The following is a 56446-nucleotide window of genomic DNA, read 5'->3' on the forward strand; positions in this document are numbered from 1 at the left end:
TGGAAGACCCACTTGGGGTCCTTCATGCCGGGGAAGACCCCAAATAGTCCAAACCACTTAGCGTATACCTCGTCAAGGATCACCATCGCCCAACCGCCCATTTGAGAGGCAAACAGGAAGCTCCAGAAGTTAACTCCCCTTATAACCCCCATGGCTTCACCTCCTTTTGCAAGCTTTGTGGAAATTTTACCTCTTGAGGAAATGAAGTCAAGTACTTACTTTAATGTCATATACTATCCTTTAGTATACTAAAGGAGGAGTTATGGTATGAACGGAAAGGAGTATCACTGTCCGGTTGAGCTTGTTATTGAGCTTATAAGCGGTAAATGGAAACTCCTGATACTGAGGGAGCTTATGTCTGGAACGAGGCGCTTCTCCCAGCTTCAGAAAGCTATACCCGGCATAACCCAAAAGATGCTGACAAAACAATTGAGAGAGCTTGAGGAAGCTGGTTTGGTTCACAGAAAGGTCTATCCGGAGGTTCCTCCCAGGGTTGAGTACAGTCTTACGGAACTTGGTAGCAGTCTTGAAGAGATATTTGACTCAATGCATAGATGGGGTCTCAGGTATATGGAGTACAGAATAGGGAGGCAAGCTCCCCTGAAAACTTCCACGGACTTAGACCATCTTAAGGACCGCTCTTAACCGGACTTTGCCCTCTCTGACTCTATCCAGAACCTCATTCACTTTGTCAAAGGGGTGAATCTCTACAAGAGGCTTTATACCGAAATCAGCTGAGAACTGGAGTGTTTCTCTGAGAAGCTTTCTTCCACCAACCGCAGAGCCCGTTACTACTATCCTCTTAGTTATCAGGTCAAAGGGAATCACTTGAATTGGGTCCCGGGCTGCACCAACAACAGAGAGTCTGCCTCTTGGGGCGAGACCACCGATGAGGGTCTGTATGGCTTCAGATTTAAATACAGTTGTAAGTATCACGTCAGCCCCTCCGAGCTTCTTTAGCTCCTCTGCGGGGTCGGTTTTTGAGGTGTTGATGAAGTAGTCAGCACCGAGCTCTCCTGAAAACTCCTCCTTCTCCTGGGAATGGCTCAACGCTGCAACCTTAGCGCCCATAGCCTTTGCATACTGGATGGCAAGGTGTCCGAGTCCGCCAACACCCTGAACAGCCACAAGTTCGTCAGGCTTTATATTCAGATGTTTTAAAGCAGCGTAAACGGTTACCCCTGCACAGAACAGAGGGGCAGCGTGAGCGAGGTCAAGGTTGTCCGGTATCTTTGTTACGAATCTGCCGGGTGCCTTCATATACTCGGCGTAACCCCCCTGTTTTGTTATCCCTGTTATCTCCTGGTTGGGGCATAGAGGTTCATCTCCTTCAACGCAGTAGTTGCAGACTTCACAGGAGGAGTATATCCAGGGCATTCCTACCCTGTCCCCCTCTTTTATCCATGTAACCTCCTTACCTACCTTAACCGCTATACCTGCAACTTCGTGTCCCGGAACTGTTGGATAGCTGACCCAGTCAGCCCAGTCCCCGTCAACTATATGAAGGTCACTATGACACACCCCGCAGTAGTGAACTTGTATGAGCACTTCATCATCGTTTATCTCCGGCATATCCCACTCTTCAAAGACCAATGGTTTCTTTGGCTCCTTGCAAACTGCAACCTTCATCGCACCACCTCCTTACCAGGCTCTTATATACTGCCTTGGTACTTCAGGTTTTAAACCCGCCTGTTTTGCCCATCTAAGAGGCAGGTAAGGGTCCCTTAAAAACTCCCTTCCTATCGCCACAAGGTCCGCCCTTCCGTTTGAAATTATCTCCTCAGCCTGTTCGTAAGTCCTTATCACACCAACAGCCATAGTCCTTGCATCGGTTTTCTTCCTTATCTCCTCTGCAAAGGGGACCTGGTGACCGGGATACTCTACAAAACCCTCCTCCTCTGATATCCTACCGGAAGAACAATCTATAAGGTCAACACCCTCTTCCTTTAGGAGTTTCACAAGTTCAATACTCTCCTCAAGAGTCCATCCGCCCTCAACGTAGTCAACAGCAGAAATTCTTACGGAAAGGGGTATGTTGTCCGGAATCTCCTTTCTTGCTATCCTCACAACTTCAATAAGAAATCTCACCCTGTTTTCAAAGGAACCGCCATAGCTATCCTCTCTTTTGTTAGTTAATGGGGATAAAAATTCATGTATCAGGTATCCGTGGGCAGCGTGTATTTCAATCAGATCAAAACCTGCCTCAACAGCCCTTTTGAAGGCAAGTCTGTATGAGTTCTGAATCTCTTTTATATCCTCTAAGGTTGCTTCCCTCGGTGGAAGCCAGTTTTTTCCAAAAGGTATGGAGCTGGGAGCTATGGCATCCTTTGTCCCTCTGACCTTTACCTTATCCCTTTCCCAGGGAGGGTAGCTCTCAGCTTTTCTACCGGCGTGAGCTAACTGGATACCAACCTTAGCACCAAACTCCTTACACAATTTGCAGAGTCTGGAGAGACCTTCAGTATGCTCATCTCTGTATATCCCAAGGTCTAAAGGCGATATCCTGCCTCTCTCTTCTACCGCAGTGGCTTCAAGGATTATAAGCCCTGCTCCCCCGACTGCCCTTGATGGGTAGTGAACCATATGCCAGTCCGATACGTAACCGTTTTGGGAAGAGTACATACACATGGGAGACATGACTAGCCTGTTTCTTAAAGTGGTGCCCCTCAGCTTAAACTCTGTGTAGAGAAGGCCCATCACAGATTAAACTTTTCCTCTAATTCCCTCACTTTCCTCTCAAGTAGGTTGCTGAGACCTCTGAGCTCGTTTAGGAGAGCTCCATACTCTCTCTTCTTCTGGTAGAGCTCCTTCTCAAGAGCCTGTTCCTTCTGGTAGAGGTCAAGCTCCTCAGCCTTCAGTTTGTCGTACCTGGACCTAAGCTCCGCTATTCTGTTATTCAGTTCAAAAGCCTTGGAGGTGAGTCTGTCTCTCTCTTTTATCATCCTCTCGTACTCCCTTGGAGACTCTGCCCTCCTCAGGTATTTGTCGTGATAGAAAACCTTCTGTTTCACCTCGGTGAATTCGTGCTCAAGTTTTCTAATTTCCCTCACAACCTCAAGGGATTCGCTCTCCTTCTGGGTAAGGAGGTTTCTCACCGTATCAAGCTGGGTTTCAAGCTCCCCTATCTCTTTTGGTATGTGTTTGAGGGCTTCTTCAACTTTGGACACCCTATCCCGCAGTTTCCTGATTTCTCCCGATATAACTTTCACTGGATTCATACCTTATATTTTAGACGATGGTGAGCTTCCTGGTTCTTCTCTTTTTTACTTTCTCCTTCTCTTTAGAGCTTAAGCTACACGATGTCTTTGGTATGAGCTTTACAAAGCCTGTCTTCATGATTGAGTCTCCTGTTGAAAAGAACAGGTTTTACCTCCTTGAGCAAAATGGGGTGATAAAGACCTTTAAGAAAGGGGACAAGGCAGCTAAGGTTTTTCTTGACCTGAGGGATAGGGTGGAAAACGGTGGTGAAATGGGGCTTCTCGGTATGGCTTTTCATCCGAAGTTTGTGGAGAACGGGTATCTTTTTGTTTACTATACGGACAAGGCGATGAACTCTGTGGTTGCCCGCTTCAAAGCCCTTAATGCTCAAAAGGCAGACCCAACCTCTGAGAAGGTAATACTGAAGCTAAAGCAACCCTTCTCCAATCATAACGGTGGGATGATAGCCTTTGGACCTGACGGTTATCTGTACGTCGCCTTTGGAGACGGAGGTTCAGCCGGAGACCCTTACAACCATGCTCAGAACGTTCAAACACTGCTTGGTTCAATAATCAGGATTGATGTTGATAGAGGAGACCCTTACTCTGTACCCTCGGATAATCCCTTTGCCAAAGGGAGTGGAAAGCCGGAGATTTACGCCTGGGGGTTGAGAAATCCCTGGAGGTTCAGCTTTGACAGGATAACGGGGGAACTCTGGGTGGGCGATGTTGGTCAGGACAGGTGGGAGGAGGTAAACCTGGTTGATAAGGGGAAGAACTACGGATGGAGGTGCTATGAGGGGAACCATCCCTATAACCTTGAAGGTTGTCTGTCAAGGGACAACTACACCTTTCCAGTTTACGAGTATCCCCTGAGGGATGGAAACTGTGCCGTTATAGGGGGGTACGTTTACAGGGGGAAAAAGATAAAGGAGCTTTACGGGGCTTACCTTTTCGGAGACTACTGCTCTGGAAGGATATGGGCTCTCTTCAAGATGGGTGAGGAATACAAAGCCCTTTTGCTTCTTGATGCGAGTATCAGAATATCCTCTTTCGCTGAAGACACGGAGGGTAACCTGTACGTCCTTGACCTGGGCGGTAAGGTTTACCTACTCGGAGACTGAATTATTATGACAGGTTGAGCTTGAAGCTCCCCGTTCACATAGGAACCTTCAGGGGCGAGAATTTTCACAATTCTACCGTCAACAGGAGAGGTTATCTCTGTATAGGATATGAAGACCTCAACCCTTTTTATCTCACCCTCAACCTGCTGGAGCTGAGCCTTAAGGGTATCATACTCTATCTTTTTATCTTCAAGGGTGCTTTCAGCCAGAAGGTCTCTATCAAAAAGCTCTTTGAGTCTGTTATAGTCCCTTTCTACCTTCCAGAGTTTAGCTTCCAGCTCCTTCTTTCTTCCGAGGAGTTTTTCCTTCTCCGCAGCATATATAGCCGGGTCAATGTTCATCAGGAGTTGTCCTCTCTTTACCCTTTCTCCCTCCTTGACAAACACCTTTGCAACCTTTCCGGTTACTATGGTGTATACCTTAATCTCCGCTGCCACAGCTGAGCCTAACAGCAAAAGCAATACCAACAGAAACCTCATCTGCTCCTCCTCTCACACGGTTTCATATCTCTTCTACCTTTTCCTTAAAGAAAGGAACCTTCTCTTCAAAAACCTTCATCGGGTCTTCTCCTAACAGGTCATAAAGTCTCATAAGAAAGAGTATCATTTCAAATTTTGCTTGCATGACCCTTCTTTCCGCCTCCGTCTTGGTTGACATAGCGTAGCCAAGGTCAAAAGCCAGTTCAAGCTCATAGTTGGACCGTGACAGGTCAAGGTTTTCCTGAGCCCATCTGTCATAGGTTACCGCATCCTGATATTTGGCGTAGAGCTCTTCCCAGAGGTAGGGAGCCTTCAGTATGTCCCTCTTTATACTCTCCTCCACGTCCTTTCTTTCAACCTCAACAGCTCTTTTTAAGTCTAAGAAGCTCCTCTCCCTGAAGAACGAAGACCTTCCATCAAATAGAGGAATCCGGAGCACTACGTTCCCCTCACTTTTGAATCTATCCATGTGCTCGTATTTATTCTTCACTTCAAGGTAAGCGTACAGCTCCGGGTAAAGTATCCTTTTTTCTTCCTTAGCCCTGCTTTCAAAGTAGGCTACCTCAAGCTCTTTAACCTTAAGAAGGTAATTACCTGTGTACCTATCTTTTAAAAGGTCTGTGTCTATAGTCTTGTTTTCGGGAACTTCAAAGGATAGAAGCTCATCCATTTTGACCTGGAGAGGTTTATCAACATCTATACCCAGGAACCTCTTCAGTTCATATAGGGTTTCGTTATACTTTCTCTGGGCTTCCATAAGCTGTGTTCTAAACCTCCTGTAGGTTGCCTCCCATTCTGCCACCTTAACTCTGTCCGAGAGACCTCTCTCCAGCCTTTCTCTTTCCCTGTCAAATCTGACGTAGGCAACAGCCATCTCTTCCCTTTTGACTTCAGCCAGTTTTTCAGCTAAAGCCAAGTCCATGAACAGCTTTACGGTCTTTATCTTCACCTGCCTTTTAAATTCCTCCAAGAGCTCCCTCTTTATCTTTGTGCTTATCTCCACCGACCTTATCCGGGCTAACCTGTTGCCAAAGTCAAGCAAGAGAACCTGACCAAAGAAGTTAAAGCCGTCTTTGTCTACAAAGAGGTCAACCTTAGGTGAAAACCTGTCCCACTTTTCTGCCCTGTAAAGGTCCTCCAGAGAAAGCAGCTCGTTTTTAATTCTCCCTATCTCCCTGTTATTCTCAAGGGCGATCTCTACAGCCTTCTTGGGACCTAAAACAGGAAGCTCCTGGGAAAGGGAGAGAGAAACCAACATGAGTATAAGTAAGAATGCCATCGCTATCCGCTCTTTTCTCTCTCTTCTCTCAGAAACTTGTAAAAACTCTTTTCTCTGTAATGCCCTTCAGCTATATATCTCCCTATAAGGAGCCAGTCCTTGGCAGGTATGTAACCTACCATCTTCAAAATCTGCTTCCCCTCATAGTCCACGAAGAGAAAGACAGGCGTGGCTCTTACCCTGTGCTTGTGGGCAAACTCCTTCTCGGTCATCTCCTTACCATCAAAGTCAACCACAGGGTTTGAACCTTTTATATCTATCAAAACCATATAGAAGTGTTTCGTGAAGTAGCTCTTCACCTCAGGGTCTTGGAACGTAACCCGGTACATCTTGTCACAGAAAGGGCAAGCCTCTTGATGAAACATGATAAAGAGAAACTTTCCTTTCTGTTTTGCTTCTTCAAGGTCTTCTTTGAGGTTCAGGAAGGAGAGCTTTACGAAGGGGACTTCCACGTTAGGTAGAGCGAAGACCGGTGAGAGCAAAAAGAAAAAAAACAGAACGCTCGTTAGCTTTACCTTGAGCATGGCAATAATTTACCCAAGCGACTTCTGTAAGTCAAGTGTGGTAATATTTTTAAAACACCTTTTTAGGAGAGTAAGAATGGCGGAGAAAAAGTGGAGAACGGCTATAACCCGGCACGTGGAACACGAAACTTACGTGAGAGGCTACAGACTCCTTGACCTTGTTGGAAATCTGAGCTTTGCTCAGGCGATATATCTCGTGCTCAAAGGGGAGTTGCCTAATGAAGCAGAGTCAAAGATGATGGAGGCTATCTTCGTCTCGGTTATTGACCACGGTATAGCGCCTCCCTCTGTTATAGCCGCCAGGGCTGTTGCAAGCGGTGGAAATTCTCTTAACGTTGGTGTTGCTGCAGGTGTGATGGCTTTTGGCTCAGCCCATGGAGGAGCCCTTGAGGACGCCATGAGGTTCATTCAGGAGAATGTAGCCAGTGGCAGACCTGTAAATGAAGTGGTCTCGGAGTACATGTCTCAGAAAAAGCCTATACCGGGCTTTGGTCATAGATACTACAAGGAATTTGACCCAAGGACCAGAAGGTTGATGGAGCTCGCCAAGACCTACGGCTTCTATGGGAAACACTGTGAGTTTGCGGAAAAGGTTGAAGAAGAGATATTCAAGCAGAAGGGTAAGAGGATCGTCCTTAACGTGGACGGTGCTATAGCTGCCGTCGCTTCGGAGATGGGTTTTGATTGGAGGCTTGGAAAGGGTTTCTTTATAATAGGAAGGGTTCCAGGGCTTGTGGCTCACGTATATGAAGAGCTGACCACGGAAAAGCCCTTTTCCAAGAGGCTAAACGAGGAGGAGGAAACCGAATATACGGGCGTTCCTCCAAGGGAGCTCCCTGTAGAGTTTAAGAAGGTATGAGTAAGAACATAGCTTACGGTTTGGGAATACTCCTTGTGGCTCTCATGCTTTATCTTGGGTTGGTCACGAACTCTCACCAGGAGAACATCGCTGGTGTCTTGCCTGGTAAGGAGGCACCTAACTTTAAATTGAAAACTATTGAGGGTAAGGAAGTTTCCCTTGAAGACTACAGGGGCAAGGTTGTTCTGGTAAACTTCTGGGCTACATGGTGTCCACCATGCAGGGAGGAGATGCCTCTCTTTGAGAGGGTATATAGGACGTATAGAAACAAAGGTTTTGAAGTGCTTGCTGTTAGCACTGATAGCTCTCTGGACCCAGTAAAGAAATTCGTTAAGGAGTATAAGTTGAGCTTTACCGTGCTCTTTGATGACAGGAATATCACCTCCCTGTACGGTATCCAGGGACTCCCTACATCCTTCCTCATAAACAGGGAAGGAAAGGTGGTAAAGGTAAGGTTGGGAGAGTATAAGGAAATTGAAAAAGACCTTAAGCAAATCTTATAGCGGAAACCCCTTTTTGAGTATGGTTATCATGTAATCTTCCGTGTAAAATAGAACACTGTTCTATAAAAAATAGGAGGTTCAGGAATGGCTCATGAGGTTGCTCACCACCACGGAGAGCATGAAGTAAGCGTATGGCCCCTTCCTGTGGGGATAGGGATACTCTTAACGCCTATCTCCATCACAGCCTACTTTGCATGGCATAACCCCATGTTAGCTCTCGTGCTTGGGGGTATAGCCGCTGTGCTTGTGATAATAGGAATGGCAGGATGGGCTAACGAATTCTTTACGGTAGGGCATGAGGAAGGCTTTGGGAATCTTGGGATTTACCTTTTCATCATTTCCGAGATAATCATTTTCGGAACTGTATTTGCAGCCTTCTGGACAGCAAGAGCTATACACGCGGACACGTGGGTAAGCCAGTGGATACCCGAAGCTATGAACCTGAAGATGCCGATAATTCTCACCCTTATACTCTGGGCTTCAAGCTTCACCATATGGAAGGGTGAGTCTGCTATGCACCATGGCGAAAGGGGTAAGGCGGTGGCTATGCTCCTTCTGACTATGTTCTTTGGTCTCCTCTTTGCAGTGCTTCACATAATGGAGTGGAGACACCTCTGGCATGAGGGTTTCACAATAAGCTCAAACATGTACGGAACAGGCTTCTACACGCTTACCGGCATACACACTTCTCACGTTATAGTGGGTCTTGTCTTGCAAGCCTACGTTGCAGTATTTACCCTCGCTGGCAAGATAACCCCGGAGAGGATGACCATATTCAGGACAACAAGTGCATACTGGCACTTCGTTGACGTCATGTGGCTTTTGGTTGCAAGCACCGCCTATGTTGTTGGCGGACTTAAGATATGAAATTCAGGAGGTGCTCAGAATGAAGTTCTTGGTTTTTCTACTCCTTGCAGGGTTAGCTTTTGCAGGCGAAGCAGATGTAAATGTTCTGGCAAGACCTCATGACCTGTGGGAGGTGATATACAAGATATGGCTTGTTATAGCTGTTGTTATCTACATAGTTGTAGCTGTCCCCTCCCTGTACTTCATGATTAAATACAGGTTCAAGCCCAATGAAAGAGAGGTAGGGGATCAGGAGCACGAGGGTCACTGGGGACTGGAAGCTCTGTGGACGATAGTTCCTCTAATAATAGTTCTTTACCTTGCCACCCATGGATTTGCCCTATTTACCCAGATGAGAAAACCTCCCGAGAACGCTATGGAGCTTAAGGTAACCGCCTTCGCCTGGGGCTGGATGTTCCAGTATCCTAACGGCAAGATGGTTATAGCACAGGCTATAAAGGATACAGAGGATAAGAAGTGTAAGCCTGATGAGTGCTACAGCGTTGACGGTGTCTTCCAGAACTACGCTTACATACCGGCTGGAGTTCCCATAAAGGCGGTCCTTACCTCTCAGGATGTCATACACTCTTTCTACGTTCAGCCTGCAGGTGTGACACAGGACATGGTTCCAGGAAGAACAACCTATACCTGGTTCCAGATAAATAAACCCGGTGAGTATTGGGTGTTCTGCAGAGAGTACTGTGGTCAGTGGCACTCAAGGATGTTCGCAAAGCTCAAAGTTGTGCCAAAAGAAGAGTTTGAGAAGTGGCTAAAGGGTGAGGTCGCCAGCTTAGAAGATAAGGCTTTTAAAATTGTAAAGAACAATAGGGCTCAGGAGGTAGTGAGATGAGAGAGGCTTTGCCCGCGCATAAACCTTGGTTTGCTGCTTCCATCTGGGAGTGGATCTTTACAACAGACCACAAGAAGATAGGGATAATGTACGGTGTAACCTCCACGCTTTTCTTCATCGTCGGTGGTCTGATGGCTCTTGGAATGAGGCTTGAACTCTTCAATCCCGGAGCCCAATACGTGAAACCTGAAACCTACAACTGGTTCCTGACCGTTCACGGAACGGTGATACTTCTCTGGTGGGCTATAGGTATATGGGCTTCCTTTGCCAACTTCCTAATACCCCTGATGATAGGGGCAAGGGACGTTGCCTTTCCGAGATTGAACGCCCTCGGTTACTGGATGTTCTTCGCCGCAAGCGTTATAGCCCTGCTCACCTTCATACCTGGAAACCAAATAATGACCATGTGGACGGGATACCCCCCACTCGCTTCAACTGAAGGCATAGGATTCGCAGGACAGACAGCACTTTTTGTTTTCATATGGCACCTAACGGGTTTTGCTTCAATAGCCGGTGCGGTTAACTTCATAACCACCGTTATAATGATGAGGCAGCCCGGTATTGGGTTTTTCAATCTCAACCTGTTCATACACGGGATAATGGCTGCAAACGTTATACAGCTTTTGGGAGTTCCTTCGGTTGCCGGTGCGGTTACAATGCTCTTTCTTGACACTTACCTCAAGACAAGTTTCTTTGACCCTTCCAGAGGAGGAGACCCCGTTCTCTATCAGAACCTCTTCTGGTTTTACTCCCATCCAGCGGTTTATGTTATGGTTCTTCCCGGCTTCGGTATAATCTCCGAAGTTGTTTCTGCCTTTGCCAGAAAGCCGATATTTGGATACAGGTCAATGGCGATAGCTATATGGGCTATAGCCCTTGTGGGATTCATGGTCTGGACCCACCACATGTTCGTTTCAGGTATACCTGACTGGGTAAAGATACTTATGTCTTACACCACGCTCCTAATAGCTGTACCAACCGGCATCAAGATTTTCAACTGGGTAGCTACGCTCTACAGGGCTGCGATACTCTACAAGACCCCTATGCTTTACGCTTTAGGAGCAATATTTATGTTCCTCATAGGTGGACTCACGGGTATTCCCCTTGGTATACCAGCTTTTGATGTGGCTGTGCACGACTCTTACTTCGTTGTTGGACACTTCCACTACGTTCTGGGAATGGCTGTTACCCTCGCAGCCTTTGCAGGGTTCTTCTACTGGTGGCCCAAAGTGACTGGAAAAATGTACTCTGAGGGTCTAGGAAAAGTCAGCTTCTGGTTGGTAATGCTGGGTTCAAACGTTCTTTACTTTGCTCAGCTGATAGTAGGTATATGGGGTATGCCAAGGAGATATTACGATTATCCACCGATAGAGAGCTGGATTGAGCTTCACCATCTTCAGACATACGGAGCCTTTGTACTTGCCTTTGGAATACTGCTGGCTCTTGTGTCTCTGATAAAAGGTGCTATCAGCGGAGAGAAGGCTCCTGATAACCCATGGATGAGCAACTCTCTTGAATGGAGATTGCCTTCACCACCACCACCCCATAACTTTGATGAGCCTCCCAAGGTTGAAGAGGACTACTGCCCACACGGCTACTGTAAGTTCTGAACATTTCGGGGAGCTTTTGCTCCCCCTTTCCATTTATAATATCCTTCCGATGGAAGAATCAAAGCGAGACTGGAGTAAGATTCTGGTTGGTCTTGCCGTTGCAAGTGTTGCCCTCTTTTCCCTCCTCTTTACGGTTTACCAGTTTGTTAAGCACCCAGAAAACAGAGAGCATTTTATAAAGAAGCTTGAGAATATAAGAAACGAACCACCGTTTCCATTACCTAAAAAAGGAGAGTGAGATGACCAGGAAAGTTCTGTTCTTGTCTATAGTTATAACTTACGTGCTTATGGTCTTTGGGGGTATAGTTACATCAACAGGAAGTGGTCTCGGCTGTCCGGACTGGCCACTGTGCCACGGGCAGTTGCTACCGTTCCAGCTCAAAGAGGAGATACCGACCCCTCCAGCTCCTATGGTGGTTGAAACGAAGCTTCAACCATGGATAGAGCAGACTCATAGAATACTTGGGGCTGTGGCTGGTCTTTTAATGCTTGCTTCCTTGGTACTTGTATGGAAAAACTTCCTCGGTTTTCCAAGGAAGGCAATGGTATGGATATTCCTCTTTTTAATACTTGAAGCCCTGTTGGGAATGAGAGTTGTTTTAACAGAGGCACCTCTTCTAAAGGAGTTTCTCCATTACGTATACACAACCTCTCACCTAATTCTTTCTGTATTGATACTTTCTGGGCTTACCTTTGCATACTTTTCTGTCGCTGAAAGGGTGGAAGAAGAGCCAAAGATACCCTTTGCGGAGCCTCTGTATGTTCTTGTTATGTTTCAAATTCTTGTGGGTATACTGGTGAGATATGTTAAAGCTGCAGATTTTAACGTGTTCGCTTATTTTTTCCACATAACCTACGCTATGGGCTTAATTATCTTTACCTTATATATAATGCTCAAGAAGTTTGACAGGTACACCTTTGTAACCTTCTTGCTTGTGGCGGGACAGGTGGTAGCCGGTATAGCCACGGTTATAACAAAGCTTTTCCTGCCTGTTCTTTTCTTCCATATAGCTATAGGGTTCCTGCTGGTAATATGGCTCTCTTATATGGTCGCGCCGGCGGTTTTAAAAAATAAATTTGTTATGGGCAGGGAAGTTCAAGTGGAAGGTGCATAAACATGGTAGAGAAGACGATGTCTTACACTTCAACATTAAAAGAGTATCTGGCACTTACCAAACCCGGTATCGTCACTCTGGTTTTGATAACTACCCTTGGTGGTATGTACATAGGCTCAAAGGGAAACCTTGAGCCTATCACAGTTTTCTGGACCCTTCTTGGGACAGGTTTAGCTGCTGCGGGTTCTGCCGTGATTAACATGTTCTTTGATAGGGATATAGACAGAGTCATGGAGAGGACTTCTTCAAGACCTATACCCAGGGGGGCTGTGAACCCTACGGGGGCTCTTATCTTTGGACTAGCATTGATTTTGGTTTCCTTCTTTGTTTTAACAGTGTTTATCAATTCAACCGCCGCACTGCTGGCGATGATCGCCTCCTTCTCTTACGTTGTTCTGTATACGGTTCTACTTAAGAGAAGAACACCAATAGCCACGGAGGTAGGAGGCATATCCGGTGCCCTTCCGCCCGTAATAGGGTACGTAGCAGGCTCAGGAGAGCTTGACCTTAGAGCCTTTGTTCTCTTTCTGATAATGTTTATGTGGCAACCCCCCCACTTCTGGGTGCTTGCCCTCAAATATAAAGATGATTATGCAAGAGCTGGTGTACCTACCTTGCCTGTTGCCAGGGGTGTGTTCATAACAAAGATAAAAACCCTTATCTATACTGTATCACTCCTACCACTCAGCATAATACCGTACGCTATAGGTATGACCGGAAAGCTTTACCTTGTAACAGCCCTTGTGCTGAGTATACTCTACACGGTTTACACTCTTAAGTTCCTATTTTCAAAGAAGGAAGAGAGTATGAAGCTTTTCTTCTTCTCAATTATCTACATAGCTGTTCTCTTCAGCATGATGATAATTGACTTGGTGAAAGTTTAATGAGAGCATGGTTCCTGCTCTTTATACTTTCAATCGGAGCAGGAGGCTTCTTCGCCTTACTCGTTGCCCTTGCAAGAACTCCAGGTATAGCTGATTTCTTTCCTCCTCAGCTCTTCTACCACTGGCTGATAGGTCACGTTGACCTGGCTCTCATAATCGGTTTTCTGTCCTTTCTGGTGTCCCTGTGGTACAGGACTTTTGGCTTAAGACCTCTAACCTACGAGCTGGCTCTATCCTACGGAGGTGCCTTTCTGGTATTCATGTCAGCTCTTTTGGGTTTAGGAACCCCGGTTCATAACAACTATATACCTACGATAGATAATCTTGTTTTCTTCTTGGGCGTTGTATTCTTTGGAGCCGCTTTCTTCCTTAGCTCGCTCAGGTTCTTGAAAGTAGCCTTTCCTCTTCTGTTCAAGGGAGAGCTTTTAGAGGCGGCTATGGCTGTTTCTGTACTTCTGTCCTTACTTTTCCCTGTTTCCCTGGTCATATCCTTTTTGAAGACACCCAAGCTCTCCGAAACTTATCTGTACTTTGAGAGTCTATACTGGCTTCCTGGACATATACACCAATTTATAAACGCTACCTTATTGCTCAGCTCGTGGATGGTACTACTCAGGGTTTCAGGTTACGAACCACCAAGGTGGCTGAGATATATACTATTCCTGCTGCTGCCCTTTCCTGTCCTCTACTTTTTACTTCAGCTTTTCGTGGATAATCCCCTCTCTGACACTGTGAGAACCATAACTACGAGCGGTTACGCCTTAGGTATTGGAGTTCCAACGCTTATCTTTGTTGCCTCTATATTCAAAAGTGCGCTCTCTTTGAAAAGCTTTTTCGGTAGGGTCGCTCTTCTGAGCATGGTTATGTATGTATTCGGTGCCTTTATGGGCTACCTGATAGCCGGTTCAGACTTGAGGATACCGGCCCACTACCACGGCGTGATAGCGAGCATACTTATAGCCTTGATGGGTCTTACCTATCACTATATTCAGGAGTTGGGCTACAGGGAAGGGCTTCCAAAGCTTATAAGGCTTCAACCTTACCTATACGGGATAGGGATGCTCTTTTTTACATCGGGACTTTTCTGGGCAGGTGTTTACGGCGCACCAAGGAAGACCTTTGGCACGGGCTACATTGAGTCTTTTAAGGTATATGTATTCATGCTTATAATGGGTCTTGGGTCTGTTCTTTCGGTTATAGGGGGGATTCTGTTCGTTATCTTCGTCCTTTACTCTATAATTAAAAGGTATGAGCTTGGAAGCGAGGAAAAAACACAACCGTAAAACGAGCATAGTGATAGCTGTTATGCTTGTCGTATTTGCACTTCTTACTTACTTCATGACCTTTGTTATAGTCCACCTTATGAGGGGAAATTGAAATGAGTTACGAGCTTCTTACTGCTCTTAGCCTTCTCACTATAGGTGGGAGCGGTATCCTGATACTTACAGGCCTCTTCCTGATAAAGAAGGGAAACAGAGAACTTCATAAAAGGGCTATGCTTTCAGCTTCCTTTCTTGCTCTCCTCTTCCTGGTATTCTATCTGCTCAAGTACTTTATGTATCCACCTAAGCCCTATGAAGGTCCTTATAAGGGTCTGTACCTGTTTATCCTGATATCCCATTCTATACTTGCCGCTATTAATCTACCCCTGGCAATAGTTACCGTCTTCCTCGGATTAAAGGATAAACTTTCTAAACACAAAAAGGTAGCACCCGTAACAGCCTTCGTCTGGATTTACGTTGCGATAACGGGCTGGGCTATATTTATCTTTCTGAAGCTAGGAGGAAACCAATAAAATTTAAAGGAGGTTACCATGTACAAGTTAGCTCTGCTTATGGCGGTCATTCTCATGACGGGGATTTCCTATGCTGTTCCCAATTTTGCCTGTGTAGACACCAACAGGATTCTTCAGGAGTCCAAGCTCGTGGCTGATGCCCAGAAAGAGCTAAGGGAAAAGCTCATAGACTACCAGTCTCAGCTTGGTAAGAAGGAGCAACAGCTGGATGAGTTGAAGAAGCAGATAGAGAGTAAGGCGATATCCCAGCAAGCTAAGGAGCAAAAGATAAAGGAATATCAGAAGCTTGAGTCTGAGGCAAGGGAACTCCAAACGAAAGCTCAAAAGGAGTTGGGGGAGATGAAGGAGAGGCTTGAGACTATGGTGTATAACAGGGTGAAAGAAGCGGCGGAAAAGCTGGCAAAGGAGAGGGGCTATACGGGCGTTATGGACTGCGGCGTTTTCATATATAAGGATACGAACCTTGATATAACAACGGAGATAATAAAGATAGTTGATGCCGGCACTCAAAAGAAATGAAGCTTAAGGATATAGCTGAGCTAACGGGAGGAGAGCTTTACGGCGACCCTGAACTTGAGCTTGCGGGTGTCTCCTCGCCCCAGAACCCTAAGTTGGGTACGGTAGTGTTCTGCCAATCCGAGAAAGACGTGGAAAGAGCTTTGGCAGGTAACCCTTCTGCCCTTGTGGTGAACCGTGAAGTTGACTTTACCCACTACGTTAAGGTTGAAGACGTTCGTTACGCCCTTGCTCTGTTCCTTGAGCGTTTTTATCCTGAAGAGCATCCTGAAGGGATATCGGAGAAGGCACAGATAGGTAAAAACGTATCAATAGGGGAAAGGGTTTACATAGCCCCATTCACCTACATAGGGGACAACGTGGTCCTTGAGGATGACGTTAAGGTCTATCCCTTCACTTATGTAGGAAACAATACCTTTGTGGGGGAGGGTACGGTCCTATTCAGTGGGGTCCATATATACCCAAATACGGTTATAGGTAAGGGTGTAAGGATCCACAGTGGTACGGTTATCGGTGCTGATGGTTTCGGATACCACATAGGGAAAGGAGGCATAAAGAAGCTTAATCACATAGGCAACGTCATTATAGAGGACTTCGTTGAAATAGGTGCCAACACTACTGTAGATAGGGCTATGATAGATTCAACACGGGTTGGTAAATTTAGCAAGCTTGATAATCTTGTCATGATTGCTCATAATTGTGATATAGGTGAGGGGAATATAATAGTGAGTCAGGTGGGAATCTCAGGGAGTGTCAGGACGGGTAAGAACGTGATACTCGCAGGGCAGGTGGGAGTTGCTGACCATGTTTATATAGGGGATAACGTTATGGTAACTGCCAAATCTGGAGTCTCAAAGGACCTCCCACCGGGTAAGGTTTACGGGGCTTCTTTGCCTGCTATAGAGTGGACTAAGTGGAGGCGTATATACGCCTCCCTCATGAAGCTCCCGGATATTGTAAAGAAGTTGAGATGAAAGCTTTTGTTGAGAAGATTGTTGTTGAGGGTTTTAAATCTTACGGCAAGGAGCTAAAGGAAATCCCTATAGGTCCCGGTTTCGTTGCCATAGTAGGTCCGAACGGAGCAGGTAAATCAAATATAGGGGACGCTCTTTCCTTCGCTCTTGGAATAGCTACCACGAAAACTCTCAGAGCCAAGAACCTATCGTACCTCATATTCTCAAAGGATGGGGAAAGAGCCCCTTACGCCTACGTTGAGGTTCATTTCAAAAACGAGGGAGCCTTTCCTGTACCCGATGAAAACGTGATTGTATCAAGAAAAGTTACACAGGACGGAAGGAGCACCTTTAAAGTAAACGGTGTTACTGTCCGGGAGAAAGACCTGAGAGACTTCCTATCCAAGGCGGGGATATACGATAACGGATACAACGTTGTTCTCCAGGGTGACATAGTAAGGTTCCTGAAGATGACCTCGGTTGAGAGGAGGAAGGTTATAGAGGACGTAGCTGGAATAAGCGATTACGAGACAAAGAAGCAAAAAGCTATAAATGACCTTATGGAGGTTGACATAAAGATAAGGGAGCTAAAACTCCTTCTTGAAGAGATAAAGGTGCAGTTGAGTAAACTTAAGGAGGAGAAGGATAAGCTTGATAAGTACAAAAAACTTCAGGAGGAGAAGAGGGATACCGAGATAGCCATACTCTCAAAGGAGATAAACAGATACAGTTCTGAAGAACTCAAACTGTCAGAGGAACTGAACGCCTACCAGGAAAGGCTCAACCTGATAAAGGAAAACATAAAATCTAAGGAAGAGACGCTCGCTGAAAAGGAAGGCAAGCTTAAAGACTTGAGTGATAAGCTACTCCCCTTCAGAGAGAGAATAGGGAAGATATCCTCCGACATTGAGCACATAGGCAAGGAAATAGATAGGAAGGAGCACAGAAGGGAAGATATCCTCCTTGAAAAGGATAAGGAAGAGAAGGCTCTCGGATATCTAATTAAGGACATTGAAAATCTCACAGAGGAGCTGCAGCTTCTTCGTTCAGAGCTTGAGCTAAAGGAAAGGGAGTATGAGGAACTTAAAGCCCAGGAGGAAAGAGCCTATTCAGAGTTAAAGGAGCTTGACGATAAATTGAAAGTATCCATAGAAGAGGCGGAAAAGGCAGAGGAGAAAGAAAAGCAACTGAAAGAGTATATAGAAGAAAGGAAACAGGAAGAGAATACAATAAGACTCAAACTGAAAGAAATAGAGTTAAAAATTGAGAAAACTTACGAGGATATAGAGAGGCTTAAAGAAGAGAAGGAAACCACAAGGAAGAAAATAGAGGAATCCTTTGGTGAACTGGAGAAGTACCGCCGGATGAGAGCGGTTGAACAGGATACACTCAAACAGGAAAGGGAGTACATAAAAAGGGTTGAGGAGGAACTCAAAGACATAAGAAAGAAGCTGGAAGAGGTTATAAGAGGAAGGGCTTACGTAGAGAGCAAGCTTGCCAGCTCTGAACCCCTTGATGTCCTCTTTGAGGGTATAGACGGGGTTTACGGAACTGTCGGGGACCTCATAACCGTTAAAGACCCCGAACACATACGTGCCGTTGAGGTTGCCGGCGGAGGAAGGCTCAGATACGTGGTCGTGGAGGACGAAAACGTTGCGAAGAGGTGCATAGACTTCTTGAGAGAGAGAAACCTGGGACGTATGAGTTTTATACCTTTGAACAGAATAAAGGCTGATGTAAACCTACCCCCCTATCCAAGGGTGAAAGGTGCTGTGGACTTTGCCATAAACCTTGTGGAGTACGACGAAAGGTTTGAAAGGGCTGTAAGGTTTGCCTTCGGAGACACATTGATAGTGCAAGATTTTGAATCTGCAAGGAGTATAGGTATAGGAAACTACAGGATGGTTACCCTTGACGGTGAACTTTTTGAGAAAACAGGCGTTATCACGGGAGGAAGTCAGAGGAGCGGTGGTGAGCTCGGAAGGAGGTTTTATGAGGAGGAGAGAAGGAAGCTTGAAATGGAAGAACATGAGCTCAGGGAGAAGGAGCAAGATACCCTTATAAAGCTCAGAGCCTTGAGGAGTGAGATTGCAGAGAAGGAAGGCGTTTTGAAGGTCCTGGAGAAAAAACTCTCTGAGTTTGAAGAGCTGTCTAAAGAGGGTGACAGAAAGCTGGCAGAGTTTGACCAAAAACTTGCCAAGGCTGAAGAATACATAGGTATATTGAGGGAGCAGGAAGAGGAGCTAAAGGAGAGGCTCAAAAAGCTCAAAGAAGATATAGAGTACAGTGAGGAAAAGCTCAAGAACCTGTCCCTTAAAAGGCAGGACATAATAAACTACTACCGTTCTTCTGGAATAGAGGAGAAAAGACAAGAGTACGAGCGTATAAAGAGAAGGGTTGAAAATAAGAGGGCTGAACTTGAGAATATTAAGCTCGCCTTCAGAGATAAGGAGGCGGAGATCAAAGCTGTTGAAGAGGAAGTTCAGAGGAAAAGAGCCTACATAGAGAGCCTTGATAGGGAATACGAGGGGCTGAATCATGAGATACAGGAGCTCAGGACAAAACGTGAGGAACTTGAAAACAGAGTTAAGGATATAGAAGCTCAGGTTTACCAGTTCTATAAGGAGAAAGACAGGACGGAGGAGGAGGTTAGAGACCTGCAGGCAGAGCTTGGAAGGCTAAGGGTTGAGGAGGAGGACCTCTATACGAAGGTAGGTGACCTGAGTGCAAATCTGAGTAGAGTTCAACAGAAACTTGCAGACCTTAGGCAGAGGCTTCAGGAATTGGACTTTGAGGGGCAGCTGCCCGATGTAACAGAGGGTTTAAATAAGTTGAAAGAAAGGCTTTTCAAAATAGAGAGGGAGCTTGAACATCTTGGTAATGTGAATCTCAGAGCTGAAGAAGATTACCATGAGGAGCTCCATAGGTACAACGATTACGAGGATAAGCATAAAAAGCTCCAGGAGGAGAGGAAAGCTATAAAGGACATGATAGAAGAGATTGAGACCAAGAAACTCAACGCCTTTATGGAAGCTTATGAGAATATAAACAAGAGTTTGAAGAAGATATTTTCCTTCCTCTCACCGGGAGGCAAAGCTCAGATGGTTATAGAGAACGAGATTGACCCCTTCAGCGGCGGGATAAGCCTCATAGTCAAACCGCGGGGTAAGGACGTGCAGTACCTGGAAGCTATGTCCGGAGGAGAGAAAACCCTTGCTGCCCTTTCCCTTATATTTGCGATTCAGGAGTACAAACCTTCGCCCTTCTACTACTTTGACGAGGTTGATGCCCACCTGGACGAGGCGAACGCTAAGAAGGTAGGAGAACTTATAAAGGAAAAATCAAAAGAGGCTCAGTTCATAGTTGTTACTCTGAGAGAAGTCTTGGCAAGCTTTGCTGACAGGTTGATAGGAGTGTCTGCAAGAGGTGGTATATCTCGTGTGTTCCCGGTTGAAAACCTATCAAGTGTTTTAGGAGAAGGTAAGGAGGTTTCCTGACTATCTGGGATACACCTTTTCTCCCTTTGTTATTAAAGCCCACACAAGATAAGCTACCTTTTCCGGGACTATAACGGTATTTCTGTTACTCTGCCTACTAAGTATCTCGTGAAGCTCAGTCCTGAGAACTGCATCACCGGTTAGGTCAAAAAGGACATCTATCTCATCACCGAGAGCTTCAAGGAGATTTCTCGCGTCTTTGAAGTATCCTGCTCCAGCTTCCTTGGCTTTCCTGACAGCCTCCTTCTCCTCTATGGGCTCGGCAACCGCAACTACCTTTATATTGTGAGCTCCAGCCTCCAACAGAGCGTCCAGGAACACACTTCCAACCTTACCAAGACCGGCTATGGCGACCTTAACTGTTCTCATACTAACCTCCTATCTCATGATAATAGGTTTCCAGGAGTACTCTGAGTTTTTTATAACTCCTCTGAAACACCTTCCTTTCAAGGAGAAACCTGTCTTTCCCCTGAGAGAACTTTACGAAGCTCTCAACCTTTCTGAAAACGAGCTTCCTGTCTTCAAGCTCAAGGATTGTGTCTATCAACCTGTTTCCTGAGAAAAACAAAATGGCATGATGCCTCCTTATCCTCAGATGCCTGCGAACCGATGGGCATGTTTTGGGAGAACAGAAGAGTATAAATATTCTGGAAGCATATCTGCTGAATATCTCTTTGAAAAGAGGATGTTCTGTCCCTTCTTCAGAAAAACAGACTATGAAATCCTTCTCTTCACCTATTAGAAGACCGAAACTCTGCCTATCAAGGTTAGGGAGCATAAGTTCCTCCACAGCCGTTATTAAAAAACCGCCCCGAGGGGGCGGCAAAGGAGCAGCCGTACAGGGGGCGGCGGCACAAAAGTTCAGAACTCAAGCTGGAGCCTTGCGAATATCTCGTTGACTGAGGATTTATCTACACCGTTGTAGAGGTACTTTCCGGCATCACCAATGGAAGCTACAGCCCCGCCGAATTCAAGGTTCATGTGCTTTCCGGTGTTATAAGTAAGCTGGACTCCAAACTCCGTTCCGAGGTTTTTTCCAGCGTTTGTATCAATGGTGTTGTCTCCATCTGAATCGTACCACATATCCTTCGCAGACCTAAACCAGCCACCTACGATTTGAGCGGAGAGTTTCTCCATTATAGGAACGTCAATCTTCGCCTGTAGGGTTATAAGACCATGTCCCCTGTTGCCCGGCTCAAGACCGAAGTCGTTAACATCTGAAGGTCCGTGAGGAGTGAAGATGTAAGTGTAAGCCCAATAGCCGGCGGTCCCAAGAACGTTATGGGTTGTAATGAATCCTCTTTTTGAATCGGTGGTCTCTTTACCGCTTGAGTAAACACCAAGAACGCTTACATTAGCAGGTCCGACCTTGGCAGAAGGCTCCAGCCTGACAAGGAACCCGCTGTTATCTGTGTTTCCTACCTTACCTGTGTTGTAAAGAACTACCCCGTGAACTTTGAACATATCTAAGTCAGCGGTTGCATGGGCACCGAGCCAAGTCTGGTTGAGTTTGGTTGCAGGAGCGTCGTTCCCAGGATTATTATCGCTGTCTATACACTCCTGGGTTGTACCAGGGATACAAACCTTTCCATAAGCTCCGTACCAGTGGACACCTACGTCCACTCCTCCCGCTTTGGTGTTCAGGTCAAGGACTATGAAGTGTTCATCCTGATCCTTGTTTATCTGGGAGTTGTTTATGAGAGCCTGACCTTCCACAAGCCTTACGTAGGCGGCTCTCCAGTTAAAGGTTCCAGTGCTTCCTGCATAGGCTATTCCTCCTATGTTCAGATCCCAGTCTGCGGAGAAGAGCATCTGGTCAACCTGGTCGTTGGCTGGGAGGATACCTGCCATTACCTTACCGGGACCGGCGGGGAAGTAGAGGTATCCGTACCTTATTCCCCTTGCCTGAAGTCTGTTGAAGGCGTTAATAGCGTAAACTCCACGGGGATCACTGGATGCCGGAGAAGAGCCTCCCCATCCGCCTCTATACTCAATCTGGATGAAACCACCTACGTTCTCCTCGGTGTGGACGTCTAAGTTGAGCCTTAACCTCTGTCTAAAGAAGTCGTACTGCTTTTCAGAGCCTATGTTTGAGTTGTTGTACATGACCCTGTACTGGATGCCAAAGTCAATGTTGGCATCGCTGAGCTTGACTGCATAAGTTGGTGCTGAGAGAACAGCTGTGGAGAGCACCGCTCCTAAAAGCAATTCCTTTTTCATAACTGCACCCCCTTCAGAGTTTTTTAAAAACGGGAGGGGAGCCCCTCCCGCAGATAATTAGCTAAAGTCATTGATTGGCAAGAACGAAGTGTACTTGGCAACGTGTTCAAGCTTGCCCGAAAGTTTCCTTATCCCTACCCTTGAAGCCTTGTACCAAGGTATCGTCGTCTTCGGGTCGGTGTAGCTCGTTGTCAGGTGGTTGAGAGACTCGTGGAACCTGTACATGAGTCCGTAAACCGTTCCCGGAGGCGGAGAGTCATTCACGTACACAACGGCAACGCAGTTACCCTCCATGTTGTAAACCTCTACAAGGTCTCCGCTCTTAATACCGAGTCTCTCCGCATCTCTGTAGTTCATCTCTATGTATGGCATAGGTATGGTGAAAACCTTCTCGGGCAGGTGTCTGTCATGGTATCCCGTTTGCCAGAATATCTGAGTCCTTCCGTTGGTGAACCAGAAGGGGAACTTCTTATCGTTTCCGTGCTCCAGATACTTGACTATCTGAGGTGGATAGAACTTCTTCGGGTCTGGTTCCCACGGGTCCGTTCCGTACCACTTCCACTTTCCATCGGGTGTGCCAAACTTGTAGGTGTATCTTCTCTTGGTTCCGACTGGTTTTCCGGTCCTGGGGTCTATCCTTACGGGCGTTTGTATGCCCTTTTGTCCCAGTTCTCTAAGGAGATCATGGGTTACACCCCTGTAACATTCTGCCGGAAGCTTTGCCTCGTCTTCCTCTGAAACCCTGTTGTCTGGAAATTCTTCCCATCCGTCCTTGAATACCTCTGCTGCATCCTTCCAGTCCATTCCGGAGCAGTACTTGGCTTCCTCATAATTGCCCTCTGCTTCGTAGAGCTCTTTCATCCTTGTGGCTATCCTTCCCCATATCCACCAGTCTGGTTTTGCATCCCCAGGAGGGTCCATGAACTTGTCGGCTATTCTCAGGAGTCTGGAGTTACAGTTGATGTAAGTGGTAGGTGTCTCACCCCAGCCGGCTGCGGGTAGCACAAGGTGGGCATCCCTTGCGGTCTCAATCATATACATGTTAACTACTACCAGAAAGAGTCCGTCAGTCTTTCCAAGACCTTCCAGTATCCTCTTCGCCCTCTCTTCGGAACCGGCAGGTTCACCTGCTGCGGCAGCGTATTCGGATAGGAACTTTGTCAAAGACAGAGTTCTCTCATGAACCCTCTTCTTATACTCCTGCGCGTTGGGGGTTGAGAGGTAAGGGTCTGTTCCTGATACGAAGTAAACTTTAGACCTGAGATCCCACTTAACGTACTCGTCTATGTTGGGAGGGGGTCCTCCAGCGTATATGGACCCGACCAAGTTGGCTCTGGACTTTCCGTGAGGTCTTACGTAACCTTCCTGGTGTCCCCCCTGTCTTCCGCAACCCGTTCCGGGTTTTCCGTAGTTTCCTGTAAGAGCCGCTATCTGAGCAATAGCCGCTATGGTGTCGTAGTTCTTGTAACCCCATATAACGCCTTTCTCGTATACGGTTAGCGTTCTTCTCCTATGACCTCCCTTCTTGGGTTTGGCTATCCACTCAGCCGCTTTCTCTATGTCTGCCTTTGAAACTCCTGTAAGTCTTTCAACCCTTCTCATGAACTCTTCATAGGGGACGTCAAGCATAAGAGACTTTTTCTTGTAGTCTTCAAAGGTTTTCAGGTCTGTCCTCTTCCTTATAAACTCCTCATCGTGCCACCCTTTCTCGTAGATAGCCCTGGCTATGGCGTTAGCAAGGACGTAGTCCGTTCCAAGATTTGGTCTCAGGTGAAGAACCCTTCCGGGGGCAACATCCTCAGCTACAGTGACAGACGCTGTCCTTCTGGGGTCAACAACTATGAGCCTCGCAGGTTCGGCAGGTTCACCCCTGTTGTACTCCTTCTTCTTTTCCTCAATAGTCGCTCCCTGTATGTTGGGAAGCATGTGCTCGGTGTAAAAAACTGAAGCGGTCTCAAAGGAGTTTGCTCCCCAAAGAACTATCGTATCGGCAAGCCTTGCGTCCTCATAGGTGTAGTTGAGCTCGTGGGCTCCTCTCTCCCTCTGACCCCATACCTCGGAGTTGTAGGCTGGTCTGTTGTGGATGGAGAGCATCCTCGTCCCCACCGCTATGAAGAAGAACTTTCCAACAGCCCAGTTGTCCTCAAATCCAGACCCTGAACCTCCATGGTCGTGGATCTTCATCGCTATGGAGTCAGGTCCCCAAGAGTCCTTAACGCCCTTCACAACCCTCGCAATTATGTCTATGGCTTCGTCCCAGCTTATAGGTTGGAACTGGTCTCCGACCCTTAGGAGGGGATAATGGAGCCTGTTTCTCGTTGGTTTTGTAGGGGCATAAGTAGCTTGGGCGTTTGTACCACCTCTTATGGAGTAGTTCCCTCTGTTTATAGGTGAGGCTTTAGAGGGTAGGACTAGGACGTTGTACTGTTTTCCATCGTGGTCTGTAACCACAGTGTGCATGTTTTCAACCATTGCCTGTCCTTGAAGCGCAACCTGTTGCTTGGTGAAATCTATTCCAAGAGCGTTCTCGTTTGGCTTTGGTCCTCCGTCCTTCCCTACGGGCCACTTGTAAACGTCATAACCGCATCCTACGTTACAGTACTGACAAACAGCGTTAAACTTCTTGGCATCCTTAGGTGGTATAGGTAACTTGTCCTTCCTTGCAAAAAGTGCCATGACTCACACCTCCTTTATTATTTAGGGAGAAGGTTTATAGCCCTTCCCCATACAAGACCTTCAACAGCTTCAGCGTAAATGTTTCCCCTTCTGTCAACGCTCAGTTTTATCTGCGGTAGCCACTCGGAAGCGTGACCCTGGTAGGTCTGTCCGTTCTTAGCCGGGTCAAACATTGAATAGTGACACTTACATACGAATCTCCCCTTAGAGTATTGCAGGGGGCATCCCTGGTGAGTGCACAGGGCAGAGAAGGCAACTATGTCCTTGTCCGGTCCAACCCCACCTATGGCTGGCCTTCCTATCTTTACAAGAACTGCGGGCGAGTTCTCATCAGGATAGTTGAACATTATTGGCTTGTGAGCTTTTACATCTCTTATGCTGGCTATCTTCTTCTTTCTATAGGGTAATGAAGGCGCCACACATGCCTTTGCGAACCTGTGGCTGACAAGCAGTGTTCCAAGAACTATAGAGCCCCCTACAAAGGTCCGTCGTGACACGTTGAGCTTCAACATGCTCCACCTCCTCAAAATGTTTCTCATGATCTATGGCAAGAATCGTGCCAAAAAGTGGGATACAGGGAAAAGTGCTGAGGCTCAGAGACTATAAGACTATAGTTATTTTCTTATGTATATCTTTGGATGGTCAAAATCTGAGCATCTGTGGTCAAAATCTGACCACTTTACTCCTCTTCGTAGGAATAAACACAGTGGGGTAAGTTCCTGATCTCTTCAGATGAGGCTCTTATAAGAGCTTCGCCTCTTGACTCCTTTATAACATCAAATTTTTTCTTGAGGAGGTTTATACAGAACTCTTCCATTACCTTTACCCTGTAAGTCTTACTTTCAACCTTCTTCTTTTTGCTTTTGTCCTTTTCTTCCTTTATGGGATTTTCGGATACAGGCTTGCAGCTGAGATTATTGATAAGGAAAAGCTCTCCAGACCTTAGCTGGCAAGCGAGAGCATCGTATTTTGGACATCCGGTGGAGGGTTTTATGTAAAGCTTGTCTTCCATAACCTCCAACTCGCATTTTCCACAAACCTGTGGAACCAGGCTCTTTTCTGTTATGACAGACTTGCAGTAGAGAACGTTCTCTACAACCTCATAACATACCTTTTTAACCTCTACAGAACGGGAGAAAGACAGAAAGTAAACCAGGAGCAACAGGACAAACATAGGTTTATTTTATATCCTATGGTTCTTCTTATAGTTCTGTTTTTAACCTTGGGACTTTCCTTTCCTCAGGAGGTTTACCGTTTTGGTTTTACGGCCGTGGTTGCAAAAGAGGATGTAAAAAGTGTTGAGAAGTTCCTAAACTATCTCAAGGAGAAGACGGGTTACAGCTTCGTTCCGGTCTTCACGAAATCTTACGATGAGATGAGTTATCTCCTCAGCAGGGGAATGGTTGATGCGGCATACATATGTGGAGCCCCTTACGTGGAAGATAAAGACTATGCGGGTTTTGAGCTCCTTGCAGTTCCTCTTTACAGAGGGAAACCCCTTTACTACTCCTATGTTATAACAAGGAGGGAAAAGGGATATAAGAGCATCTTAGACTTCAAGGGCAAGCCCTATGCCTTTTCGGACCCAAAATCAAACTCAGGTTCGGTTGTTCCCACCTACATACTTATGAGAAACGGCTACAAAGCTGAGAGGTTTTTCAAGCCAATAGTGTACACTTACAGCCATTCGGAATCCATTCTTGCTGTTTACTACGGGTTCGTTGAAGGGGCAAGCGTTGACAGTGTGGTCTTTGACCAGTTTGCAAAAAAATCCCCTGAGGTGGCGTCTCAACTCAAAGTTGTGGAGAAATACGGACCTTATCCCATAACTCCTGTGGTCGTTAGAAGTCAGCTTAGTGAAGACGTGAAGTACGCTCTGAGAAAAGCATTGACCCTTATGTCCAAGAACCCAAAAGGGAGAGATATCCTTTCGGAGCTTTCCCTTGATGGATTTACCGTGGTTGAGGACAGCTTCTACAACCCCATAAGGGAGATGATAACCTTTATAAAGAACACCTCTCTGAGTTTACAGAAATGAAGAGGCTAATATATAGACTGCTGAGTCTAAATATAGGAACCAAACTCACCATAACCTTTATATTTCTTATATTTATAACTTCTGTACCTCTCTCCTACGTGGTTATTAATCTCAGTGAGAGGATATTTTACGAGAACACCGTAAAGTCCTTGAAAGATAACATAATAAGCGAGGAATTCCAGCTAAGGTATTACATGATAAACAGGGATTACTGGAGTCTATTCAAGTTTGTAAAGGGGCTTGCCCAGAAGAATTCCGTTTCTGAGGCTGCGGTCATTGATGGGAAGGGCAGGGTTCTCGCCCATTCAGACCCCCAGAGGTATCCTATCGGGTCAGAGTACAGCGGAAAGGGGGACATCTCTTATCCTATCGTCGGTCTTGGGTCTGAGGTTGGTTCTGTAGTTTTACTCCTGAATAGGGAAAGCATATGGGCTGAGTTTAAACCAATAAGGCTTTTCCTGATGTTCTCAGCCCTTCCTTTTGCCTTAATAAGCCTTCTCCTGGGGGTGTTGATATCTTACAGGATAAGGTCAAGACTCTCAAGGATAGAGAAATCAATAGAGGTTGCGAAGAAGGGGAACCTAGCCGAGTTGGAAAGAGTTGAGTTCCTGGAAAAGGATGAGCTTCAGGATTTTGCTGACTTTCTCTTTGAAACCATAAAGGCTCTCAGAAACTATTACGAGAACATAGACTTTGCCCAGAGGTTTTACGGAAACCTGCTAAACACTATCAACGAGCTTGTATTCGTCACCGACAGAGACGGAAAGGTTTTTTACGTTAACGACAAGGTGAGAGACATAGGTTACAGGATGGAGGAACTTATAGGAAGAAGCATTGAGAGCATAGTTGAGTATCCCAAAGAATTTGTACAGGAAAAGGAGTCCAAGTACAGGGAGGTAAGGGTGAAGGGGAGAGATAGAGCCATACCTGCTCTGATGGGAGTTGCCCATTACGAGGACTGGAACATAGTTACCCTTGTGGATATATCCGACAGGAAGGTACTTGAGGAAAAACTCAAGAGAATGGAACTCTTCTCTACACTTGGAGAGATGAGTGCAAACTTAGCCCACGAGCTTAAGAACGCTATGTTGCCCCTTAACCTTCTCTCCTCTGTTGATAAATTATCCGAGGAAGACCTCTTTGTAATAAGGAACTCCCTTTCTAGAATGACAAGGTTGGTCAATATGTTTCTCAACTTTGCAAAACCTTCCTCTGTTGAAAGGACTAAATTCAAGTTATCTCTGGTAGTTGACGAAGTTCTTTCCTTGACGGAGACTAAAGTGAAGGAGAAGAACGTAAGGATAGTGAAAAAGGTGGAAGACGTTGAGGTGGCTTCCTCAAGGGACCTGATAGAGATAATACTGATAAACCTGCTTTCAAACGCCATAGATGCCGTAGAGGAGAGGGGAGAGGTAGGTATTCAAGTCTTCCTTGAAGGGGGAATTCTCAACATTGAGGTTTGGGATACAGGTAAAGGAATACCAGAGGAGGAAAAGGAGAAGGTTTTTGAACCTTTTTACACCACAAAAGAAGGCGGTTCTGGATTGGGTTTATCAATAGTTCTGAGGAATGTTTATCTTTTAAAGGGAACCCTGGAACTTAACTCTGAGCCTGGAAAAGGTAGTATATTCAAAATAAAGATACCTGTACAGGGGGCAGAGCATGGGAAGTATCCTCCTTATTGAGGACGAAAGGAATGCCAGGTATGCCCTCAAACGGGTTCTTGAGGACGCTGGTTTTTCAGTAGTTGACGTTGAAGACCCAAAGGAGGCAAAGAACCCTGACAGCTTCAGCCTTCTCATACTGGACCTTAAGCTTAAGAACCTGTCAGGTATAGATTTCCTGCAGGAACTCAGGGAAAGAGGTATAAACGTACCCGTTATCGTTATAACAGCCTACGCAAACCCTGAAAACATAATATCAGCCTCCAGATACGGAGTTGTAGACATCTTAAAGAAGCCCTTTGAGAGGGAGGAACTTTTAGAGCTTGTAGAGAGGGTACTTGAGGAAAAGGAGTCCTCCGGTGAACCGCAGAGATACTCCGAGGGTGTAATAGTTGGAGAATCCAAAAAGATGGTGGAGGTGTTCAAAAAGGTTGGTATGGCGGCTTCTACCGATATGAATGTTCTCCTTGTGGGAGAGACAGGCGTCGGAAAAGACATGCTGGCGAAGGTCATTCATGAAAAATCCCATAGAAAGGAGGGTCCTTTCATTGCTATAAACTGCTCTGCAATTCCTGAAAACCTCCTTGAAGCGGAACTATTTGGTTACAGGAAAGGAGCTTTTACTGGTGCAACGAGGGATATTAGGGGTAAGATAGAGCTTGCTGAAGGGGGAACTCTATTCCTTGATGAAATTGGAGATATGCCCCTTCCTCTTCAGGCAAAGCTCCTCAGGTTTCTTGAAACCAAGAGTTTTTACAGGCTTGGGGAAGAACGGGAAAGAAGCTCTAACGTCAGGGTGATAGCTGCTACTAACAGAAACCTCAGAAAGATGATAGAGGAGGGGAATTTCAGGGAAGACCTTTACTACAGGTTATCCCAGATACTTATAGAGATTCCCCCTCTGCGGGAGAGGAAGGAGGATATACCCATACTGATAGAGATGTTTATTGACAGAGCGAACAAAGAATTTGGAACCAGCGTTAAGGGCGTGAGCAAAGTGGCACTGGAGGAAGCCATAAGTTACGAGTGGAAAGGGAATGTGAGGGAACTTAAGAATGTAGTCTACAAAACCGTCCTTGAGACAAAGGGAGGGTACATAGAGAAGTTTATCTTTGACCAAGAATGTCGGGAGAATGTTGAAGAGCTTTTAAACAGATGTATGAGCATGCTATCGGAGGAAGAGTATAAAGAGTTCCTTGCAAGGGCGGAGAAAAGCCTTCTGAGGTACCTCCTGGATAAATACGAGGGAAACAAGAGCAAGGTAGCTAACCTGCTTGGTATTTCCAGAAACACCCTGAGAATGAAGCTAAAAACTTTAGGTCTTTAAAATTCTAATAAAATTATAAGGCTATGATTTCAGCAGTCTTTGAAAATCTGTGCCCTAACTGTGGGGGAAGGATAAGCTCTGACAGGGTTTTAAAAGGGCTCCCCTGTGATAAGTGCCTACCTAAGGAAGTCTCAAGGGACAAACTCTGTTCCGTAATAAAGAAAGGCTCTATGAGGGAACTCTGTGACATTGAAGAGAAGGTAAACAGGTGGGAACTCTTTTTCAGGGAGAACGTAGGCAGTACTCCCTGGAGTCTTCAACGTTCATGGGCTAAGAAGGTGTTTCTAAAAAGGAGTTTTGCCCTTCTTGCTCCCACCGGAGTTGGCAAAACTACCTTCGGTGTTACTGTGGCTGCCTTTCTGGCTAAAGAGGGAAAGAAGAGTTATATAATCCTGCCTACAAAACTTTTGCTTGAGCAGGTTCAGAAAAGCTTGATAAAAGCTGGCGTACCTGAGGGGGAGCTCCTTGTAGCTGGAGAGGTGACGGAGAAAAAAAAGAGGGAGGCTAAGGAGAAGATAGCCGGAGGAGATTTTAAAGTTCTGGTAACCACATCAATGTATCTGTATAAAAACTATGAACTGATACCAAGGGAGTTTGACTTTATATTCGTTGATGACGTTGACTCTTTCCTAAAGACTGCAAAGAACATAGATAAGGTCTTATACCTTTTGGGCTTTTCGGAAGAGGAGGTCCAAAGAGCCTATGAGCTTGTAAGACTGAAGGAAAAAAGGAATAAATCCAAAGAAGACTGGGAACTTATAAAGGAGGAATCCCAAAAGATAGCAGAGCTTTCTTCTAAGGCAAGGGGAGTGCTCGTTGTCTCCTCAGCTACGGGGAACCCCCGCTCAAACAGGATAAAGTTGTTTAAAGAACTTCTTGGTTTTGAAGTTGGGAGGCCTACCGTTTACCTACGGAACGTTGCAGACGTATATGAAGAACCTGAAGATATGGACAGAGCCCTCGTTGAAAAGGTCAGGGAACTTGGTGGTGGTGGACTTATATTTGTTTCTTCTGACTTGGGGAAAGAAGGTGTGAACAGAGTACTGAAACTTCTGAAAAAGGAGAAGATAAAAGCTAAATCTTACGAGGAACTCAAAGACTTTTCTGAGTTTGAGAAGGGAAAAGTTCAGGTTCTTATAGGTATATCCTCTTACAGAAATCCTTTGGTCAGAGGGCTTGACCTGCCACACGTCGTGAGATACGCCCTTTTCTATGGTGTCCCCAAGATAACCGTTTCACTTAACATAGAGACAAGCGTCTCCCACCTGCTGTGGGCACTTTTATCTATAAGACCAACAATAGCAAAGTCGCTCAAGGATAAAGTGAAAGACGTTGACAGGTGGATTCAGACACTGAGAAGGTACTCCTTTATAAGTGAGAGTTTTATTGAACAGAGCCCCGAGCTTGGTAAAAGGATAGAGAGTTTGAGGAAGGAAGTTCAAAAGTTCCTTCTCTCAAAGGAGGTTAAGAAGCTTCTTGAAAGCTCTGAAGAACTGACACTCAGGAAAACCGAAGAAGGCTACACCATGGTTGTTGCTGACGTAACAGGCTACCTTCAGGCTTCGGGGAGAACTTCAAGGATGTTTGCGGGTGGTGTCACTAAGGGGCTTAGCTACATACTGGTTGATGACAGAAGAGCTTTAAACAACCTCTTCAGAAAGGTAAGGTGGTTTAACGAGGATGTCCGATTTGTTCCAGCAACCGAGATAAAGCTGGAGGAGCTGCTGAAAGAGATAAACGAGGATAGAAGAAAGGTAAAAGCCCTCCTTGAGGGCAGGGAAGAGGTGGAAAGGAAAGAGCATATAAAACCTGTCCTTGTCGTGGTGGAATCTCCAAACAAAGCCAGAACCATAGCGAACTTCTTTGGAAAACCAATATCACGACGTTTCGGAGACTTTGAAGTCTTAGAGATAGCCGCCGGAGACCTTTACCTTATGATTACTTCTTCTTTAGGGCACATCCTTGACCTGACGAAGGAGGAAGGTTTTCACGGGGTCATAGTGGATGGAGACTTCACTCCCATTTATGAGGTTATAGAGGGTAAGGATAAGACCGTTGAGGGGCTCAGACTGATAGCTGAGGAGGTTGAAAGTGCTTACGTTGCGACTGACCCTGACACGGAAGGGGAGAAGATAGGCTGGGATGTAGGCGCATTGCTTACCCCCTTTGTTAAGGAGATTCGCAGGGTAGAGTTCCATGAAGTTACAAGAAGGGCGATAGGTCAGGCTCTGAAGAACCCAAGAGATTTCAATGAGAACTTAGTTAAGGCTCAGGTAGTCAGAAGGATATCGGATAGGTGGATCGGCTTTGAGGTTTCTCGCATACTTCAATCAACCTTTCAGAAAGCTTGGCTTTCTGGTGGTAGGGTCCAGATACCCGTCCTGGGCTGGATAGTGGAGCGAGAGAAGGAGTACAGAAAAAAGAGACAGGTTGTTCAGATAACCTTCAGAGGAGAAGGAAGCTGGTTACGTGTTGAATTTGAGTTTCCTGATAAGAAAGAGGCAAAAAAGTTTTTTGAGAAACTCAAAAACGTGGAGGTCAACCTCCTTGAGGAGAGAGAGGAGGAACTCTCACCACCCGGACCTTTTACCACGGACACACTTTTAAAGGAGGCCTCGGATAGGTTTAGGTTCAGCGTGAAAAAGACCATGCAACTTGCTCAGGACCTGTTTGAGAAGGGCTTCATAACTTACCATAGGACTGACTCCACCCGTGTATCAGATGTGGGTATAGCGGTCGCCAGGGAATTTGTGACGGAGAACTTTCCGAAAGAACTCTTCTCGGCGAGGCGCTGGGGAAGCGAGGGAGCTCACGAGTGCATTAGACCGACAAAACCCCTGGATAGCGAAGAGCTCAGGTCGGTGATTCTCTCTGGTCAGGTTCAGGAGCTTACCAGGGACCATATAGTCCTGTACGACTTGATATTTAAAAGATTTATGGCATCACAGATGAAGTCTGCAAAGGTTAAACTAAGCAGGGTTGTGCTTCGTGCCCTTGACCGAGAGCAGGAGCTTGAGCTCAGAACGGGAGTTGTTAAGGACGGTTTTAACTTGATCTACCCTATAGAGCTGCATCCAGAGCTTAAAGGCAGGATACCTGTATCTGACAAGAAGGAGTTAAAGGAGGTTCCGAGCGCTTACCTCTTCACACAGGGAAGTTTGGTTCAGGAGATGAAGAGGAGGGGAATAGGAAGACCCTCCACTTACGCGAGCACAGTTGAGAAGTTACTTGACAGGGGGTACGTGATAGAGAGGAGCGGTTTCCTTATCCCTACAAAGCTTGGAAAGGAAGTTTATGAGTTTCTTAAAAACCAGGAGAGGATAATACCTTTCGTATCGGAAGAGTTCACCAGGAAACTTGAGGAGCTAATGGACAGTGTGGAAGAAGGGAAGGAAGACCACAACGAAATCCTTAAAACCCTTTACGAGGATATAATAGAATTTGAGGTGAGCGTGAGGAGGTAGTGAGTATGAACTATCACCCTTTAGTGATATACTTTGCAGTTGGGGCACTGGTTTCCTCTTACCTCGCTTATTTACTGTACTTCACACTGCTTAACAGGATAGGTTTCGTTTTTTACTACGCCCTGACAAATCATGTTGCTTCAGTTCTGCTTTCAATACTTGCCGTACTGACTGGACTTTCTATCTCAGGAGCTCAATATGTCCAGGAGAAAGCACCTTTCATATTCCTTTTCCCCCATAAATGGCTCGGTATAACCCTTGCAGGATACACCCTTGTCACCTTTATACCTCTTTGGATAAAACAGAGAGAGCTGAGCAGAAATATCGGTATAGTCTTCTCTTTTATCGGCTTTGCCTTATCTGTTGCGGTGCTTGTGTTTGGCTGGCTCTTGAGATTGATTTTCTTCTGAAGGGAAATAACTTTTAGCTTATGCTTAAGAAATACAGACTCCTCTCAGAGTATAAGGGACCCGAAGATATAAAACGTTTTGGTGAGGAAGAGTTAAAGGAGCTCGCTCAGGAGGTAAGGGACTACATAATTGAGGTTACCTCTCAGAACGGTGGGCATGTGGGTCCCGGTCTTGGTGTTGTTGAGCTAACCATAGCTCTCTTAAGGGTCTTTGACCCCCCAGAAGACACGATAATCTGGGATATAGGGCACCAGGGTTATCCCTGGAAGATTCTGACCGACAGGAAGGAAGTGTTCCACACTCTCAGACAGTATGGAGGGATAGCAGGTTTCCTGAGAAGGGAAGAAAGCCCGTACGACGCCTTCGGGGCAGGGCATAGCTCCACCTCTATATCTGCAGCTCTTGGATTCAGAATAGCCAAAGACTTGAAGGGTGATGAGAGCTTTGTGGTGGCTGTTATAGGTGACGGGGCGATGACGGCAGGAATGGCTTTTGAGGCGCTGAACAATGCCGGACACATAAGACCTGACAGGTTCATCGTTATACTCAACGATAATGAGATGTCTATCTCCCCAAATGTGGGGGCTATATCCACTTACTTGAACAAAATAATAAGCGGACACTTCGTCCAGGAGTCACGTCAGAGGATAAAGGGGCTCTTGAAACACCTTGGTGAAACGCCTCTGAGGTTTATGAAACTTACCGAAGAGTTTCTGAAAGGGCTCATATCCCCCGGTGTCCTCTTTGAAGAGCTGGGTTTTAACTATATCGGTGTTGTGGACGGCCACAACATCAGTGCCCTTGAAAAGACCCTGCATAACGTAAAGGAGATAAAGGGTCCGGTACTTCTTCACGTGGTTACAAAGAAGGGAAAGGGTTACCCACATGCAGAGGAAGACCCCGTTAAGTGGCATGGGGTGGCTCCCTACAAGGTTGAGTCTGGTGAGATCATTAAGAAGCCTTCTCCACCTACCTGGACCTCCATCTTTGGGAAGGCTGTTGTTGAATTGGCAGAGATGGATGAAAGGGTAGTGGTGATAACGCCGGCTATGAGGGAGGGCTCTGGTCTGGTTGAATTTTCAAAGAAATTCCCGAGCAGATTCTTTGACGTTGGTATAGCGGAGCAACACGCCGCAACCTTTGCGGCTGGATTGGCATGTGAAGGTATGAAACCCATAGCTGCCTATTATTCCACCTTTCTCCAGAGGGCTTACGACCAGGTTATACACGATATAGCCCTTCAGAGGCTGCCCGTTACCTTTGCTATAGATAGGGGAGGCTTGGTAGGAGACGATGGACCAACCCATCACGGCGTCTTTGACCTCTCCTATCTGAGGTGTGTGCCCAACATGGTGGTGGCTGCCCCCAAGGATGAGCAGGAGCTCAGGAATTTACTCTATACCGCTGTGAACAGCTCCCTTCCCTTTGCCGTAAGGTATCCTCGTGGTTGTGCTTACGGTGTACCCGTGGAAGACTTTGAAAGCATAGAGATCGGAAGTTGGGAAGAGCTTCTTGAAGGGGAGGAGGTCGTTGTGCTTGCGACAGGGTACCCGGTGTATCAGGCACTGAAAGCAGCGGAGAAGCTTTACAAGGAAGGCATACGCATAGGTGTTGTGAATGCGAGGTTTGTAAAGCCTATGGACGAGAGCCTCCTTGAGAAACTGGCAAGGAAGTATGAACTTTTCATAACGGTTGAGGATAACACCGTTGTGGGAGGCTTCGGAGCGGGTGTTCTTGAGTTCCTGTCCAGAAAAGGTATTCTAAAGCGTGTGGTCAACCTGGGAGTCCCAGACAAGTTTATAGAACATGGTAATCAGAACCTATTGAGAAAGATTATAGGTATTGACTCTGATGGTATAGAAAGAGCCGTAAGAGACCTTCTTACCAAGAAAACCCTTGAGTATTAATCACCTTTATAAAGTTATAAATTTGTGATGTTGATAAATCTTAAACTTTAAACATAATAAATAGAGGGGTGTTATGGAACAGGTAGAGGAGTTTACCTTCAACATAAAGAAGTTTCTTTCAAACATAAGCTCTGCACAGGAAGAGGAGTTAAACGAACTTCGCAGGTGGCTTGGAAGGAACGAGAAGCGTTTTATGTGTATCCTTGAACATCACTTTGCCTTTGATAACTATGCACATCTGATTGAGGACTGTGAGAAGGACAGGTGTATGGTTAACTGGCTTAAGGTCTACAAGTATATAAACATACTCGGTATACAGCTCAATATGACGGTTTACCCTGTTATACTCTGGGACATACCTCTGGGTGGAGCCCACCAGATCTCCTACAATGCCCAGTTCCGATACAAGAAAGGATGGATTTCCAAGAGGGAAACCATTGAGGTGAACGGAAAGGAGCTTGAAGAGTATGTTCTTAAAAAACTGCCCAGGGATGGTTTCTATATAGCTCACAAACTTCAGAACGAAGTGATAAAACTTGCAGACTATATAATAAGTGTGGTTTTCTCAAGGATAATGAAGTGTGAGGGTATCAACGAGATTATGGTCTGAATGCAGCTTCTGCGACCCTATTAACTGCCTTCTGGATGTTTTCAGTCCTTAAAACCTCACTATGAGGCGATATATCAACTATCCATGTCCTGCCCTTTTTCCTAAGCTCAATAAAGAACCTCTGGGTGAAGCCCTCTTCAGACAGGAGTGCCTCTATGAGCTCAGAATCAGGGCGCCTATAAGCCCTAAACAGTCTTAGGTAAACACCTTCCTCAAGCTTGAACTCTTTACCTTCAAGACTTTCAGTGTGTGGCTCCTTTCCCTCTATTCTCACAGGGAACAACTCCTTTACCTCCTTTAGCTTTGGTAATTCTATAAGTTTTGTCTCACCTACCTTGACCAAGGTTAACTGGTATAATTTCCTTCCTTGAGAGAGCCATTTGGCTTCATACTTGGTTAAAGGCTCACTTGTCTCTAACTCCCTAAGTTCGTATTCAAAACCACCGAGCCACGTTGCCTCTTCAATTGTAAACTCTGCAAAAGGCAGATGGTCCGTTCTTACATATAGGCTTCCCCCTTTCTTCAGCTTTTTTGAGAACAGGAAGAGTTTTTCTCTGCTCGTCACCCTTCTCTTAGTATCTCTCCTCTTGAACCAGGGGTCTGGATAGTTTATGTATATGCTCCTGATGGAGTTGTCTTTCAGAAGGAGGTGAAAGCCCCAGTAAGCGTCCAATCTAACGCAGGATATATTCTTTATGCCAGCGCTCTTTACTCTCTTCTGGAGCTTTTCTATGCCAATTCCGGAGAGTTCAAACCCCAAGGCTATAACGTCAGGGTTATCATTGGCTATCCTTAAAAGGAAGTCTCCCCGACCAAAGCCAATTTCTACGAGAACTTCATCCCACGGGAGGGGCTTCTCAACTCTCTTGTAATTCAGCGGGCAGAGCATAATGTTAACTACTCCTTCCTTACGAAATATGTCTTGGAGGGTATATTAATATTAAGTTAACATGAATCTCTTATGGCTCCAAGGGCTTACCTGTAGCGGGAATACCCAGTCTTTCCTATGTGCTGAGAACCCCTCTGCGGACGAGGTCCTCGGTATGTTTGAGGTGCTCTTCTGTCCTTTCTCCAGCTGGGAAGTAGATATGGAAGAGGTTATCCTAAAGCTCCTTAGGAGGAGAGAGGAGCTTAACGTTCTTATACTTGAAGGTGCGGTTGGTGGGAGTGACCATAGAGTCTGCAAGAGGTCTTTTGCAGAGGTGGTAAGGGAACTTTCCAGAAGGGCAGACTATGTTATAGCTCTCGGTAACTGCGCAGTTTTTGGTAACATACCTGCCAAGTATGACCAAGAGGTAAAGGGTCTCCAGTACCGGTTCAAACAGATGGGAGGTGTCTTGGGAAGAGATTTTCGTTCCCGTTCTGGACTTCCAGTTATAAACCTCTCAGGTTGTCCGGCTCACCCCTCATGGTTGTCCTATGTTCTTCTGCAGATACTTTCGCAGAGAAAAATAGAACTTGATGAACTAGGCAGACCTAAGGAGTTATATGCCTATCTTACCCATCATGGTTGTATTAGGAACGAGTACTTTGAGTGGAAGGTTGAGGCAGAGGAGTTGGGTAAAAAGGAGGGCTGTCTCTTTTATTACTTTGGTTGCAAGGGACCCATGACACACTCCTCCTGCAACAGGATACTCTGGAACGGCTTGAGTTCAAAGACAAGGGTTGGGATGCCCTGTGTGGGCTGTACAGAGTATGACTTTCCCCGTGAGGGGATGCTTGAAACCAGGCACCTTATGGGCATACCTGATGAGCTTCCCCTGGGAGTTTCCAAGAGAGGATACATACTTATATCTGGAATAGCCAAGACCTTTGCCCCAGAAAGGTTAAAAAAGAGGCTTATGGATGAAGATTCAAAGGAAACTGCTCAACAGGATTGAGGGTGAAGTTGAGCTGAAGCTACTCTGGGACAGTGGCAGGATAAAGGATGCTTTTGTGTGTGCTCCCAATTACAGAGGTTTTGAAAAACTCCTGGTTGGGAGACCGTATCTGGATGCGGTCGTAATAACGCCCCGTATATGTGGTATATGCGGGCATGCCCATCTCATGGCCAGTGTGGAAGCTATAGAAGACGCTTACAGAAAGGCTGGTTTTAAAGTTGAGCTATCGGATAAAGCTCAGAGGATAAGGAAACTCACCTTAACTTGCGAGTTCCTCCAGAACCATCTGAGGTGGTTTTATCTATACCTGATGCCCGACATTATCAAGCTTGAACCCAACCTCAGAGAGCTCTATGAACCCCTCAAGGGAAGTGTCTGGACAGAAGCTCTGAAGGCGAGCAACCTGCCTGTAAAGGTTATAGCCCTCTTTGGGGGACAGTGGCCCCATACATCCTATGCTGTGCCGGGCGGTGTTGTATGTGATCCCACAGGGTGGGAGCTTGTCCAAGCGGAGTTTCTTCTTAGGAAGCTGAAGGAATTCTTTGAGGAAAGACTTTTAGGTATGACCTTTGAGAATTACCTTTCCCTCAAGGGTGAAGAGTATTTAGAGAAACTCGGCGGAGACATGAGGGTTTTTTGTGAGGTAGCCATTGACCATGGGCTTCACGAAGCAGGAGCCAGCTACGATAGGTTCCTGTCCGGAGGCAACTTTCTACCGGGAGTCACCAGCGGTGTTCTCTCAGAAAATGGGAAAAAGTTTAGCTTTGAAGTATCAAAGGTGTCTGAGAATGAGGACTTCAGCTTTTTCAGTAAACGGAAAGAGGCTTACACCTGGTCTAAGGCTGCAAGGTATGAAGGGCTTCCCTATGAAACTGGACCGCTTGCCAGGCAACTGATGTCAGGTAACGAGATTATAAAAAACTTATATGGCAAGTATGGCAGCTCTGTGCTCGTCAGAGTTCTTGCTAGACTGGATGAAGGTGCAAAACTTCTAAAGGAAGCGCTTGTTCTTCTTTCAGGCATAAAACTGAATGAACCCTCCTGGATAAAACCTCCTCTTGAGACAAAGAACTTCAGCGGTAAAGGAGTTGGTGTCATAGAAGCCTCTCGGGGAACCCTAATACACGAGATAGAGATAAACCAGGGAAAGATAAAAAGCTACAACGTGATAACACCAACGGTCTGGAATTTGGGACCAAGGGACGGGAAGTATCTTGGAGTGGTTGAGAGAGCTGTCGTGGGAATGGCTTCAGAACTCAAAGCCGAGATAGTTGTGAGAAGTTTTGACGTATGCTCAGTTTGTACCTCTCACTGATCACTTCGCTCTCGCTAAATTCTTCCTTTTCCTTTGAACAAAATCCCTCACCTGTTTCAAGTCCTTAGTGTTAAGGATAAGCTCCGGAGGTGCCCAACCTCTGCGGGCTATCCCAACACCAATTCTGATATAGGAAAGATGGGTTACCGAGTGAGCATCCGTCACCACTGCCATCGTAACACCCCTTTCTACGCACCTCCTTATATTTTCAGGGGAGAGGTCAATCCTGAAGGTATTTATCTCAAGGGCGGTTCCTGTTTCCTTTGCAAACTCTATAACCTTATCCATGTCCAGAGGGTAACCTTCCCTTTGCCCGTAAGCCTTACCGGTTGGATGTCCTATCAGATTTACATAGGGATTCTCCATAGCCTTCAGTATCCTGTAGGTATTGTCCTGGTTGAACCTTGAATGTATAGAAGCTACGACGAAGTCAAACCCTTCCAGGAGTTCATTGGGAAGGTCTAACGAACCATCCGGGAGTATGTCTACCTCGCACCCCTTGAGTATATAAAAGCCTTTTGGATTGTAAAGTTCATTCAGCTTGTCTATAAGTTTCCATTGCTGAAGGTATCTTTCAGGGGTTAGCCCATTTGCCACCCGTGCACTCTGAGAGTGGTCTCCTATCACTATGTAACTGTAACCGAGCCTGTAAGCATGTTCTACCACCTCTTCAATAGGGTTTATACCATCACTCCAGTTGGTATGTACGTGGAAATCCCCCTTTATCTCCTCAAACTCAATGAGTTTCGGTAACTTTCCCTCAAGGGCTAACTCTATCTCACCCCAGTTTTCCCTTATCTCCGGAGGGACCCATTGCATACCGACGAGTTCGTAAACTTCCTCTTCCGTCTCTCCTCCCAGCCTCTCCTCTGTATCCGCTCTGAATACACCGTATTCGTTAACCTTTAAACCTTTCTCTTTGGCTATATCCCTTACCCTTACATTGTGCTCCTTTGAACCAGTGAAATACTGTAGTGCGGCACCCCAGCTCAAAGGTTCAACGGTTCTAAGGTCCGCCTGGCGTCCGTTTCTGAGAACAACGCTTGACTTGGTCTCCCCCTTCGCAAGGATTTTATCAACCTCCATATACTTTACAAAGTGTTCGTGTATCTTAGACCAGTCTTTCCTGTCTGCGGAAACGAGGATGTCTATATCACCTATAGTTTCCTTCATCCTTCTTAGGCTTCCCGCCACCGATATGTCCTTTATGGCTTCCTCTTTCTTCATGTACTCCAGCAGTTCCTGGGCTATTGGATAGGCGTCCAAAAGGGATATCCTCTCTTGAGAACTCTTCCATAGCTCTATACCTTTCAGTATGTTCTCAACCTTTTTTGAGCCAAACCCAGGAAGTTTAGCCAGCGAGCCGTCCTTCAAGACCCTTAGGAAGTCTTCTTTGGTTCTCACATTGAGTTTCTCGTAGGCTACCTTTAAGGTTTTTGGTCCTATTCCAGGAACGTCCATTAGCTCTAAAAGGTCTTCAGGAACCTTCTTTCTGAGGTCCTCGTACTTCTTCACTGTCCCAGTTCTCAGGAACTCCTCTATCTTCAGTACCGTTGAAGACCCTATCCCAGGAAGCTTTGAAAGCTTTCCCCTTTTGTAAAGCTCCTCAATATCATCAGGTAACTCCGATATGAGGTTTGCAGCTCGCCTGTAAGTGTTGACCCTATAAATATTGTCTCCCAAGAATTCCAGTATGTCAGCTATCTTCTCAAATATCCTTGCAAGCTCTTTGTTGTTTTTGTGCATGAGATTAATTTACTCCTCACAGACCCGGATAGGGAGGCATGAAGAAAATAGGTTTATCATAATATTCTTAAATCCTCAGGAGGTTTAGTAATGGAAGTTGACCTCGTGATAATAGGTGCGGGAAGCGGCGGATATGAAGCTGGGATATACGCGTACAGAAGAGGTATGAGGACGGTTCTCGTTGAGCTTTCACCCGATTCGGTTGGTGGAAACTGTCTTAACAGAGGTTGCATACCCTCCAAGTACATGAGGCATGGGGCTTACCTCCTTGAGAAGTTTGAAAAGATGGATAGGTGGGGCATACTCCCAAAGGGATATGACCTTGACTACAGGAAGTTGATGGAAGGAAGGGATGATGTGGTCGTTACGATAAGAGAAAGCTTTAAGAAGTTTGCTGCTCAGATAAATCTCCCTATCCTCTATGGAAGAGGTGTGATAAAGGACCCAAACACTGTCTTTGTTGAGGGAGCTGAAGAAACCATAAAGACAAAGTTCATACTGGTGGCAACCGGCTCAAGACCTGTGGGTGTTGGCAACCTTATTCCTGATGGCAGGTATGTTGTTGACACCGATCAGATATGGGACATAGACTTTATACCGAAGAGGCTTCTGATCGTTGGCGGTGGAGCTGTAGGTGTTGAATTTGCCTTTATCTTCAACAGATACGGGTCTAAGGTGACTCTTGTTGAGCTTCAAAGGAGACTGCTACCATCGGATGACATACCTGAGGACTCAGGCAGGTACCTCGGTAGGAAACTAAAACAGCTTGGCGTTGAGGTAAAGACTAAGACCACCCTTGAGAGTTGGGAGAAGACCAACAGCGGTGTAAGGGCAAAACTCTCCGATGGGAGTGAGCTGGAGGCTGACTTCATATTACTTGCCGTTGGGAGGAGTCCAAATACCTCAGGGTTTGGTCTTGAAGAACTGGGTATTGAGATGGACTCAAAAGGCTTTGTTAGGGTAAACGAGTTCTCTCAAACTAACGTCCCAAACGTGTACGCCTGTGGAGACATAACTTCCCCTCTTATGCTTGCCCATAAAGCTATGTACGAAGGTAAGATAGCTGTAAATCACATGCTTGGTGGAAGAGACTGGAAGAGAGAGGACAGAATAATACCTAAAATTATATACTCTGCCTTTGAAGTAGCAAGCGTTGGCCTCACCGAGGAACAGGCTGAGGATGAAGACCGTGAAGTAGTTGTAGGTGTCACATCCTTTGTCCCCAACCCAAAGGCTATGGATGACGGTGAAAATGAGGGTTTTGTGAGGATAGTAGCCGATGAAGATACGGGAGAGATACTGGGATGTCACATAGTTGGTCCTCACGCTGGTGAGCTGATACACCAGATAGTACATATGATGAGAGACCACAAAGATGTAGAGTTTGCATCAAAGAGCATGTATTCTCATCCGTCCCTATCGGAAGCTATAGGTCAGAGTGCATCGGAGATACATTACGGACCTATTACCTGGGTTAAGAGGTAAGCTTAGCAACCAGCTCAGCAGCCGAGTTGACTATTACACTGTTGGGTACAACTATATCGGCTCCCAGCTCCTGTGCCTTTGATTGAAGAGGGAGGTTCATGTGTCCACAGTAGGTTATGACTTTAACCTCTGGGTTTTCCTTTTTGAGGTTTTCTAAGAGCTCCAAGCCTCCAAAGCCTTCAAGGTTTATCACGGCTACGCTTATATCCGGATTTTCTTGAAGTATCTCTTTAGCCTTTGTCCACCTGCTTGCTGAGAACACCTCCCAACCCTGGGATTTTAAGAGAGAGCTCACCTTTGAGGAGGTTATAAGGTTAGAATCCGATAGAAGCACCTTCATGGATTTAGAACCTTGCCTCACAGGTGTGGTCATACTCAATAAGCTCTTTGATGGTAGGGTTCTCTCCACAGAGGGGACATCCGGGGTCTTTCCTTAGTTTTACCTTCCTGAAGTCCATGGACAGTGCGTCCATTATCAACAGCTTTCCAACAAGAGGTTCTCCGATACCAAGAAGAATTTTTATAGCTTCCGTTGCCTGTATGCACCCCATTATCCCACCTATTGACCCGAGGATACCAGCCTCCTGACAGGAGGGAACCATTCCGGGAGGTGGAGGCTCAGGAAAGAGACATCTGTAACAGGGGGAGCTTTCCTTATCCCTGAAGTCAAAAACCGAGCACTGCCCTTCAAACCTGAGCATGGCTGCCGATACAAGCGGCTTTCCTGCGAAGTAGCAGGCATCATTTATAAGAAATCTTGTGGGGAAGTTGTCTGTCCCGTCAAGAACGACGTCATAGTCCTTTATCAGGTCCATAATGTTTTCTTTGTTTACCATCTGGTTGTAAGTTATAACTTTGACGTCCGGGTTCAGAAGCTCAAGGGTCTTTCTGGCAGATTCAACCTTGGGAACTCCAACCCTTTCGGTGGTGTGGAGTATCTGCCTCTGAAGGTTGGAGAAATCCACTACGTCGTAGTCAACTATGCCTATAGTCCCCACACCCGCAGCAGCGAGGTAGAAGAGCGCAGGAGAGCCAAGACCTCCAGCTCCTATCACGAGAACCTTTGACTTGAGGAGCTTCTCCTGACCTTTTCCTCCTACTTCGGGGAGGATTATGTGCCTTGCGTACCTCTTTATCTGCTCTTCCGTGAACTGAAACATGCTTAATATGATACAAACTTTTCTCAGGTTAGCAACACGAGAAAGGTCATAATAAATAAGACCATGAAGCTCAGAATAGGAACGAGAAAGAGTAAGCTGGCTCTCTGGCAGGCAAACTTTGTAAAGGACTTCCTTGAAAGGAAGTGGGGTGTTCAGGTTGATTTGGTAAAGATAACAACTACCGGAGATAAGATTCTTGACTCGCCACTTGCAAAGATAGGAGGTAAGGGGCTCTTTGTAAAGGAGATAGAGCAAGCGCTTATGGAGGGCAAGATAGACCTTGCGGTTCACTCCCTTAAAGACGTTCCGATGGTCATCCCGGAAGGTCTCACTCTTGGGGCTGTGACTGAGAGGGAAAACCCTTACGATGTGCTCCTGTCAAGAAACAGGGAGAGGCTATCGGAACTACCAGAGGGTGCAAAGGTTGGAACATCCTCTTTGAGAAGACAGGTTCAGATAAAGAGACTCAGGAGAGACCTCAGGGTAGAGGTCTTGAGGGGAAACGTGGACACAAGGGTAAGAAAGCTGAAAGAGGGTCAGTATGAAGCCATAGTTCTTGCCTACGCTGCTGTGAAGAGGATGGGTTACGAGGAAGAGATAGCGGAGGTTCTTGACTACTTCATACCTGCAGTCGGACAGGGTAGTCTCGCCATAGAGATAAGGAAAGGTGACGATGAGACTTACAGACTCATAGAGCCACTGAACCACAAAGAGAGCTATATAAGAGCTGAGTGTGAAAGAGCCTTCTTGAGGAAGCTTGAAGGTGGATGTCAGGTACCTATAGGTGCCTTTGCCGTAGTAGAGGGTAACACTGTCTCAATAAGGGGTTTCATTTCGGACCTTGAAGGACTTAAATTTATTGAAGGTGAAGAGAGAGGAAGTTGTGAAGAGGCAAGGGAGGTCGGAGAAAGGCTTGCCAAGAACCTTTTGGACAGGGGTGGCAAGGAGATACTTGAGGAAATTTACGGAGGTTAGGTTATGAAGCCGGTCGGTATAGTGCTTGGAACAAAACCCTCTAACCCTCTTGAGTTCTGGGTTGGAGTTGAGAGTGGTAACTACTTACAGCTTGACGACGTGGTTATGGTTCGTTCAAGGATAGATGGAAGTTCTCAGGAGATAAGGTTTTACGGTCTCGTTCACGAAGTCCAGAAGTTCCTGGAGGGTGTTGAGCTGGTTTACGATGCTCAGCTTGTAAACAGCGGTATAGTCCCTGCAAACATAGCCTATATGGCGAGGATAATGGTAACCAGGATAGAACCGGAGATATTCATACCGCCTACACCGGGGGACCCTGCTTTTAGGGCTCAGGGCATAGACCTTGAGAAAGCCCTTTACTACGACAACATGAAAAACAAGATACCGGTGGGTTTATCAAGGAGCGGAGATGTGGTCTATCTGAACTACGATTTCCTCAATGGAAGGGAGGGTGCCCACGTTTCTATATCTGGCATGTCTGGAGTTGCTACAAAAACCTCCTATGCTCTGTTTCTCATGTACTCAATATTTCAGAAGGCTGACGATAGAAGCAGAATTCACGGGCTTATATTTAACGTTAAAGGGAAAGACCTCCTCTGGATAGATAAGAGAAATAAAAGGTTTGAGGGTAAGTTTGCCCAAGACTTCAAAAAGATGGGGCTTGAACCAAAACCATTCCAGAACGTTGGTTTCTTCGCTCCTCCTGAGGTTCCGGGAAGTGATATTCCAGCGACCAAGGACAGGCTTGAGGGTATAAATACTTACTGCTGGAGTATGAAAGAGTTTGCTCAGGAGGGTTTGCTCAGGTTTCTCTTTGCAGAGGGGGATGAAGGAACTTCATCCCTTCACTACGTTATAGACAGGGTTTCTGAAAAACTTCAGCAGCTTGCCAAGAACAGCCCTCCGGACATACTTATAGACGAAAACGGTAGGGAGATAGAAAGTCTTGATAAACTGAGAGAGATACTTCAGGAAGTTATAGAGGACAAGGAAAGTAAAACAGACACGGACAGATACAGGGAGTGGTTCGGTACCGCTGCCACCGCCACCGCCTATGCTTTTCTCAGGAGGTTTCACCACGCTGCCTCTCATTGCAGAACCCTTATATATGGGCACGAGTCAAAGCCAATAAAGTGGGATAGGACCAGATTGACGGTGGTTGACATATCCGACCTCCATGGTATAGCCAAGATGTTCGTGGTGGGTTCAATATTAAAGAAGGTATTCAAGGAAAAGGAAGAGAGCGGAAACCCTTACCCTAAAATCTTTGTTGTTCTTGACGAACTAAATAAGTACGCCCCGAAGGACAGATGGAGTCCTATTAAGGACATCCTCCTTGATATAGCGGAAAGGGGCAGGAGCTTGGGAGTGATACTGATAGGAGCACAGCAAACTGCGAGCGAGGTGGAGAAGAGAATAGTTGCAAACGCAGCTATTAAGGTAACAGGTAGGCTTGATAGCTCTGAGGTGCTCAGCAAGGAGTATGAGTTCCTTACAGGTAACTTCAGGCAAAGGGCTATCATGCTCAAGAAGGGTAGCATGATCCTTTACCAACCGGACATACCAAACCCCGTGATGATAAACTTCCCCCTTGGACCGTGGGCTACTAAGAAGGAGGAGGTAGAGGAGGAAGTTCATGTTCCAGAGGAGTTTGATAGGTTTTAGTGTTTTCTTGCTGTTGGTAATCTTTGCTTTTGGTGAGATCAGGGAAAGCACCTACGGCATATACGATGGTAAGATACGTATAGTATTCAGTCTCACGGAAGGTCGGGACTTCAAGGTGTTTACCCTGAATGACCCTCAAAGGATAGTCGTTGATGTGTACGGAGAATACAGAGTAGGACGACTACAATTGCCGGTGGATGTAAAGTACAAGGTTGGAAAACACCCGTGGGGCACGAGGATAGTCCTTTACTACAACAGGAACTTCTCCTTGAAGTATTTTTATCTTAGAGACCCTTACAGGATTGTACTTGACATATACAGAGAGAGTAACGAACTGTATGCGGAGATACTCCAGATAATAGGGGAGGATGGTAGGAAGGTAACAGAACCAAAGGTCGTTGTGGTTGAAGAAAATAAACCTCCGCAGGTGAAAAATGAACGAAAGGTAGCCGAAGAGAAAGTTAAGGAGGACCCGATAGCTTCCCTTATTGAGAAAGCCAGGTTTCAGCCTGTCATATATGAAGATAAGGTGATAGTTGTGGACGCAGGACACGGAGGCAAAGATCCAGGTGCCATAGGATATGGAGGGCTGAGAGAAAAGTGGGTAAACCTGGCAATAGCCAAGAAGGTAGCCCAGTTCCTGCAAGAGGATGAGAGGTTCAAGGTTATCCTTACCCGGGACGGCGATTACTTTATACCCCTTCACAAAAGAGCTGAAATAGCCCTGAAGAACAAGGCAGACCTATTTATCAGCATCCACTCTGACGCAGCCCCTCACAAGAATCCCAGAGCAAAGGGTACACAGGTATTTGCTCTCTCCTACCAGAGAGCTGCTGAGAAGAAGGAACAGATATTAAGCAGCAGACGCTATGCAAAACTTGTTCTGGGAGACGCTGCCGATATCCGCTCCGGGGTCGTCAAAAAGGTTCTTGCAGACCTTGCCATTGACGTTACCCTTACGGAGAGTGTTTACTTTGCAAGGCTTCTTTCTAACGAGCTGAAGAACGTAATAGGTGAAGATGTTTACTTTAAAGGTATAAATAGAGCTGGTTTTGCAGTGTTAAAGACTCCAGGCATACCCTCTGTGCTGGTTGAAACAGGCTTCATAACCAATCCATCAGAAGCCAACAAGCTCAAGGACCCCGAGTTTCAAAGGAAGGTTGCCTGGTCTATATACAGGGCTATAGTTCGCTACTTCTATGGAGAGGACTTCGGTCAAAAACTTGTAAAATATGAGTAACTGAGGTTGGGAGGTAGCACAGTGTTTCTGATAACTTTGCTCCTCAGTATAGGTATGCTCTATGCGCAGCCGATATTTGACACCCTTGGAGAGGTAAAGAGGTTTCCCTTTATAACCTATGAAGAGGTTTGGAGCGGCACACCCGCCGAAACGAAGGAGGCTGCAATTCCTAACGTAATCGTGACTTACGGGAATGGAGAGGACAAGGAGATTGTGTCCGCAGCTGCGAACATAGCTTACTATCTGGGACAGTGGACAGACGATATGGGGCTTACTCCTCGCTCTGTCAGAAAGGGAGATTTGCCTTCAATAGCGATGCCTTTGTCAGAGGCTCTAAAAACCGATAAACCTCTGATACTGTTGGGTACTAAGAATACAGTTGTTAGGAGTTTGGGATTGACCTTCACCAGACCCACCCTGAAGGTTGTGAAGTGGAAGGGAAGACAGGTCCTCGTGGTTGGAGGAAAAAACAGCTCTCAGGTAGTTTACGCGGCGAATTTCCTAGCCCATAGGGTTGTTGGTTTTAAAGCAGGTGCCTACAAAACCTTCTTCAGCTTTGTAAGGTTGAGGGGGTTGATAGAACAGGACAACTATATTGCGGCTTTACATCTTATAAAAGACCCAGCCGGACTCTCTGCTTGCGGGAAGAACATGTCCCTTGCTGCTCCTCAGATTATCAAGTTTCCTCCACGGGTTAAGGAAGTTGTAACAAAGAGAAACAAAATTATGTACGTTGAGCTCGCAAAGGCACTTGAAAGGAAAGATAAGGAGAGAGCTGTAAAGCTCTGGAAAGAAGCGATGTTCACCTGCTACCAGTGCCATCAGGGTCTGGGTATAGATAGGCTCAGGAAGTTCAATCCTAATCCTGATATACACTCTAAACACCAAAGGATAGCCGCCCAGTACGGTCTTGTTAAGAAGCTTAACGGAGAATACACCTGCACGGCTTGCCATAGCGGAAGAACAGAGATAAGAGGATATTGAGGTACGATAAGGTATTCCTAATTGGTTTTATGTGCAGTGGAAAGTCAACCGTTGGAAAGATTCTCGCCCAAAGGCTTTGCTGGAAATTCGTTGACATAGACGAGGAGATAGAGAAAAGGGAAGGTCTTAGCATACCTGAGATTTTCAGCAGGAGGGGAGAGCCCTACTTCAGAGAACTTGAGCTTGAAGTGCTTAAGGAACTTTTAGATGAGGAAAAGGTTGTTGTATCCACTGGTGGTGGGCTTGGAGCTAATACTGAAGCAGTTGAGCTTATGAAGAGAAAAGGGTTCGTAGTCTGGTTGAAGGTCTCCTTTGAGGAATTTATAAAGAGGTGTGGAACAGGGGAAGGCAGACCCCTTCTTCAGAGGGGGAAGGAGGAGCTCAGGAGATTACTTGAGAGCCGAAATAAAGTTTACTCCATGGCACACCTTCATTTGGAGTCTAAGGAACCCCAGGAGGCTGCCGAGGAGATAATGAAAGCTCTCCTCAGTCAGCCGTAAGGTCTCTCTTTATAGTTTCCGGAGTTGGGCATGACTCTGGGGGAAGCCCTTTAGTTTTTGAAGCGTAATACATAAGAGGTATAAGCACAAGGGTTAACGTAGTTGAGCCAAGTGTTCCGAATATAAGTGATATAGCAAGCCCGTTGAATATAGGGTCAAAGAGTATGACAAAGGCGCCAATGACAACAGCCACCGCGGTAAGCAGTATGGGGCGAGTCCTTATGACGCCGGCTTCCACGACGGCAACATGGACAGGAAGCCCCTCTCTCATCCTTTCCTCTGCAAAGTCAACTAGGAGTATGGAATTCCTAACTATTATCCCAGCGAGAGCTATAAAACCTATCATTGACGTTGCCGTGAAGAATACTCCTCCAAGAATATGATCCATAAGCCAGTGACCGGGTACTATACCGACGAGCGTTAGGGGAATAGGAGCCATTATTATCCCTGGAGCCTTGAAGCTTTTAAACCACCCTAAGATCAGGACATACATAACAAACAGGGCGACACCAAAGGCTAAACCAAGGTCTCTGAAAACCTCAAGGGTTATATGCATTTCCCCGTCCCACTTTACATAGACCTTATCCTCTATGAGAGGAAGAGACATCCAGAGTTCTCCTATGTTCTGATAAGGGGTCTGTATTCCAAGTATCTTATCTCTAACATCTAAGATTCCGTAGAAAGGAGCTTCCTCCCTTCCTGCCACATCACCTATTACGTAAATAACCCTCCTGAGATTTTTGTGATATATGGTTTCTGGTATGGAAACCTCTTCAAGCTCAACGAGTTCCCCAAGAGGGACCTTTCTCCCTTGGGAGTTAACCAGTTTAAAGTTTTTGAGTATCTCCGGGACTCTGTATCTCTCTTCCAGTCTAAGTCTGATAGGTACGTGTTCCGTATCCGTGTTCTGGAGCACCCCTACCTGCATACCTCCTATGAGAGCCTGCATGGTAAGAACTATCTCCTCTTTGGAAAAACCGCTGAGTTTAGCTTTATCCTCCTTGACCCTGAAGTTGAGCATAGGAGCCGGCTCTTCAAGGTATATACCCTCATCGGTAATCTTCTCTGAGTTCCTGAAAGCCTCTAGAACTTTAAGGGCAGTTTCTTTCTGAATATTTCTCTCGGGGGCATACACCTCCGCAACTATCGGTGAGAGAACAGGAGGTCCGGGAGGGACTTCAACAACGGCAACATACTTGGCACCGTGCCTCTTCGCTATCTGGTGAACATGGGGTCTGATGAGTTTCGCAAACTCGTGAGACTGCTCTTTTCTATCGTGCTTACCTATCAGGTTTACCTGTATCTCAGCGAAATTGGAAGCCTGCCTTAAATAGTAGTGTCTCACCAAACCGTTGAAGTTAAAGGGAGCAGCTGTCCCAACGTATATCTGATAGTCGGTTACTATGTTTTGCCTTGATATATAGTTGCCTATCTCTTTAGCCACCCGTAATGTCTCTTCAAGGGTGGTTCCCTCCGGCATGTCAATAACTACCTCAAGCTCAGACTTGTTATCGTAAGGGAGCATCTTCACAACGACCGCCTTTGTGTAAAAGAGAAAGAGAGAAGCCCCCAGCAGGACCATAACGAAACTATAGAAGGCATATCTCTTCGCTTTGCTACTCAACAGGGGAATCATAAGAGTGCAGTAGAGTTTCCAGAAGAGGGTTTCCCTGATGTTTACCTCTTCATGGGTCCTTTCCTTCTTAAGGAACTTGTAAGAAGCCCACGGGGTAATTATGAAGGCAACCAGAAGGGAGAAGAACATCGCCACGGAGGCGTTTATCGGTATGGGACGCATATAAGGACCCATTAAACCTGTTACAAAAGCCATAGGCATTAGAGCAGCTATAACTGTGAAGGTGGCGAGCACGGTTGGGTTGCCTACCTCATCGGTAGCGTGAACTATAGCATCTCTGGGAGGAAGTTTCTGCATTTCAAACCAGCGATGTATGTTTTCCACTACAACTATGGCATCGTCAACGAGTATCCCTATGGCGAATATAAGGGCAAAGAGGGTAACCCTGTTGAGGGTGAAACCGTACATCTCACTCAGGAAGAGGGCTATTGCGAGGGTTACAGGCACAGCTATCCCTACGACAAAAGCTTCTCTGACACCAAGGGTTACCGCTATCAAGAGTATCACCGAGAAGGTTGCTATCAGTAGGTGTTCCAGAAGCTCGTTAGCTTTTTCCTTTGCAGTCTCTCCATAGTTTCTGGTAACGGTTATGTTCAGGTCCTTAGGGAGTATCTTCCCCTTTGCATGTTCTACAAGCTGGAGGACCTCCTCGGCAACGTTAACAGCGTTGGTGCCCTTCCTCTTGGATACGGCTACAGTGACCGCAGGGAAAAGGCTGTCAGATTTTGCTTCTATCCCCTTATGATGGTATGAAGGTCCGAGACCCATAAACACGTAATCTTTTATCTCCGACGGACCGTCTATAACCCTTGCCACGTCCTTAAGGTAAACAACCTTGCCTTTTTGAACGCTGACAACAAGATTCTCCACATCCTCTTTGGATTTAAAGAAGTTTCCAACCTTAATCAGATACTCCCTGTTACCCTTGTTAACTTTGCCGCTTATAGCCTGGGCATTGGCTGACCTGAGTAGCTGAGCTATATACAGCGGAGATACACTGTAAGCTTCCAGTCTTTGAGGGTCAAGCTCTATCCTTATCTCTCTTGGAAGACCTCCTACCAGGAAGACGTCCGCAACGTTATCTATCTTCTTCAGCTCATTCTGGAGAGTGGCTGCAAACCTCCTTAAGGAGTACCAGTCATACTTTTCACCCCACAGGGTTAGGGTGACCACAGGAACGTCATCTATGGACATGGGCTTTATCAAAGGTGGAAGTATCACACCTGGCGGAGCAAGGTCCATAGCTGACATCATCTTGGAATTAAGGTCCACAAGAGCCTTAACCGGGTCTGTACCCACATAGAAGCGGGCTGTGACTATAGCCATATCGTTTGCTGAAGCTGAGTATATGTACTCTATGTCCTTGAGTTCCCAGAGTTTCTTTTCAAGAGGTATCACAACCCTGCTTTCAACCTCTTCAGGCGTTGCACCAGGGTAGGAGATGTAGATATCTATCATGGGAACTATAATCTGAGGCTCTTCTTCCTTTGGGGTTGTCACAACAGCAAACAAACCTAAAGCAAGGGATATCAGTATTAATATGGGTGTAAGCTTTGAATCTATGAAGTAGTGGGCTAACCTCCCAGCCAGTCCGTACATCCTCTTAACCTCCTACCCTGCAACCATCACAAGCTCTGTCAACACCATCAACGACTATCTTCTCTTCACCTTCAAGACCTGAAAGGACTTCAACCATACCGTTTATAGTCCTACCTAAGCGTACGTACCTTAGTTCAAGGGTGTTGTCAGGTTTCACAACCCAAATTCCTGTAAAATCCCACCTCCTGTATATGGCTTTTGCCGGCACAAGTATAGTTTTTCCTATGGGTTCCTCCACATAGACCTTTGCAAAGAACCCGCTCCTTACATCCTTATCTTCCAGAAGGGCTTTCACTTTGAAAGTCCTGTTAACCGGGTCAACGGAAGGTTCAACCTCCACAACTCTTGCTGAAGTTTCACGGTTCAGGCTCTCCACATAAACCCTCAGACTTGCTCCAACCTTTACCCTGCCGTAAAGCCTCTCGGGCAGGTTGACTTCAACCTTATAGGGGGGTTTCTCAAGAACCAGCAGAGGGTATCCAGGTTTTGCTATATCCCCGTAATCAACCAGCTTTGAAGTAACGTAACCACTGAAGGGTGCCCTAACCTCTGCATAAGAAAGGTTAGAAGACACAGCCTTGAGATTCTGTCTGGCAAGCTCTATGCCAGCTCTCGCAGCTTCAAGTTTCGCCTGGACCGCCCTAAACTTCGCCTCTGTCATGTCAAACTCATGTTGGGTTATGGCGTTGGATTCAAGGAGTTTTTTATACCTCTGATAGGTCTTCTCCACAGCCTCATACTCAGCAAGAGCAGCATTGTAGTTCTTTTCAGCCTGTATAACCTGTTGGCGAGCCGCTTCAACCTGAGCTTTTGCATCCCTCGGATCTATCTTAAGGAGAAGCTGCCCTCTTCTAACGTAGTCTCCCTCTTTAACTCCTATATAGCTTACGTATCCCATCGTCCTCGTGGATACCTCTGCCCTATCAGAAGGTATAACTGTTGCTGCGAATGATACGTAGCTTTTCTCAAGAAGAGCAACCCTATCTATCTTTAAACCCTGTATAACTTTCTCCTTGCCTTCTATCTCCTGGGCTGATAGCCGAGGATGGAACACCCCTGCAAGCCACAGAATCGTAACTAAAACAGGGAGGACAAGAAAAAACATGTACTTCGCTACCCCTCTCATTTCAACACCTCCTTTATCATGCCGGCTTCAAGGAGAGCTTTCCCGTAACTTAGATTGCAACTGTAAAGAGCCTGTATGTAGTCAAACCTTGCATTTTCAAGCTGGGTCTGGGCATCAAGAAGGTCAACGACTCTTGCGAGACCGTTTTCATACCTGACAATTAGCACCCTTACCACCTCCTGAGCGGTTTCAAGTCTTTTCCTTGCAGATTCAAGACTGCTAAGGGCTGTCTCGTACTCCGAAAAAGCCTTTTCCACGGCAAAGACGATTGCCTTCTTTAAGAGTTCTCTTCTCTCCAGAAGGGCTCTCTCCCTGTCCTTAAAGCTCATAGCCCTCTGAAGAGGGGATAAGCCGGTATTGAAACTCCAGGATAAGCTCACCCCAAGCATGTAACCGCTGCCATCTGAACCAAAAGGAGTATCTCTGTCATACAGGCTATAAGAAGCGAAGGCTATCAGCTGGGGTAGGTTGTCGGATAAACTTGCCCTGTATTGTTCTCTGTAAACCCTAACGTAGTCCTCCATAGATCTGAGGTCTTCCCTTTTGTTGAGTGCCTGCTCTTTAAGCTCTTTCAAATCTATACTTGGACAGGCGTTGAGGGCTGGAACCTGATAATCCGTATAGGTTGTGTTCGCAATAAGCTCTATGGCTTTGAGAGCCAATTTGTAGTTATTCTGGGCTTCCTTGAGTTTTTCTTCAGATTTTTTTAAGGAGAGCTCCGCTCTTAAGACGTCTGATAGGAGAGCCATGCCTACTTCATGCAACCTTTCAGCTAACTTCAAATGTTCTTTTGCATCCTCAAGATTCTTTTCGGATACGTCCAGAGCTGACTTCGCCAAGGAAGCCTGGAGATAGGTTTCGTAGGCTTTAAATAGGACTTCTTCTTCCTTTCGTAGGTAGCTTTTCTCTTCAGCTTTCTTTCTATAAAGGGACGCGTTCTTAATGGCTCTTACCTTACCTCCCAGCCACAGAGGAACTTCCAAACTTAGCTTTGTTTCAAAGTTATTTACAGGTCTTGGGTTGTTTAGAGTTGATGGTGTGAAGTCAGCAGGGGTAACCCTTTCCTGGTTAAGCTTGGTGAAGAGAACATAAGAAGCTACATCGGTACGTGTGAAAACCTCCTCCAGTTTAATACTGGGAAATAAAGCACCCTTTGCCGACAGGTACTCTCTCTCATAAGCTGAAAGTTCGTGTTTAAGTGCCTTTATCTCCAAGTTGTTCTTGAGCGTATCCTCCAGAACCCTGTAAAGGGTTAACTCCTGGGCAAAGGTTAAGGTCATGAGTATGAGAAGGAGTATTAAACCCATCGCATCCCTCCGAATTAGAATATAAGAATATTCTAATAATCTTATAAAGTCAAGTCCGAATTCTCACAGTCATGTAGGGATTATAATTTATAGCGATGTTACCGATGGAAGAACTACTGAAAGCTCTTTACAAGCCCATAAGGGCTGAAGATTATACCGATGATTTCTTTGAAAGGTACCTTGCCTTCAGACTTAAGGGTTCCCAGATAGAGCCTGTGAAGAACCCCTCAATGCCGGACCCGGATAAACTCTTACACATTGACCGCCAGAAGGAAATCCTCTTAAGGAATACAGAGCAGTTTGTCAGGGGCTTACCGGCTAATGACGTTCTTATCTGGGGAGAGAGGGGAACGGGGAAGTCCTCCCTAGTTAAGTCCCTCCTGAAGGTGTTCGGCTCGCAAGGTCTTAGAATAGTTCAAGTTTACAAGTGGGAGATATTTTCCCTGACAGAGCTTTATGAGGTATTGAGAGACAGAAAGCAGAGGTTTATTCTCTTCTTTGACGACCTCTCCTTTGAACCTGGAGAAGAAGGTTTTAAGTTACTCAAGTCCCTTCTTGAGGGGGATATAGAAGAGAGACCGGAAAATGTACTCGTGTATGCAACGTCTAACAGGAGACACCTTATACCGGACTTGGAGCTGGAGGAAAAGTTTCCCTCTGAAAGTTTGCAGGAGAGGATATCCCTCATAGATAGGTTTGGTATAAGGTTGGGGTTCTTTGCTTTTGACAAAGAGATGTACCTTGATATAGTTCATGCTTACGCCAAAGAGCGTGGACTGGTGATACCTGAGGAGAGACTTGAAAGAGAGGCACTCCTCTGGGCTACTGAGAGGGGAGGTTTTTCAGGCAGAATAGCCTATCAATTCATAAAGGACCTTGAAGGCAGGCTTAAGCTTTCTTCTTGAGGTCTCCCACTGTTAGCTTTCTGAGCCTCCTCATAAAATCAAGAAGTCTTTGTTTGTGATATTCCTCCTGACCCTCTATCCACTCCAGGAGTTTCCTCACGGAAGGGTCAGAAACATCCTCAGCCAGCTTAGTGTATTCATTTTTAGAGTGCTCCTCGTACACTATGTGTTCTTCAACACCCTTTATCTTCCCAAACTCGGGAAGACTCAGGTCCGGCACTCCACCCATCTTACTGAGCTTCTCTCCCAACTCTCCCATATGCACCATGCTCTCTATGGCAAGGTCAAGCATTATGTCTTTGTATTCACAGCTCTTGGAATGGAAGAAGTTGTAAAGGTACTCAAGAATAATTCTGTACTCCTCCTTTAAGAGTTTATTCAGGAGCTGAAGGGTTTTCTGATCGGCCTCTTTCTTCTCCTCCTCGCTGAAATCCCTCCTTTTAACCTCCTCAAGAAGCTCCGAAAATTCATGCTTATGCTGGCTCTCATCGTGTATGACCCTTTCAAGGAGTTTCTTGACGGAATCATCTGTAACCAGTTCAAGCTGTTTTGTATAGGTATCAATCGCCAGTTGTT

Annotated in this window: 53 protein-coding genes (2 of these 53 running past the window's edge); 32 read left to right on the plus strand and 21 right to left on the minus strand. The window is 46.1% G+C overall.

Features of this window, described 5'->3' with window-relative positions; translation table 11 throughout:
* Window positions 1-152: the start of a hypothetical protein gene (locus tag BCF55_RS03930; RefSeq protein ID WP_245960393.1), read on the minus strand. 271 nt of this gene lie to the left of the window's left edge; only the first 152 of its 423 coding nucleotides appear in the window; the start codon lies at window positions 150-152; its stop codon lies off the left edge, out of view.
* Between the two features lie 115 nt (window positions 153-267).
* Here BCF55_RS03930 and BCF55_RS03935 point away from each other — a divergent pair, with 115 nt between their 5' ends.
* A complete protein-coding gene (locus BCF55_RS03935) occupies window positions 268-645 on the plus strand; it encodes a winged helix-turn-helix transcriptional regulator (RefSeq protein WP_121010291.1) in 378 nt (125 codons plus the stop codon).
* Here the strand turns inward: BCF55_RS03935 and BCF55_RS03940 are convergent.
* The 3 genes from BCF55_RS03940 to BCF55_RS03950 are packed head-to-tail and all read right to left on the minus strand — an operon-like array spanning window position 619 to window position 3218.
* On the minus strand, window positions 619-1629 hold the full coding sequence (locus tag BCF55_RS03940) for an alcohol dehydrogenase catalytic domain-containing protein (protein WP_121010294.1): 1011 nt from the start codon (window positions 1627-1629) through the stop codon (window positions 619-621). The genes BCF55_RS03935 and BCF55_RS03940 overlap by 27 nt on opposite strands.
* 12 nt (window positions 1630-1641) lie before the next feature.
* Window positions 1642-2697, minus strand: coding sequence for an NADH:flavin oxidoreductase/NADH oxidase (locus BCF55_RS03945; RefSeq protein WP_121010297.1), 1056 nt, complete (start codon window positions 2695-2697; stop codon window positions 1642-1644).
* The gene (locus BCF55_RS03950; RefSeq protein WP_121010299.1) at window positions 2697-3218 is read right to left on the minus strand and encodes a coiled-coil domain-containing protein; all 522 of its coding nucleotides are present in this window, start codon (window positions 3216-3218) and stop codon (window positions 2697-2699) included. Before BCF55_RS03950 ends, BCF55_RS03945 begins: the two co-directional genes overlap by 1 nt.
* A gap of 17 nt (window positions 3219-3235) precedes the next feature.
* Here BCF55_RS03950 and BCF55_RS03955 point away from each other — a divergent pair, with 17 nt between their 5' ends.
* A complete protein-coding gene (locus BCF55_RS03955) occupies window positions 3236-4321 on the plus strand; it encodes a PQQ-dependent sugar dehydrogenase (protein ID WP_121010301.1) in 1086 nt (361 codons plus the stop codon).
* On the opposite strand, the gene BCF55_RS03960 is transcribed toward BCF55_RS03955, so the two are convergent.
* Genes BCF55_RS03960 through BCF55_RS03970 form a run of 3 tightly spaced genes read right to left on the minus strand, consistent with a single transcriptional unit; the run spans window position 4303 to window position 6603 of the window.
* A complete protein-coding gene (locus BCF55_RS03960) occupies window positions 4303-4800 on the minus strand; it encodes an efflux RND transporter periplasmic adaptor subunit (RefSeq protein ID WP_121010303.1) in 498 nt (165 codons plus the stop codon). The genes BCF55_RS03955 and BCF55_RS03960 overlap by 19 nt on opposite strands.
* Before the next feature lie 22 nt (window positions 4801-4822).
* On the minus strand, window positions 4823-6079 hold the full coding sequence (locus tag BCF55_RS03965) for a TolC family protein (protein ID WP_121010304.1): 1257 nt from the start codon (window positions 6077-6079) through the stop codon (window positions 4823-4825).
* A 2-nt stretch (window positions 6080-6081) separates the two neighbouring features.
* The gene (locus tag BCF55_RS03970) at window positions 6082-6603 is read right to left on the minus strand and encodes a thioredoxin family protein (protein WP_121010306.1); all 522 of its coding nucleotides are present in this window, start codon (window positions 6601-6603) and stop codon (window positions 6082-6084) included.
* Window positions 6604-6679: 76 nt separating this feature from the next.
* Between BCF55_RS03970 and BCF55_RS03975 the strand changes: the two genes are divergently transcribed.
* From BCF55_RS03975 to smc, 14 genes are all read left to right on the plus strand, one after another.
* Window positions 6680-7462, plus strand: coding sequence for a citryl-CoA lyase (locus tag BCF55_RS03975; protein ID WP_121010308.1), 783 nt, complete (start codon window positions 6680-6682; stop codon window positions 7460-7462).
* Complete coding sequence (locus BCF55_RS03980) at window positions 7459-7965, plus strand: peroxiredoxin family protein (RefSeq protein WP_121010311.1); 507 nt, start codon at window positions 7459-7461, stop codon at window positions 7963-7965. Before BCF55_RS03975 ends, BCF55_RS03980 begins: the two co-directional genes overlap by 4 nt.
* A gap of 84 nt (window positions 7966-8049) precedes the next feature.
* Window positions 8050-8832, plus strand: a complete 783-nt coding sequence (locus BCF55_RS03985) for a cytochrome c oxidase subunit 3 (protein ID WP_121010314.1) — start codon at window positions 8050-8052, stop codon at window positions 8830-8832.
* A 19-nt stretch (window positions 8833-8851) separates the two neighbouring features.
* Window positions 8852-9661 (plus strand): cytochrome c oxidase subunit II, encoded by an 810-nt coding sequence (gene coxB / locus BCF55_RS03990; RefSeq protein ID WP_121010317.1) that lies wholly within the window; start codon window positions 8852-8854, stop codon window positions 9659-9661.
* The gene (locus BCF55_RS03995) at window positions 9658-11271 is read left to right on the plus strand and encodes a cytochrome c oxidase subunit I (RefSeq protein WP_121010320.1); all 1614 of its coding nucleotides are present in this window, start codon (window positions 9658-9660) and stop codon (window positions 11269-11271) included. Before coxB ends, BCF55_RS03995 begins: the two co-directional genes overlap by 4 nt.
* Before the next feature lie 49 nt (window positions 11272-11320).
* On the plus strand, window positions 11321-11509 hold the full coding sequence (locus BCF55_RS04000; protein ID WP_121010323.1) for a hypothetical protein: 189 nt from the start codon (window positions 11321-11323) through the stop codon (window positions 11507-11509).
* A 1-nt stretch (window position 11510) separates the two neighbouring features.
* Entirely contained in the window at window positions 11511-12386 is an 876-nt protein-coding gene (locus tag BCF55_RS04005) for a COX15/CtaA family protein (protein WP_121010326.1), read from the plus strand.
* Between the two features lie 2 nt (window positions 12387-12388).
* On the plus strand, window positions 12389-13270 hold the full coding sequence (gene cyoE / locus BCF55_RS04010) for a heme o synthase (protein ID WP_121010329.1): 882 nt from the start codon (window positions 12389-12391) through the stop codon (window positions 13268-13270).
* Entirely contained in the window at window positions 13270-14553 is a 1284-nt protein-coding gene (locus BCF55_RS04015) for a heme-copper oxidase family protein (RefSeq protein WP_121010332.1), read from the plus strand. The genes cyoE and BCF55_RS04015 overlap by 1 nt, the downstream gene beginning before the upstream one ends.
* Window positions 14519-14647, plus strand: a complete 129-nt coding sequence (locus BCF55_RS09820) for a hypothetical protein (protein ID WP_274542099.1) — start codon at window positions 14519-14521, stop codon at window positions 14645-14647. Before BCF55_RS04015 ends, BCF55_RS09820 begins: the two co-directional genes overlap by 35 nt.
* A gap of 1 nt (window position 14648) precedes the next feature.
* On the plus strand, window positions 14649-15065 hold the full coding sequence (locus BCF55_RS04020; RefSeq protein ID WP_121010335.1) for a DUF420 domain-containing protein: 417 nt from the start codon (window positions 14649-14651) through the stop codon (window positions 15063-15065).
* Between the two features lie 18 nt (window positions 15066-15083).
* Complete coding sequence (locus BCF55_RS04025) at window positions 15084-15584, plus strand: OmpH/Skp family outer membrane protein (RefSeq protein WP_121010338.1); 501 nt, start codon at window positions 15084-15086, stop codon at window positions 15582-15584.
* On the plus strand, window positions 15581-16555 hold the full coding sequence (gene lpxD / locus BCF55_RS04030; protein ID WP_121010341.1) for a UDP-3-O-(3-hydroxymyristoyl)glucosamine N-acyltransferase: 975 nt from the start codon (window positions 15581-15583) through the stop codon (window positions 16553-16555). The genes BCF55_RS04025 and lpxD overlap by 4 nt, the downstream gene beginning before the upstream one ends.
* Window positions 16552-20031 (plus strand): chromosome segregation protein SMC, encoded by a 3480-nt coding sequence (gene smc / locus BCF55_RS04035; RefSeq protein WP_121010344.1) that lies wholly within the window; start codon window positions 16552-16554, stop codon window positions 20029-20031. The genes lpxD and smc overlap by 4 nt, the downstream gene beginning before the upstream one ends.
* Here smc and BCF55_RS04040 read toward each other — a convergent pair whose 3' ends face one another.
* The 6 genes from BCF55_RS04040 to BCF55_RS04065 all read right to left on the minus strand — a co-directional run bounded on the left by BCF55_RS04040 (window position 20032) and on the right by BCF55_RS04065 (window position 26101).
* Window positions 20032-20400: a Gfo/Idh/MocA family oxidoreductase gene (locus tag BCF55_RS04040; RefSeq protein ID WP_121010347.1), complete on the minus strand. Its 369-nt coding sequence runs from the start codon at window positions 20398-20400 to the stop codon at window positions 20032-20034.
* A gap of 1 nt (window position 20401) precedes the next feature.
* Window positions 20402-20809 carry a hypothetical protein gene (locus tag BCF55_RS04045; RefSeq protein WP_121010350.1) on the minus strand — a complete coding sequence of 136 codons (408 nt, stop codon included), beginning with the start codon at window positions 20807-20809 and terminating at the stop codon, window positions 20402-20404.
* 83 nt (window positions 20810-20892) lie between these two features.
* The gene (locus tag BCF55_RS04050; RefSeq protein WP_121010353.1) at window positions 20893-22251 is read right to left on the minus strand and encodes a hypothetical protein; all 1359 of its coding nucleotides are present in this window, start codon (window positions 22249-22251) and stop codon (window positions 20893-20895) included.
* Window positions 22252-22308: 57 nt separating this feature from the next.
* Window positions 22309-24927, minus strand: a complete 2619-nt coding sequence (locus tag BCF55_RS04055; RefSeq protein WP_121010356.1) for an arsenate reductase (azurin) large subunit — start codon at window positions 24925-24927, stop codon at window positions 22309-22311.
* Between the two features lie 17 nt (window positions 24928-24944).
* On the minus strand, window positions 24945-25439 hold the full coding sequence (locus BCF55_RS04060; protein ID WP_121010359.1) for an arsenate reductase (azurin) small subunit: 495 nt from the start codon (window positions 25437-25439) through the stop codon (window positions 24945-24947).
* Between the two features lie 167 nt (window positions 25440-25606).
* Window positions 25607-26101, minus strand: a complete 495-nt coding sequence (locus tag BCF55_RS04065) for a hypothetical protein (protein WP_121010362.1) — start codon at window positions 26099-26101, stop codon at window positions 25607-25609.
* 18 nt (window positions 26102-26119) lie between these two features.
* On the opposite strand from BCF55_RS04065, the gene BCF55_RS04070 reads away from it, so the two are divergent.
* The 7 genes from BCF55_RS04070 (at window position 26120) to BCF55_RS04100 (ending at window position 36347) form a co-directional block, all read left to right on the plus strand.
* Entirely contained in the window at window positions 26120-26965 is an 846-nt protein-coding gene (locus tag BCF55_RS04070) for a substrate-binding domain-containing protein (RefSeq protein WP_121010365.1), read from the plus strand.
* Window positions 26962-28650: a sensor histidine kinase gene (locus BCF55_RS04075; RefSeq protein WP_121010368.1), complete on the plus strand. Its 1689-nt coding sequence runs from the start codon at window positions 26962-26964 to the stop codon at window positions 28648-28650. The genes BCF55_RS04070 and BCF55_RS04075 overlap by 4 nt, the downstream gene beginning before the upstream one ends.
* Window positions 28628-29956, plus strand: coding sequence for a sigma-54-dependent transcriptional regulator (locus BCF55_RS04080; RefSeq protein WP_121010371.1), 1329 nt, complete (start codon window positions 28628-28630; stop codon window positions 29954-29956). The genes BCF55_RS04075 and BCF55_RS04080 overlap by 23 nt, the downstream gene beginning before the upstream one ends.
* 23 nt (window positions 29957-29979) lie before the next feature.
* A complete protein-coding gene (gene rgy / locus BCF55_RS04085) occupies window positions 29980-33420 on the plus strand; it encodes a reverse gyrase (protein ID WP_121010374.1) in 3441 nt (1146 codons plus the stop codon).
* Between the two features lie 5 nt (window positions 33421-33425).
* Window positions 33426-33830, plus strand: a complete 405-nt coding sequence (locus BCF55_RS04090; protein ID WP_121010377.1) for a hypothetical protein — start codon at window positions 33426-33428, stop codon at window positions 33828-33830.
* A 20-nt stretch (window positions 33831-33850) separates the two neighbouring features.
* Entirely contained in the window at window positions 33851-35737 is a 1887-nt protein-coding gene (gene dxs, locus BCF55_RS04095) for a 1-deoxy-D-xylulose-5-phosphate synthase (RefSeq protein ID WP_121010380.1), read from the plus strand.
* Between the two features lie 73 nt (window positions 35738-35810).
* Window positions 35811-36347, plus strand: coding sequence for a hypothetical protein (locus tag BCF55_RS04100; protein WP_121010382.1), 537 nt, complete (start codon window positions 35811-35813; stop codon window positions 36345-36347).
* On the opposite strand, the gene trmB is transcribed toward BCF55_RS04100, so the two are convergent.
* Window positions 36337-37236 carry a tRNA (guanosine(46)-N7)-methyltransferase TrmB gene (gene trmB, locus BCF55_RS04105; protein WP_121010385.1) on the minus strand — a complete coding sequence of 300 codons (900 nt, stop codon included), beginning with the start codon at window positions 37234-37236 and terminating at the stop codon, window positions 36337-36339. The genes BCF55_RS04100 and trmB overlap by 11 nt on opposite strands.
* Window positions 37237-37297: 61 nt before the next feature.
* Here trmB and BCF55_RS04110 point away from each other — a divergent pair, with 61 nt between their 5' ends.
* Window positions 37298-38227, plus strand: coding sequence for an NADH-quinone oxidoreductase subunit B family protein (locus tag BCF55_RS04110; protein ID WP_121010388.1), 930 nt, complete (start codon window positions 37298-37300; stop codon window positions 38225-38227).
* On the plus strand, window positions 38193-39542 hold the full coding sequence (locus tag BCF55_RS04115; protein WP_121010391.1) for a nickel-dependent hydrogenase large subunit: 1350 nt from the start codon (window positions 38193-38195) through the stop codon (window positions 39540-39542). Before BCF55_RS04110 ends, BCF55_RS04115 begins: the two co-directional genes overlap by 35 nt.
* Here BCF55_RS04115 and polX read toward each other — a convergent pair whose 3' ends face one another.
* On the minus strand, window positions 39543-41288 hold the full coding sequence (gene polX / locus BCF55_RS04120; RefSeq protein ID WP_121010394.1) for a DNA polymerase/3'-5' exonuclease PolX: 1746 nt from the start codon (window positions 41286-41288) through the stop codon (window positions 39543-39545). It lies immediately after the preceding gene.
* Window positions 41289-41378: 90 nt separating this feature from the next.
* On the opposite strand from polX, the gene lpdA reads away from it, so the two are divergent.
* Window positions 41379-42773 (plus strand): dihydrolipoyl dehydrogenase, encoded by a 1395-nt coding sequence (gene lpdA, locus BCF55_RS04125; protein ID WP_121010397.1) that lies wholly within the window; start codon window positions 41379-41381, stop codon window positions 42771-42773.
* Here the strand turns inward: lpdA and BCF55_RS04130 are convergent.
* Window positions 42763-43113 carry a response regulator gene (locus BCF55_RS04130; RefSeq protein ID WP_121010400.1) on the minus strand — a complete coding sequence of 117 codons (351 nt, stop codon included), beginning with the start codon at window positions 43111-43113 and terminating at the stop codon, window positions 42763-42765. The genes lpdA and BCF55_RS04130 overlap by 11 nt on opposite strands.
* Window positions 43114-43117: 4 nt before the next feature.
* Window positions 43118-43933, minus strand: a complete 816-nt coding sequence (moeB, locus tag BCF55_RS04135; RefSeq protein ID WP_121010403.1) for a molybdopterin-synthase adenylyltransferase MoeB — start codon at window positions 43931-43933, stop codon at window positions 43118-43120.
* 63 nt (window positions 43934-43996) lie between these two features.
* Between moeB and hemC the strand changes: the two genes are divergently transcribed.
* From hemC to BCF55_RS04160, 5 genes are read left to right on the plus strand one after another with little or no spacing between them, the layout of a single operon-like run.
* Window positions 43997-44908 (plus strand): hydroxymethylbilane synthase, encoded by a 912-nt coding sequence (hemC, locus tag BCF55_RS04140; protein ID WP_121010406.1) that lies wholly within the window; start codon window positions 43997-43999, stop codon window positions 44906-44908.
* A 3-nt stretch (window positions 44909-44911) separates the two neighbouring features.
* Complete coding sequence (locus tag BCF55_RS04145; RefSeq protein ID WP_121010409.1) at window positions 44912-46573, plus strand: ATP-binding protein; 1662 nt, start codon at window positions 44912-44914, stop codon at window positions 46571-46573.
* The gene (locus tag BCF55_RS04150; protein WP_121010412.1) at window positions 46545-47813 is read left to right on the plus strand and encodes an N-acetylmuramoyl-L-alanine amidase; all 1269 of its coding nucleotides are present in this window, start codon (window positions 46545-46547) and stop codon (window positions 47811-47813) included. Before BCF55_RS04145 ends, BCF55_RS04150 begins: the two co-directional genes overlap by 29 nt.
* Before the next feature lie 21 nt (window positions 47814-47834).
* Window positions 47835-48797 carry a hypothetical protein gene (locus BCF55_RS04155; protein ID WP_121010415.1) on the plus strand — a complete coding sequence of 321 codons (963 nt, stop codon included), beginning with the start codon at window positions 47835-47837 and terminating at the stop codon, window positions 48795-48797.
* Window positions 48794-49297, plus strand: coding sequence for a shikimate kinase (locus tag BCF55_RS04160; RefSeq protein ID WP_121010417.1), 504 nt, complete (start codon window positions 48794-48796; stop codon window positions 49295-49297). Before BCF55_RS04155 ends, BCF55_RS04160 begins: the two co-directional genes overlap by 4 nt.
* Here BCF55_RS04160 and BCF55_RS04165 read toward each other — a convergent pair.
* Genes BCF55_RS04165 through BCF55_RS04175 form a run of 3 tightly spaced genes read right to left on the minus strand, consistent with a single transcriptional unit; the run spans window position 49284 to window position 54965 of the window.
* The gene (locus tag BCF55_RS04165) at window positions 49284-52532 is read right to left on the minus strand and encodes an efflux RND transporter permease subunit (protein ID WP_121010420.1); all 3249 of its coding nucleotides are present in this window, start codon (window positions 52530-52532) and stop codon (window positions 49284-49286) included. The two genes, BCF55_RS04160 and BCF55_RS04165, sit on opposite strands and share 14 nt — an antisense overlap.
* A 4-nt stretch (window positions 52533-52536) precedes the next feature.
* The gene (locus BCF55_RS04170) at window positions 52537-53658 is read right to left on the minus strand and encodes an efflux RND transporter periplasmic adaptor subunit (protein WP_121010423.1); all 1122 of its coding nucleotides are present in this window, start codon (window positions 53656-53658) and stop codon (window positions 52537-52539) included.
* On the minus strand, window positions 53655-54965 hold the full coding sequence (locus tag BCF55_RS04175) for a TolC family protein (RefSeq protein ID WP_121010426.1): 1311 nt from the start codon (window positions 54963-54965) through the stop codon (window positions 53655-53657). Before BCF55_RS04175 ends, BCF55_RS04170 begins: the two co-directional genes overlap by 4 nt.
* 95 nt (window positions 54966-55060) lie before the next feature.
* Between BCF55_RS04175 and BCF55_RS04180 the strand changes: the two genes are divergently transcribed.
* Window positions 55061-55870 (plus strand): ATP-binding protein, encoded by an 810-nt coding sequence (locus BCF55_RS04180; RefSeq protein ID WP_245960394.1) that lies wholly within the window; start codon window positions 55061-55063, stop codon window positions 55868-55870.
* On the opposite strand, the gene BCF55_RS04185 is transcribed toward BCF55_RS04180, so the two are convergent.
* Window positions 55854-56446: the 3' portion of a ferritin-like domain-containing protein gene (locus BCF55_RS04185; RefSeq protein ID WP_121010432.1), read on the minus strand. The gene runs 274 nt beyond the window's last position; 593 of the gene's 867 nt are visible here — the last part of the coding sequence; the start codon falls outside the window, past its right edge; the stop codon is at window positions 55854-55856. The genes BCF55_RS04180 and BCF55_RS04185 overlap by 17 nt on opposite strands.

The sequence above is a fragment of the Hydrogenivirga caldilitoris genome, from assembly GCF_003664005.1.
GTDB lineage: Bacteria > Aquificota > Aquificia > Aquificales > Aquificaceae > Hydrogenivirga > Hydrogenivirga caldilitoris.

Coding starts and splice junctions, on each gene's coding strand:
- BCF55_RS03935 (WP_121010291.1), top strand. CDS start 268: ATGAACGGAAAGGAGTATCACTGTCCGGTTGAGCTTGTTATTGAGCTT.
- BCF55_RS03940 (WP_121010294.1), bottom strand. CDS start 1,629: ATGAAGGTTGCAGTTTGCAAGGAGCCAAAGAAACCATTGGTCTTTGAA.
- BCF55_RS03945 (WP_121010297.1), bottom strand. CDS start 2,697: ATGGGCCTTCTCTACACAGAGTTTAAGCTGAGGGGCACCACTTTAAGA.
- BCF55_RS03950 (WP_121010299.1), bottom strand. CDS start 3,218: ATGAATCCAGTGAAAGTTATATCGGGAGAAATCAGGAAACTGCGGGAT.
- BCF55_RS03955 (WP_121010301.1), top strand. CDS start 3,236: ATGGTGAGCTTCCTGGTTCTTCTCTTTTTTACTTTCTCCTTCTCTTTA.
- BCF55_RS03960 (WP_121010303.1), bottom strand. CDS start 4,800: ATGAGGTTTCTGTTGGTATTGCTTTTGCTGTTAGGCTCAGCTGTGGCA.
- BCF55_RS03965 (WP_121010304.1), bottom strand. CDS start 6,079: ATGGCATTCTTACTTATACTCATGTTGGTTTCTCTCTCCCTTTCCCAG.
- BCF55_RS03970 (WP_121010306.1), bottom strand. CDS start 6,603: ATGCTCAAGGTAAAGCTAACGAGCGTTCTGTTTTTTTTCTTTTTGCTC.
- BCF55_RS03975 (WP_121010308.1), top strand. CDS start 6,680: ATGGCGGAGAAAAAGTGGAGAACGGCTATAACCCGGCACGTGGAACAC.
- BCF55_RS03980 (WP_121010311.1), top strand. CDS start 7,459: ATGAGTAAGAACATAGCTTACGGTTTGGGAATACTCCTTGTGGCTCTC.
- BCF55_RS03985 (WP_121010314.1), top strand. CDS start 8,050: ATGGCTCATGAGGTTGCTCACCACCACGGAGAGCATGAAGTAAGCGTA.
- coxB (WP_121010317.1), top strand. CDS start 8,852: ATGAAGTTCTTGGTTTTTCTACTCCTTGCAGGGTTAGCTTTTGCAGGC.
- BCF55_RS03995 (WP_121010320.1), top strand. CDS start 9,658: ATGAGAGAGGCTTTGCCCGCGCATAAACCTTGGTTTGCTGCTTCCATC.
- BCF55_RS04000 (WP_121010323.1), top strand. CDS start 11,321: ATGGAAGAATCAAAGCGAGACTGGAGTAAGATTCTGGTTGGTCTTGCC.
- BCF55_RS04005 (WP_121010326.1), top strand. CDS start 11,511: ATGACCAGGAAAGTTCTGTTCTTGTCTATAGTTATAACTTACGTGCTT.
- cyoE (WP_121010329.1), top strand. CDS start 12,389: ATGGTAGAGAAGACGATGTCTTACACTTCAACATTAAAAGAGTATCTG.
- BCF55_RS04015 (WP_121010332.1), top strand. CDS start 13,270: ATGAGAGCATGGTTCCTGCTCTTTATACTTTCAATCGGAGCAGGAGGC.
- BCF55_RS09820 (WP_274542099.1), top strand. CDS start 14,519: ATGAGCTTGGAAGCGAGGAAAAAACACAACCGTAAAACGAGCATAGTG.
- BCF55_RS04020 (WP_121010335.1), top strand. CDS start 14,649: ATGAGTTACGAGCTTCTTACTGCTCTTAGCCTTCTCACTATAGGTGGG.
- BCF55_RS04025 (WP_121010338.1), top strand. CDS start 15,084: ATGTACAAGTTAGCTCTGCTTATGGCGGTCATTCTCATGACGGGGATT.
- lpxD (WP_121010341.1), top strand. CDS start 15,581: ATGAAGCTTAAGGATATAGCTGAGCTAACGGGAGGAGAGCTTTACGGC.
- smc (WP_121010344.1), top strand. CDS start 16,552: ATGAAAGCTTTTGTTGAGAAGATTGTTGTTGAGGGTTTTAAATCTTAC.
- BCF55_RS04040 (WP_121010347.1), bottom strand. CDS start 20,400: ATGAGAACAGTTAAGGTCGCCATAGCCGGTCTTGGTAAGGTTGGAAGT.
- BCF55_RS04045 (WP_121010350.1), bottom strand. CDS start 20,809: ATGCTCCCTAACCTTGATAGGCAGAGTTTCGGTCTTCTAATAGGTGAA.
- BCF55_RS04050 (WP_121010353.1), bottom strand. CDS start 22,251: ATGAAAAAGGAATTGCTTTTAGGAGCGGTGCTCTCCACAGCTGTTCTC.
- BCF55_RS04055 (WP_121010356.1), bottom strand. CDS start 24,927: ATGGCACTTTTTGCAAGGAAGGACAAGTTACCTATACCACCTAAGGAT.
- BCF55_RS04060 (WP_121010359.1), bottom strand. CDS start 25,439: ATGTTGAAGCTCAACGTGTCACGACGGACCTTTGTAGGGGGCTCTATA.
- BCF55_RS04065 (WP_121010362.1), bottom strand. CDS start 26,101: ATGTTTGTCCTGTTGCTCCTGGTTTACTTTCTGTCTTTCTCCCGTTCT.
- BCF55_RS04070 (WP_121010365.1), top strand. CDS start 26,120: ATGGTTCTTCTTATAGTTCTGTTTTTAACCTTGGGACTTTCCTTTCCT.
- BCF55_RS04075 (WP_121010368.1), top strand. CDS start 26,962: ATGAAGAGGCTAATATATAGACTGCTGAGTCTAAATATAGGAACCAAA.
- BCF55_RS04080 (WP_121010371.1), top strand. CDS start 28,628: ATGGGAAGTATCCTCCTTATTGAGGACGAAAGGAATGCCAGGTATGCC.
- rgy (WP_121010374.1), top strand. CDS start 29,980: ATGATTTCAGCAGTCTTTGAAAATCTGTGCCCTAACTGTGGGGGAAGG.
- BCF55_RS04090 (WP_121010377.1), top strand. CDS start 33,426: ATGAACTATCACCCTTTAGTGATATACTTTGCAGTTGGGGCACTGGTT.
- dxs (WP_121010380.1), top strand. CDS start 33,851: ATGCTTAAGAAATACAGACTCCTCTCAGAGTATAAGGGACCCGAAGAT.
- BCF55_RS04100 (WP_121010382.1), top strand. CDS start 35,811: ATGGAACAGGTAGAGGAGTTTACCTTCAACATAAAGAAGTTTCTTTCA.
- trmB (WP_121010385.1), bottom strand. CDS start 37,236: ATGCTCTGCCCGCTGAATTACAAGAGAGTTGAGAAGCCCCTCCCGTGG.
- BCF55_RS04110 (WP_121010388.1), top strand. CDS start 37,298: ATGAATCTCTTATGGCTCCAAGGGCTTACCTGTAGCGGGAATACCCAG.
- BCF55_RS04115 (WP_121010391.1), top strand. CDS start 38,193: ATGAAGATTCAAAGGAAACTGCTCAACAGGATTGAGGGTGAAGTTGAG.
- polX (WP_121010394.1), bottom strand. CDS start 41,288: ATGCACAAAAACAACAAAGAGCTTGCAAGGATATTTGAGAAGATAGCT.
- lpdA (WP_121010397.1), top strand. CDS start 41,379: ATGGAAGTTGACCTCGTGATAATAGGTGCGGGAAGCGGCGGATATGAA.
- BCF55_RS04130 (WP_121010400.1), bottom strand. CDS start 43,113: ATGAAGGTGCTTCTATCGGATTCTAACCTTATAACCTCCTCAAAGGTG.
- moeB (WP_121010403.1), bottom strand. CDS start 43,933: ATGTTTCAGTTCACGGAAGAGCAGATAAAGAGGTACGCAAGGCACATA.
- hemC (WP_121010406.1), top strand. CDS start 43,997: ATGAAGCTCAGAATAGGAACGAGAAAGAGTAAGCTGGCTCTCTGGCAG.
- BCF55_RS04145 (WP_121010409.1), top strand. CDS start 44,912: ATGAAGCCGGTCGGTATAGTGCTTGGAACAAAACCCTCTAACCCTCTT.
- BCF55_RS04150 (WP_121010412.1), top strand. CDS start 46,545: ATGTTCCAGAGGAGTTTGATAGGTTTTAGTGTTTTCTTGCTGTTGGTA.
- BCF55_RS04165 (WP_121010420.1), bottom strand. CDS start 52,532: ATGTACGGACTGGCTGGGAGGTTAGCCCACTACTTCATAGATTCAAAG.
- BCF55_RS04170 (WP_121010423.1), bottom strand. CDS start 53,658: ATGAGAGGGGTAGCGAAGTACATGTTTTTTCTTGTCCTCCCTGTTTTA.
- BCF55_RS04175 (WP_121010426.1), bottom strand. CDS start 54,965: ATGGGTTTAATACTCCTTCTCATACTCATGACCTTAACCTTTGCCCAG.
- BCF55_RS04180 (WP_245960394.1), top strand. CDS start 55,061: ATGTTACCGATGGAAGAACTACTGAAAGCTCTTTACAAGCCCATAAGG.